Annotated in this window: 47 protein-coding genes and 3 pseudogenes (1 of these 50 running past the window's edge); 19 read left to right on the top strand and 31 right to left on the bottom strand. The window is 61.1% G+C overall.

What is annotated here, in order from left to right; translation table 11 throughout:
• The 3 genes from CKW30_RS24545 to CKW30_RS24535 all read right to left on the bottom strand — a co-directional run.
• Nucleotides 1-392: the 5' portion of a response regulator transcription factor gene (locus CKW30_RS24545; RefSeq protein ID WP_056788523.1), read on the bottom strand. Its footprint begins 268 nt before the window's first position; 392 of the gene's 660 nt are visible here — the first part of the coding sequence; it begins with the start codon at nt 390-392; its stop codon lies off the left edge, out of view.
• Nucleotides 389-1282, bottom strand: coding sequence for a sensor histidine kinase (locus CKW30_RS24540; protein WP_024013690.1), 894 nt, complete (start codon nt 1280-1282; stop codon nt 389-391). Before CKW30_RS24540 ends, CKW30_RS24545 begins: the two co-directional genes overlap by 4 nt.
• 463 nt (nt 1283-1745) lie before the next feature.
• Nucleotides 1746-2216 carry a hypothetical protein gene (locus tag CKW30_RS24535; protein ID WP_095182263.1) on the bottom strand — a complete coding sequence of 157 codons (471 nt, stop codon included), beginning with the start codon at nt 2214-2216 and terminating at the stop codon, nt 1746-1748.
• Between the two features lie 454 nt (nt 2217-2670).
• Between CKW30_RS24535 and CKW30_RS24530 the strand changes: the two genes are divergently transcribed.
• Nucleotides 2671-3606, top strand: coding sequence for a chemotaxis protein CheV (locus tag CKW30_RS24530; protein WP_016770829.1), 936 nt, complete (start codon nt 2671-2673; stop codon nt 3604-3606).
• Between the two features lie 191 nt (nt 3607-3797).
• Entirely contained in the window at nt 3798-4604 is an 807-nt protein-coding gene (locus tag CKW30_RS24525) for an MOSC domain-containing protein (RefSeq protein WP_095182186.1), read from the top strand.
• 72 nt (nt 4605-4676) lie between these two features.
• Here the strand turns inward: CKW30_RS24525 and CKW30_RS24520 are convergent, their stop codons facing one another.
• From CKW30_RS24520 to CKW30_RS24485, 9 genes and pseudogenes are all read right to left on the bottom strand, one after another.
• Nucleotides 4677-4961, bottom strand: coding sequence for a pyrimidine/purine nucleoside phosphorylase (locus CKW30_RS24520; protein ID WP_039759849.1), 285 nt, complete (start codon nt 4959-4961; stop codon nt 4677-4679).
• Between the two features lie 71 nt (nt 4962-5032).
• Nucleotides 5033-5575: an exonuclease domain-containing protein gene (locus tag CKW30_RS24515; RefSeq protein ID WP_095182185.1), complete on the bottom strand. Its 543-nt coding sequence runs from the start codon at nt 5573-5575 to the stop codon at nt 5033-5035.
• Nucleotides 5576-5645: 70 nt separating this feature from the next.
• Nucleotides 5646-5999 (bottom strand): annotated as a pseudogene (locus CKW30_RS28005) (acetyl-CoA carboxylase biotin carboxyl carrier protein subunit); the annotation flags it as partial.
• Between the two features lie 92 nt (nt 6000-6091).
• Nucleotides 6092-7607 (bottom strand): annotated as a pseudogene (locus CKW30_RS24510) (acetyl/propionyl/methylcrotonyl-CoA carboxylase subunit alpha); the annotation flags it as partial.
• A 292-nt stretch (nt 7608-7899) separates the two neighbouring features.
• On the bottom strand, nt 7900-8697 hold the full coding sequence (locus CKW30_RS24505) for an enoyl-CoA hydratase/isomerase family protein (RefSeq protein ID WP_095182183.1): 798 nt from the start codon (nt 8695-8697) through the stop codon (nt 7900-7902).
• A complete protein-coding gene (gene atuD, locus CKW30_RS24500; protein WP_056788533.1) occupies nt 8694-9851 on the bottom strand; it encodes a citronellyl-CoA dehydrogenase in 1158 nt (385 codons plus the stop codon). Before atuD ends, CKW30_RS24505 begins: the two co-directional genes overlap by 4 nt.
• A gap of 30 nt (nt 9852-9881) precedes the next feature.
• Nucleotides 9882-11498 carry a geranyl-CoA carboxylase subunit beta gene (atuC, locus tag CKW30_RS24495; RefSeq protein ID WP_095182182.1) on the bottom strand — a complete coding sequence of 539 codons (1617 nt, stop codon included), beginning with the start codon at nt 11496-11498 and terminating at the stop codon, nt 9882-9884.
• Nucleotides 11499-11501: 3 nt separating this feature from the next.
• Nucleotides 11502-12371, bottom strand: a complete 870-nt coding sequence (locus tag CKW30_RS24490) for an SDR family oxidoreductase (protein ID WP_095182181.1) — start codon at nt 12369-12371, stop codon at nt 11502-11504.
• A gap of 12 nt (nt 12372-12383) precedes the next feature.
• Nucleotides 12384-14168, bottom strand: coding sequence for an acyclic terpene utilization AtuA family protein (locus CKW30_RS24485; protein ID WP_095182180.1), 1785 nt, complete (start codon nt 14166-14168; stop codon nt 12384-12386).
• Nucleotides 14169-14352: 184 nt separating this feature from the next.
• On the opposite strand from CKW30_RS24485, the gene CKW30_RS24480 reads away from it, so the two are divergent.
• The 3 genes from CKW30_RS24480 (at nt 14353) to CKW30_RS24470 (ending at nt 16966) form a co-directional block, all read left to right on the top strand.
• Nucleotides 14353-14976, top strand: a complete 624-nt coding sequence (locus CKW30_RS24480; RefSeq protein ID WP_095182179.1) for a TetR/AcrR family transcriptional regulator — start codon at nt 14353-14355, stop codon at nt 14974-14976.
• 93 nt (nt 14977-15069) lie between these two features.
• The gene (locus tag CKW30_RS24475; RefSeq protein ID WP_095182178.1) at nt 15070-15867 is read left to right on the top strand and encodes an ABC transporter substrate-binding protein; all 798 of its coding nucleotides are present in this window, start codon (nt 15070-15072) and stop codon (nt 15865-15867) included.
• Nucleotides 15868-15952: 85 nt separating this feature from the next.
• Nucleotides 15953-16966: a GNAT family N-acetyltransferase gene (locus tag CKW30_RS24470; protein ID WP_095182177.1), complete on the top strand. Its 1014-nt coding sequence runs from the start codon at nt 15953-15955 to the stop codon at nt 16964-16966.
• Between the two features lie 136 nt (nt 16967-17102).
• Here the strand turns inward: CKW30_RS24470 and CKW30_RS24465 are convergent, their stop codons facing one another.
• On the bottom strand, nt 17103-17657 hold the full coding sequence (locus CKW30_RS24465) for an RNA polymerase factor sigma-70 (RefSeq protein ID WP_008088195.1): 555 nt from the start codon (nt 17655-17657) through the stop codon (nt 17103-17105).
• A gap of 370 nt (nt 17658-18027) precedes the next feature.
• Here CKW30_RS24465 and CKW30_RS24460 point away from each other — a divergent pair, with 370 nt between their 5' ends.
• The 3 genes from CKW30_RS24460 to CKW30_RS24450 all read left to right on the top strand — a co-directional run bounded on the left by CKW30_RS24460 (nt 18028) and on the right by CKW30_RS24450 (nt 33232).
• The gene (locus tag CKW30_RS24460) at nt 18028-31026 is read left to right on the top strand and encodes a non-ribosomal peptide synthetase (RefSeq protein WP_095182176.1); all 12999 of its coding nucleotides are present in this window, start codon (nt 18028-18030) and stop codon (nt 31024-31026) included.
• Between the two features lie 192 nt (nt 31027-31218).
• Nucleotides 31219-32031 (top strand): alpha/beta fold hydrolase, encoded by an 813-nt coding sequence (locus CKW30_RS24455; protein WP_095182175.1) that lies wholly within the window; start codon nt 31219-31221, stop codon nt 32029-32031.
• A gap of 172 nt (nt 32032-32203) precedes the next feature.
• Nucleotides 32204-33232, top strand: a complete 1029-nt coding sequence (locus tag CKW30_RS24450; protein ID WP_095182174.1) for a ParB/Srx family N-terminal domain-containing protein — start codon at nt 32204-32206, stop codon at nt 33230-33232.
• Nucleotides 33233-33262: 30 nt separating this feature from the next.
• On the opposite strand, the gene dsbG is transcribed toward CKW30_RS24450, so the two are convergent.
• Genes dsbG through dsbD form a run of 3 tightly spaced genes read right to left on the bottom strand, consistent with a single transcriptional unit; the run spans nt 33263 to nt 36623 of the window.
• Nucleotides 33263-34033: a thiol:disulfide interchange protein DsbG gene (gene dsbG, locus CKW30_RS24445; protein ID WP_095182173.1), complete on the bottom strand. Its 771-nt coding sequence runs from the start codon at nt 34031-34033 to the stop codon at nt 33263-33265.
• Entirely contained in the window at nt 34009-34890 is an 882-nt protein-coding gene (locus CKW30_RS24440) for a TlpA disulfide reductase family protein (RefSeq protein WP_095182172.1), read from the bottom strand. The genes dsbG and CKW30_RS24440 overlap by 25 nt, the downstream gene beginning before the upstream one ends.
• Complete coding sequence (gene dsbD / locus CKW30_RS24435; protein ID WP_095182171.1) at nt 34890-36623, bottom strand: protein-disulfide reductase DsbD; 1734 nt, start codon at nt 36621-36623, stop codon at nt 34890-34892. The genes CKW30_RS24440 and dsbD overlap by 1 nt, the downstream gene beginning before the upstream one ends.
• Before the next feature lie 155 nt (nt 36624-36778).
• On the opposite strand from dsbD, the gene CKW30_RS24430 reads away from it, so the two are divergent.
• Together CKW30_RS24430 and CKW30_RS24425 are read left to right on the top strand one after the other, a co-directional pair.
• A complete protein-coding gene (locus CKW30_RS24430) occupies nt 36779-37459 on the top strand; it encodes a response regulator (protein ID WP_039759813.1) in 681 nt (226 codons plus the stop codon).
• Nucleotides 37456-38781 (top strand): ATP-binding protein, encoded by a 1326-nt coding sequence (locus CKW30_RS24425; RefSeq protein WP_095182170.1) that lies wholly within the window; start codon nt 37456-37458, stop codon nt 38779-38781. Before CKW30_RS24430 ends, CKW30_RS24425 begins: the two co-directional genes overlap by 4 nt.
• Nucleotides 38782-38797: 16 nt before the next feature.
• On the opposite strand, the pseudogene CKW30_RS27735 reads toward CKW30_RS24425, so the two are convergent.
• A pseudogene (locus CKW30_RS27735) lies at nt 38798-38887 on the bottom strand (metal ABC transporter ATP-binding protein); the annotation flags it as partial.
• Between the two features lie 110 nt (nt 38888-38997).
• Between CKW30_RS27735 and CKW30_RS24420 the strand changes: the two are divergent.
• From CKW30_RS24420 to CKW30_RS24410, 3 genes are all read left to right on the top strand, one after another.
• Nucleotides 38998-39483 (top strand): GNAT family N-acetyltransferase, encoded by a 486-nt coding sequence (locus tag CKW30_RS24420; protein WP_095182169.1) that lies wholly within the window; start codon nt 38998-39000, stop codon nt 39481-39483.
• A 142-nt stretch (nt 39484-39625) separates the two neighbouring features.
• On the top strand, nt 39626-41038 hold the full coding sequence (locus CKW30_RS24415) for an aspartate aminotransferase family protein (protein WP_095182168.1): 1413 nt from the start codon (nt 39626-39628) through the stop codon (nt 41036-41038).
• 82 nt (nt 41039-41120) lie between these two features.
• Nucleotides 41121-41345 carry an MbtH family protein gene (locus CKW30_RS24410; RefSeq protein ID WP_016770808.1) on the top strand — a complete coding sequence of 75 codons (225 nt, stop codon included), beginning with the start codon at nt 41121-41123 and terminating at the stop codon, nt 41343-41345.
• Between the two features lie 176 nt (nt 41346-41521).
• On the opposite strand, the gene CKW30_RS24405 is transcribed toward CKW30_RS24410, so the two are convergent.
• The 10 genes from CKW30_RS24405 to soxR form a co-directional block, all read right to left on the bottom strand.
• Nucleotides 41522-42427, bottom strand: coding sequence for a metal ABC transporter solute-binding protein, Zn/Mn family (locus CKW30_RS24405; RefSeq protein WP_095182167.1), 906 nt, complete (start codon nt 42425-42427; stop codon nt 41522-41524).
• A complete protein-coding gene (locus CKW30_RS24400; RefSeq protein WP_007917717.1) occupies nt 42428-43327 on the bottom strand; it encodes a metal ABC transporter permease in 900 nt (299 codons plus the stop codon).
• Nucleotides 43327-44040 (bottom strand): metal ABC transporter ATP-binding protein, encoded by a 714-nt coding sequence (locus CKW30_RS24395; protein ID WP_177434235.1) that lies wholly within the window; start codon nt 44038-44040, stop codon nt 43327-43329. The genes CKW30_RS24400 and CKW30_RS24395 overlap by 1 nt, the downstream gene beginning before the upstream one ends.
• Nucleotides 44041-44174: 134 nt before the next feature.
• Nucleotides 44175-45104, bottom strand: coding sequence for a metal ABC transporter substrate-binding protein (locus tag CKW30_RS24390; RefSeq protein ID WP_056788579.1), 930 nt, complete (start codon nt 45102-45104; stop codon nt 44175-44177).
• Nucleotides 45105-45139: 35 nt separating this feature from the next.
• The gene (locus tag CKW30_RS24385; protein ID WP_095182165.1) at nt 45140-45715 is read right to left on the bottom strand and encodes a DUF6162 family protein; all 576 of its coding nucleotides are present in this window, start codon (nt 45713-45715) and stop codon (nt 45140-45142) included.
• Entirely contained in the window at nt 45712-46050 is a 339-nt protein-coding gene (locus CKW30_RS24380; protein ID WP_016770802.1) for a hypothetical protein, read from the bottom strand. The genes CKW30_RS24385 and CKW30_RS24380 overlap by 4 nt, the downstream gene beginning before the upstream one ends.
• Nucleotides 46047-46589, bottom strand: coding sequence for a hypothetical protein (locus CKW30_RS24375; protein ID WP_016770801.1), 543 nt, complete (start codon nt 46587-46589; stop codon nt 46047-46049). The genes CKW30_RS24380 and CKW30_RS24375 overlap by 4 nt, the downstream gene beginning before the upstream one ends.
• Entirely contained in the window at nt 46586-47785 is a 1200-nt protein-coding gene (locus tag CKW30_RS24370; RefSeq protein WP_095182164.1) for a PepSY domain-containing protein, read from the bottom strand. The genes CKW30_RS24375 and CKW30_RS24370 overlap by 4 nt, the downstream gene beginning before the upstream one ends.
• 214 nt (nt 47786-47999) lie before the next feature.
• Nucleotides 48000-48458: a VOC family protein gene (locus CKW30_RS24365; RefSeq protein ID WP_095182163.1), complete on the bottom strand. Its 459-nt coding sequence runs from the start codon at nt 48456-48458 to the stop codon at nt 48000-48002.
• 111 nt (nt 48459-48569) lie between these two features.
• Entirely contained in the window at nt 48570-49022 is a 453-nt protein-coding gene (soxR, locus tag CKW30_RS24360) for a redox-sensitive transcriptional activator SoxR (RefSeq protein WP_016770798.1), read from the bottom strand.
• A 93-nt stretch (nt 49023-49115) separates the two neighbouring features.
• Between soxR and CKW30_RS24355 the strand changes: the two genes are divergently transcribed.
• The 5 genes from CKW30_RS24355 to CKW30_RS24335 all read left to right on the top strand — a co-directional run bounded on the left by CKW30_RS24355 (nt 49116) and on the right by CKW30_RS24335 (nt 53814).
• A complete protein-coding gene (locus CKW30_RS24355) occupies nt 49116-49478 on the top strand; it encodes an antibiotic biosynthesis monooxygenase (RefSeq protein WP_095182162.1) in 363 nt (120 codons plus the stop codon).
• Between the two features lie 101 nt (nt 49479-49579).
• Nucleotides 49580-49849 (top strand): hypothetical protein, encoded by a 270-nt coding sequence (locus CKW30_RS24350; RefSeq protein WP_016770723.1) that lies wholly within the window; start codon nt 49580-49582, stop codon nt 49847-49849.
• Nucleotides 49850-49950: 101 nt separating this feature from the next.
• The gene (locus tag CKW30_RS24345; protein ID WP_076563682.1) at nt 49951-50565 is read left to right on the top strand and encodes a LysE family translocator; all 615 of its coding nucleotides are present in this window, start codon (nt 49951-49953) and stop codon (nt 50563-50565) included.
• A gap of 205 nt (nt 50566-50770) precedes the next feature.
• The gene (locus tag CKW30_RS24340; RefSeq protein ID WP_095182161.1) at nt 50771-51937 is read left to right on the top strand and encodes an aminotransferase class V-fold PLP-dependent enzyme; all 1167 of its coding nucleotides are present in this window, start codon (nt 50771-50773) and stop codon (nt 51935-51937) included.
• A gap of 68 nt (nt 51938-52005) precedes the next feature.
• Nucleotides 52006-53814, top strand: coding sequence for an aminopeptidase P family protein (locus CKW30_RS24335; protein WP_095182160.1), 1809 nt, complete (start codon nt 52006-52008; stop codon nt 53812-53814).
• A gap of 44 nt (nt 53815-53858) precedes the next feature.
• Here the strand turns inward: CKW30_RS24335 and CKW30_RS24330 are convergent, their stop codons facing one another.
• Both CKW30_RS24330 and CKW30_RS24325 read right to left on the bottom strand, forming a co-directional pair.
• Nucleotides 53859-54455, bottom strand: a complete 597-nt coding sequence (locus CKW30_RS24330; protein WP_095182262.1) for a 2-hydroxychromene-2-carboxylate isomerase — start codon at nt 54453-54455, stop codon at nt 53859-53861.
• Nucleotides 54456-54496: 41 nt separating this feature from the next.
• Nucleotides 54497-55225, bottom strand: a complete 729-nt coding sequence (locus CKW30_RS24325) for an SDR family oxidoreductase (protein ID WP_095182159.1) — start codon at nt 55223-55225, stop codon at nt 54497-54499.
• A gap of 91 nt (nt 55226-55316) precedes the next feature.
• Between CKW30_RS24325 and CKW30_RS24320 the strand changes: the two genes are divergently transcribed.
• Nucleotides 55317-55886 (top strand): TetR/AcrR family transcriptional regulator, encoded by a 570-nt coding sequence (locus tag CKW30_RS24320; RefSeq protein ID WP_095182158.1) that lies wholly within the window; start codon nt 55317-55319, stop codon nt 55884-55886.
• Here CKW30_RS24320 and CKW30_RS24315 read toward each other — a convergent pair whose 3' ends face one another.
• Both CKW30_RS24315 and rhtA read right to left on the bottom strand, forming a co-directional pair.
• A complete protein-coding gene (locus CKW30_RS24315; protein ID WP_095182157.1) occupies nt 55887-56168 on the bottom strand; it encodes a hypothetical protein in 282 nt (93 codons plus the stop codon).
• A 167-nt stretch (nt 56169-56335) separates the two neighbouring features.
• On the bottom strand, nt 56336-57223 hold the full coding sequence (gene rhtA / locus CKW30_RS24310) for a threonine/homoserine exporter RhtA (RefSeq protein WP_095182156.1): 888 nt from the start codon (nt 57221-57223) through the stop codon (nt 56336-56338).
• Nucleotides 57224-57671: the final 448 nt, after the last annotated feature.

The raw sequence follows: 57671 nt of genomic DNA, 5'->3' as shown, positions 1-57671 counted from the left end.
GCGATGGCCGGGCTGAGATAGCGTTCGTTGTTGCGGAGGGCTTCCAGCGCGTGCTCGAGCTCGGTGGCCGTGGTGTCCTTGAGCAGGTAGCCATGGGCACCGGACTCCAGCGCCTGCATGATCAGCGCCGGGTCGGTGTGCATCGACAGAATCAGCACTTTGCTCTGCGGCCGCACACGCTTGAGGCGTTGCAGCGCTTCCAGGCCACCGGTTTCCCGCATCGAGATGTCCAGCAATACGATGTCGGGGCTCAGTTGCTCGACCATTTCGAGCAATTGCGAACCATCACTGGCTTCGCCGACTACCGCGTAACCGGGAATATCCAGAACCAGAGCACGCACGCCGGCTCTGATCAGCGAGTGGTCATCCACCAGAAGTAAGTTACAAGTCAACGCATAACCTTATTCGTACTGGCCCGTTCGAGTGCCCGAGGCGCCCACGGGAATAGTGCTTCGATTCGAGTGCCTTTGCCCGGCTCGCTGATAACGCTCAATGTGCCGCCCAACTGTTCGATACGCTCGGCCATTCCGGCCATGCCGCGTTGACCTTCTCTGGCCGGGTCGGCCGCCGGGGCAAAACCCAGGCCGTCATCACTGATCAACAGCGTCAGACCTTGCGGCAATCGCTGTACCCGAATCAACAGGTTTTTTGCCTGTGCGTGGCGCAGGATGTTGGTCACGGCTTCCTGGGCGATGCGAAACGCGGCGACGGCCATTTCCTCGGGGATGCCGTTGAGCCGTTGCTGGCAATCGAGACTCCAGTTGACCGGCGTGTTGGCCAGTGTCTTGAGCAAGTGCGCACGCAGGCTGGCTTCTAGGCCCAGACTGGTCAATTGACGTGGATTGAGAATCGCCGAGACGTCACGCACCTTGGTCAGGGTTTCATCCAGTGTGTCGCAGAGCACCTTGCATTGTTCCTGCAGATCCTCCGGCAGGCGGCGTTTGAGCCAGTCACTTTGCAGCTTGGCGGCAGTGAGCAACTGGCCGATATCGTCGTGCAATTCACGGCTGAGGCGATGACGCTCGTTTTCCTGGACTTGCAACAGTCGATCAGCCAGCTCTTGTGGTTGAAACTTGATCGATTTGCGTGACAAGCGATATTGCACCCAGACGCACGCGGTGGCGGCGATGTCGAGCGCCAGCAATCCCAAAGGAAGGCGTGCGGAAACAACATACGCCAGCAGACTGCCCAAGGTCGCCAGAACACACAGGACAAGTGTGAAGCGCCGGGCGTTTTCCCGAGAAGGTGGCCATGTGATAAGTGACTTGAGACTGGCGTACATAACGGATGGAGCCAATGGATGTTCGCTGCGGGCAGACCGACCGGTGACTGGCGGATCTCTGTGTGGAAATACTGTCATTTATGTTATTGATTCAATCCGCATTCATTAAGCGATCATTGACTGGCAATAACATCGAAAAGGTAACACTGAAGTCAGTATGCCATTAACCGACAGGCAACTAACCGGCGGCATAATACCACTTAACATACCGTTGGTCGCGGTTGCTATATATGTCTATTCAGTCAGGAAATATCGGATCCTGGACGCAAGTTCCATATTGGAAAAAGTTGGAGTTGTTGTATTTGGATCACTTCGATTTGCCTGGAAGTGTCGCTCGGTGGGCACAGGGAAAACCCTGAGGGCGGCACCTGAAAATTAGCCGTTGGTCGGGCTGATTATTTGCCCCGGATTGTCGCTTTCAGGCACGAAGTATTCATTTACGACAATATCGCGACTTACCGGCTCAAGCCTGGCGCGCGGTAAAGGATGAAGAGAGCAAACGTTTGCTCACCCTCTTGGGCTCGAACGAGGTTTGGCCCATTTGTGCCGCGAAGGCTTCGAGCAGATCAGTCTGTTCGCTTTTATCCAGGGTCAGCTGCCCGGTCTTGGGATCGACCAGCTCAAGCTGCCACGCCATCAAGGTCAGGCAGTCGCGTAACGCATCGAGGGCCTGCTCGTGCAGATCGACGTGGTCCTGCTGCAAATTGAGCAGGCTGTAGATGTGCAGGGAAAACTCGGAGATCGCTTCCAGCGCCAGTGCTTCGGCCCGGCCGGCCAGCTTCAGCAGAGTGCCGAGCATGCAGTCGATGGCATCCTTGTCATTGCTGATCAGTTGCAGATGGCTCAGGCATTCTTCGGACTTGGCGAGAAGCGTTTCGGCCTCGACCAGAAATTCGGGGAAGCGTTGCGCCCAGTCTTTACGGTCGATTGGCATGTTCATCTCCACCACGTCGTGTTGGTTGACGGATGGCCGTGTGTGGCGACGATCGTGAATCGTCGGCAGATCGCGCCCGGCGGTGCAGGTGCACGGACCGAGGGGTTCCAGAGGGTGGGTTGCCACTGAATTGCGATCGCACACAATAGCCTGACTCCGTTCATGCAATGAGAATGGCGTCACAGTAATGGCTATTGGAAATGGCGAATATCAGGTTGGGCCTGATTGATCCTAGGGGAATCCCTTAGGCGCGGGAACCTAACGTGCAAACCGAGGTCGCGCCGCAATGAATCTAGCAGATGAAATCACGAATGCCAGTAAAGCATGATGTCAGTGTGACATCAATGGCCGTTTGTGGCATTTTTAGCGACGTGCTTTACAGCAATCAAGATTAGCTGAATGCAGCCGATAAACCCCCATAGTGAATTCATCAGAACAAGCCCAGGAGTCATTGATGGCCGGCATTCTCGACACGGTAGACCAACGCACGCAACTGGTGGGTGAGAATCGCCTGGAAATCCTCATGTTTCGCCTGGCCGGACGCCAGCTGTTCGCGATCAACGTGTTCAAGGTTCAGGAAGTGCTGCAACTGCCCAAGCTGACCCTGATGCCGCAGCGTCATCCCTTCGTCTGCGGCGTGGTCAATCTGCGCGGGCAGACATTGCCGGTGATCGACCTGTCCCAGGCAATCGGCATGCGCCCACTGGTGCCGGGCCCGAACAGCACGATCATCGTCACCGAATACAACCGTTCGGTGCAGGCCTTCCTCGTCGGCGGTGTCGACCGCATCGTCAACATGAACTGGGAAGCCATTTTGCCGCCGCCGACCAGTGCGGGCCGCCAGCATTATCTGACCGCGATCAGCAAGGTCGACGATCAACTGGTGGAGATCATCGACGTCGAGAAAGTCCTCGCTGAAATCGTCCCGTACAACGCCAAGGTCTCGCGCGAGAAACTCGACGATCCGGTACTCGAGCGCGCCCGTGGCCGCGAAGTGTTGCTGGTGGATGATTCCAACGTGGCGCTTTCGCAATTGCGCGATACCCTCGGCCAGCTCGGGGTGAAAATGCACATTGCCAGCGACGGTCTGAAAGCCTTGAACATGCTCAAGGCCTGGGCCGATACCGGCGTGCATATGACCGATAAACTGCTGATGATCTTCACCGATGCGGAAATGCCGGAAATGGACGGCTATCGCCTGACCACGGAGATCCGCAACGACCCTCGCCTGCGTGGCCTGTACGTCGTGCTGCACACCTCGCTGTCCGGCAGTTTCAACGACTCGATGGTGAAGAAGGTCGGTTGCGACAACTTCCTTTCCAAATTCCAGCCGGACAAACTGGTCGACGTGGTGCGCCAGCGTCTGATGCTCGACGCCGTGCCGGCCTGAAACACGCACATTTTGCTTCCTGTGGGAGCGAGCCTGCTCGCGGAAGCGCAGGGTCGGACACATTGATGGTGAATGTGCCGGCCTCTTCGCGAGCAGGCTCGCTCCCACAGAAGTGTATTTACATTAATGACGGCTTTGATTCGCTATTGAAGCTCGTATAGGGTGGCGTTTTTCCTCCAAGGAAGCTGGCCATGCTGCGTCTGAGCGCGCTTTATCGTTACCCGTTGAAATCCGGCAAGGGCGAAATCCTGCAAAGCATTGAGCTGGACAAGCTCGGGCTGGCGGGCGACCGACGCTGGATGCTGGTGGACGAGGCCAGCGGGCGCTTTCTGACCCAGCGTGCCGAAGCGAAGATGAGTCAGCTGTCGGCGTTATGGAATGCCGGCGGCGGTCTGACCCTCAGCGCTCCCGAGCAGGGTGCTATCGAAGTCGCGCTGCCCGCTGCCGACGCCGAGCTGCGCGGTGTGACGATCTGGCGTGACACCCTGCGGGTGCCGGACGCTGGTGATCAAGCCGCGCGTTTTGTCAGTGACTTCCTCGGCAAGCCGACACGTCTGGTGCAAATGCCACTTGAGCGGGCGCGCACCACGCAGTCGGGTTTCGGCAAGGACGACGATCAAGTGGCGTTCGCCGACGGTTATCCATTGCTGCTGATCGGCGAAGCCTCGCGGCTGGCACTCTCGGAAACGGTAGGGCGAGAGCTGGAGATGCTGCGCTTCCGTCCGAATCTGGTCATCGAAGGCAGCGCGCCTTACGCCGAGGACAACTGGAAGCGTATTCGCATTGGCGACATCGAATTCCGCGTGGTCAAGCCGTGCGCGCGTTGCATCATGACCACTGTCGACCCGCAAACCGGTGAGCGTAGCGCCGATCGCGAGCCGTTCGCGACGTTGCAGAAGCACCGCAGCACCGCTGATGGCGCGATGTTCGGGCAGAATCTGGTCAACGACGGCAACGGCCGCCTGGAAGTCGGCATGCCGGTGGAAATCCTCGAATAGGTTGTCGCTGAAACGAAAAATGCCCGGGTCTTTTGGACGCGGGCATTTTTTTGCGCAGTGAAACCGGCGGGATCAGCCGCGGTATTCGCACAGGTAAGCGGTATCAACGGCGACTTTCAGTTGGAACTTGCTGTTGGCCGGGACGTTGAACTGGCTGCCGGCGGCGAAGGTTTCCCAGTCGCTGCTGTCTGGCAGTTTTACGCTCAGCGCGCCGGAAACCACATGCATGATCTCGCGCTGGCTGGTGCCGAATTCGTATTCGCCCGGGGCCATGACGCCAATGGTCGCCGGACCTTCAGCGGTGCCAAAGGCGATCGACTTGACGGTGCCGTCGAAGTACTCGTTGACTTTAAACATGGGCGGATTCCTCGAAAAGGGCTTAAAAGGGGGCGGCCAGTATGCACAAGGCTTTTCGCGCCGTCACGCGTCTAAAGCGGCAGGACCAGCGGCAATAACCGCGCGGTATTGCGGGCATCTTCCAGCGCGCGATGTTGTTGGCCGTTGAACTGCATGCCCGCTAGCTGCAACGCGGCGTTGAGCCCCAGCGGTCGTTCCAGGCGGCGGGCCTTGGCGAAGCGTTGTTTGAGGTTCATGTGCGGGACTTTGCTCAGGCCGCTGTCGATGTGCAGGCGCTGCCACTCCTGGAGCAACTGCTGGCGATCGTAACCGCCCCAGCTGGCCCAGCCTTCAACGCGAGCCTGATGCTGTGCCAGCCAACGCTCAAAGGCTGGCCAGACCTCGCTCAGCGGTTGTGCCGAATCGATGTTGGCCTGAGTGATGTGTGTCAGCTCCCGACAGAATGACGTCAGCAATGGCCGGCGGGTCGGTTTGACGAAGCGCTGGAAGTGATCCTGCTCGCGCCCGGCGCGGTCGACCAGGGTCGCACCGATCTCGATTATTTCCATCTCCGTGACCGGCCAGCCACCCTCGTCTGTGGTGGCTTCCAGATCTATGACCAGCCAATGGGGCATCGCAGGGTTCCTGATTTCCGCGTTCTGATTTATCAGAGCGTAGTCAAACCCCGCGCTTGTGCCCGGGCGACTACTCGACCTGCAACAGAACCTGACGATTTTTTACCTGATCGCCGACCTTCACTTGCACCCGTTTGAGCACGCCATCGATGCCGGCCTTCAACGGATGCTCCATTTTCATTGCCTCCAGTACCACCAGCAATTGACCCTTGCTGACCGTACTGCCCTCGCTGACCAGCACGTCGACAATGGCACCGTCCATCGGCGCTTTGAGGGTGCCGGAAGCGACGCTGGTCTGACTGTCGATCGGCGCATGAGTTCGATCCTCCAGGCGCAGGCTGCCCGGATGGGTGAACAGCCACAGCTGCCGATCGTGCAGACGATAGGCGTGACATTGGCGCAGACCGTCGACTTCGAGGGTGATCGATTGCGCGGCGTGCTCAATGATTTTCACCGCCACAGTGCTTTCGCCAGCCTGCACGACCAACTCGCCGGATTTGCGCGCCAGCACCGACAGCGTCCAGTCCTGCTCGTCACTGCCCAGTCGATAGTGCAACGGCACGCTGGCGTTGTTGCGCCAGCCATTCAATGGGGCGCGATGGGGCAGGGCGCTGGCCTGATAGAACAACGCCACGGCAATCGCCAGTTGCGCCGTCGTCGGTACATAAGTGTTGAGGCTGGCATGGTTGGAAAAATGGTGCTGGATGAAAGCGGTGCTGAAATCGCCGCTGATGAACTGCGGATGTTGCAACAGGCCCTCGAGCAAGCGTTGATTGCTTTGAACGCCAAGCAGCACGGTGTCCTGCAGCGCACGCAACAGCTTGCGCCGCGCCTCTTCGCGGGTTGCACCGTGGGCGATCAGTTTGCCGAGCATCGGATCGTAGAACGGGCTGACCGACTGACCTTCAAGCAGACCGTGATCGATCCGTGCACCGTGGCCCGACGCCGGTTGCCATGCGGCAATTCGGCCGGTTTGCGGGAGAAAATCCGCAGCGGGATCTTCAGCGTAGAGGCGCACTTCCATGGCGTGACCGTCGAGACGGATCTGCTCCTGCGTCAGCGGCAGCGGCTGACCCTCGGCAACCAGCAACTGCCACGCGACCAGATCGAGGCCGGTGATCGATTCCGTCACCGGATGCTCGACCTGCAGACGGGTGTTCATCTCCAGAAAGTAGAACTGGCCGCGCGCGTCGAGGAGGAACTCCACGGTGCCAGCGCCGACGTAATCCACCGCGCGCCCGGCCTTGAGCGCCGCTTCGCCCATGGCCTGGCGCAGCTCGGCGGTCATCACCGGGCACGGCGCTTCTTCGATGACTTTCTGATGGCGGCGCTGGATCGAGCAATCGCGTTCGCCGAGATAGACCAGATGCCCGTGCTGGTCGCCGAACAGTTGCACTTCGACGTGGCGCGGGTCGATCAAGGCCTGCTCGAGAATCAACTCGTCACTGCCGAAACCGTTCATTGCTTCGGACCGCGCGGTACGCAGTTGCGCCGCCAGTTCGCTGGCCTCGTGCACCAGACGCATGCCGCGTCCGCCGCCACCGGCGCTGGCCTTGATCATCAGCGGATAACCGATCCGCGCGGCTTCGGCCAGCAGCGTCGCGTCGTCCTGCGCTGCTCCCTGGTAGCCGGCAATGCATGGCACGCCCGCGTCGAGCATGGCAATTTTCGACAGGCGTTTGCTGCCCATCAGTTCGATAGCTTTGACGCTGGGACCGATGAAGATCAGCCCGGCTTCGGCGCAGGCGCGGGCGAAATCGGCGTTTTCCGAGAGAAAACCGTAGCCCGGGTGAATTGCATCGGCGCCGCTGCGTCGGGCGGCGTCGATGATCGCCGCAATGTTGAGGTAGGACTGCTGCACCGGCGCCGGGCCGATATGTACGGCTTGGTCGGCCATTTGCACGTGTAGCGCATCGGCGTCGGCGTCGCTGAACACGGCGACGGTGCGATAACCCAGCGCCTGGGCCGTGCGCTGGATGCGGCAGGCGATTTCACCGCGGTTGGCGATCAGGATTTTGTGGAGGGTAGGCATGGTGGGGTTCCTGAAATGATAGCGGTGAATGGGATGGCCTCTTCGCGAGCAGGCTCGCTCCCACATTTGGAACGCATTTCAACCGCGAATTCGGGCGCTCCTGAGTTTTGGGCGGCGAAGGTGCGGGCCTCTTCGCGAGCAGGCTCGCTCCCACATTTGGAGCGCATTTCAACTGCGAACTCGGGGGCTCCTGAGTTTTGGGCGGTGAAGGTGCGGGCCTCTTCGCGAGCAGGCTCGCTCCCACATTTGGAATGCATTTCGACCTGTGGGAGCGAGCCTGCTCGCGAAGCTTTTAGCTGACCCACCGAGGTTTGCGTTTCTGCATAAAAGCCATGGTCCCCTCGACTCCCTCGTCTCCGGTCACCGCCGCGCTGAACCACTGCGCCGCCTCATCGAGCAATTCACTCGAAGGCTGCCCGGCGCTGGCCAATAACAATTTTTTCGTCATCGCATTCGCTTCCGGCGCGCAGCGCAGCACCTGTTGCAAGACCTCATCCAGTCGCTCGGCCAACGCTTGCGCATCCTGTTCAACGAAATGCACCAGCCCCAATCGCTGCGCCTCGGCGCCATCGAAACGCGCCGCCGTCAGCGCCAGTCGCCGGGTTTCGGTCAAGCCGATCCGTTGCACCACAAACGGTGCGATTTGCGCTGGGATCAGGCCGAGGCTGGTTTCCGGCAAGCCGAACTGCGCCTTGTGATCGCTAATCGCAACATCGCTGACGCAAGCCAGGCCGAAGCCGCCGCCGAGCACGGCGCCTTGCAGCAAAGTGATCAACACTTGCGGCGCATGTTGGGCTTGTTCCAGCAGCGCGCCAAACGCCCGGTTCAACTCGCGGTAAGCGTCCGCGCCCTGAGCCCGGGCATTGGCCATGTCCTTGATGTCGCCACCGGCGCAGAAATGCCCGCCGGCACCGCTGAGCACCAAGGCCCGCACTGTGCGGTCATCACGCACCGCCGCCAGCACCGCGCGCAGTTCGGCGACCATTTGCAGGCTCATCGCGTTGCGGCTGTCCGGGCGGTTGAGGGTGATGTGCAGCACGCCGCCATGCAGTTCCAGCAACAGCGTCTGGCAATCGGGCAGGCTGCTCATTTCTTTTTCCCCGGCAGGATGCCCATCAGTTTGCAGATGATCCCCAGCATGATTTCGTCGGCGCCGCCGCCAATCGAGACCAGGCGCACATCGCGATAGGCGCGGGCCACCGGGTTGTCCCACATGAAGCCCATGCCGCCCCAATATTGCAGGCAGCTGTCGCTGACTTCACGGCCGAGGCGTCCGGCCTTGAGCTTGGCCATCGATGCCAGGCGCGTGACGTCCTGGCCTTTGATGTATTGCTCGGTGGCCTGATAGACCAGGGCGCGCAGGCATTCGATTTCGGTCTGCAATTCGGCGAGGCGGAAGTGGATCACCTGGTTATCGATCAGCGCGTTGCCGAAGGTCTTGCGCTCCTTGCAGTACTCGATGGTGCTGTCGATGCAATATTCCAGGCCCTTGATCATGTTCGCCGCGCCGAACAGACGTTCTTCCTGGAACTGCAGCATCTGCATCATGAACCCCGCGCCTTCATGGCCGATGCGGTTGCGCTGGGGCACGCGCACGTTGTCGAAGAACACCTGCGCGGTTTCCGAGCTGCGCATGCCGAGCTTGTCCAGGTGCGAACTGAGGCTGATTCCCGGGGTGTTCATCGGCACCATGATCAGCGACTTGTTGATGTGCGGCTTGTCGTCCGAGGTGTTGGCCAGCAGGCAGATGAAATCGGCGCTCGGCGAGTTGGTGATCCACATCTTGCTGCCGTTGATCACGTAGTCATCGCCGTCCTTGCGTGCCGTGGTTTTCAGCCCGGCGACATCGGAGCCGGCGCCGACTTCGGAAACGCCGATGCAACCAACCTGTTCGCCGGTGATGGCCGGGCGGAGGAACTCTTCGCGCAGTTCATCGGAGCCGAAGCGGGCGAGGGCGGGTGTGCACATATCGGTCTGCACGCCGATCGACATCGGAATCCCGCCGCAATGAATGGTGCCGAACTCTTCAGCGGCGACGATCGAATAGCTGTAATCAAGGCCCATGCCGCCGAATTTTTCCGGCTTGGAAATGCCCAGCAGGCCCAGCTCACCGGCCTTGCGGAAAATTTCGTGGATGGGAAAGCGTCCGGCCTTTTCCCACTCTTCGACGTGCGGGTTGATCTCGTGGGTGACGAACTGGCGAACGGTGCGGCGCAGGGCTTCGTGTTCCGGGGTGAAGATCATTGTTGTTGTTCTCCGTAGGATCCGTGGCGGTCAGAAGCGGCTGACGCCGAAGCTGTTGGGTTGCAGCGTGCGCGTGTCGGCTTCGTGGCAGATATCCAGCAAGTAACCGAGCAGAGTGCGGGTGTCGCGCGGATCGATCAGGCCGTCGTCCCACAGGTTGGCGCTGCCATACAGGGCGGTGGATTGGCTGTCGAGTTTCTGCGTGGTCATCTGTTCGAGCATGTCGAGCATTTTCGGATCGGGCTCGATGCCGTCCTTGAGCTGTTTGGCTTCGGTAACGATGCGCAAGACCTTGCCGGCCTGTGCGCCGCCCATTACTGCCGTGCGGCTGTTGGGCCAGGCGAAGATGAAGCGCGGATCGAGCCCGCGTCCGCACATGGCGTAGTTGCCGGCGCCGTAGGAACCGCCGACGACAATGGTCAGTTTAGGCACCCGTGCGTTGGCCACCGCTTGGATCAGTTTCGAGCCGTGCTTGATCACGCCTTGCTGTTCCGATTCGGTGCCGACCATGAACCCCGTGGTGTTGTGGAAAAACAGCAGCGGCGTCTGGCTCTGGTCGCACAACTGGATGAACTGCGCCGCCTTGCTCGCACCTTGCGGGGTGATCGGGCCGTTGTTGCCGATTAAGCCGCAGGCGCGGCCCTGGATTTTCAACTGGCCGCAAAGGGTTTGCTGATCGAACTCGCCTTTGAATTCGAGGAAGTCCGACTCGTCAGCAATCCGCGCGATGATTTCGCGCACGTCGTAGGGCTTTTTTGCATCGTCCGGGATCAGCCCGAGCAGTTCGTCGATGGGGTAGAGCGGTTCTTTGAATTGCGGCTCCGGCAGCCACGGCAACTGCTCGTTCCATGGCAGCATGCGCATGATGTCGCGGACCTGGCGTATGCCGTCAGCGTCGTTTTCAGCGAGATATTCGGCAGTGCCGGCGACTTGCGCGTGCATTTCGGCGCCACCGAGTTCTTCATCGGTGGCCACTTCGCCGGTCGCCGCTTTGAGCAATGGCGGGCCGGCGAGAAACAGCTTGGCCTTGCCGCGCACAACCACCACGTAATCCGACAACCCCGGTTGATAGGCGCCGCCTGCGGTGGCCGAGCCGTGCACCACGGTGATCTGCGGCAAACCCATCGCTGACATGCGCGCCTGATTGGCGAAACTGCGCGCGCCTTCGACAAAAATCTCCGCTGCGTAGTTGAGATTGGCACCGCCGCTTTCGGCGAGGGTGATCATCGGCAGTTTGTTTTCCCGAGCGATCTGTTGCAGGCGCAGGGATTTTTTCAGGCCGCTCGGCGAGATCGTGCCACCCTTGATCGCGCTGTTGTTGGCGACCACCATCGCGCGGATGCCGCAGACATAACCGATGCCGGCAATCAGCCCGCCACCGGCCGAACTGCCGTCCTTGTCGTCGTGCAACTTGTAGCCGGCGAGGCTGGCCAGTTCGAGGAACGGCGCGCCGGGGTCGAGCAAAAGGTTCAAGCGCTCGCGGGGCAACAGTTGCCCGCGTTTGCTGAATTTTTCTTTGGCTTCGGCGGCCTTGTTCAGCAGGTTCTGTTCGAGCTGCTGCACCTGCTCGATGGCGGCGAGCATGGCCGCGCGGTTGCGCGCGAACGCTTCGCTGTGCGGATCGAGTTGCGACTGAATCTGCGCCATGGCTTATTCCTTGTCCTTGAGCACGTCAGGTAGATAGGCGCGGTGAAAACCATTGAACGATTCGCTGTGGCTGGCCTTGTGCAGCGGCCAGGCGCGACTGCCGAGGCTGGCGGCGCCGTCGATTTTCACCGTGGTGCCGCTGATGAACGCCGCCGCCGGGCTGAGCAGAAACACGATCGCCGCACTGACTTCCGATTCGGTGCCGATACGCTTGAGCGGCACATGCTCGCGCAGGGTCGGAATCACCGCTTTGAATGCGCCTTCGTAAGTGTCCATGCCGCTGGACGCAATCCAGCCCGGCGCCACGGCGTTGACCCGGACCCCGGCGTAACCCCACTCGAACGCGGCGGTCTTGGTGAAATTGTCCATGCCCGAACGCGCTGCCCCCGAGTGGCCCATGCCGGGCATGCCGCCCCACATGTCAGCGAGCATGTTGACGATGCTGCCGCCATGTTTGCTCATCGACTGGTTGAACACTTCGCGGGCCATCAGAAAGCCGCCGACCAGATTGGTCCGCAGCACCGTTTCAAAGCCCTTCTGATTGATCGAGGCCAAGGGCGACGGGTATTGGCCGCCGGCGTTGTTGACCAGGCCGTGGATCGGCCCGTGTTCGGCGATCAGCTCTTTGACCAGTTGCTTGACCGCTTCTTCATCGCGGATATCGCAGGCCTTCCAGTGCGCGCGGCCGCCGTCGTCGGTGATTTCGGCGGCGACTTTTTCGAGCTTTTCCGGCTTGCGCCCGACCAGCAGCACATTGGCGCCGAGGGCCGCCAGTTCATGGGCGGTGCAGCGACCGATGCCGCTGCCGCCACCGGTGACAATCAGGTTCTGGCCGCTGAACAGATCGGCGCGGAAAATCGACGCGTAAGCCATGCACACCATCCTCTAGTCGAGCTGTTCGGCGATGCTCTGCGGCACCGGAATCTGGATTTCCAATAATTGCTGAGCGAAGGCTTTGCCTTGCGGGTCGATGCGCAGACTGGCGACACCGCCACCGCCGAGGGCGTTTTCCAAAAGAAAGTTGAGGCTGTGGGTGCCGGGCAGATACCAGCGTTCGACACGCCCGAGAAGCGGATCGAGGACGTGGCGCATCCAGTCGACCACCACCGAAGGGGTCAGCGCTTCGGCGATCCACGGCAGGTAATCGGGATGGCGCGGCATCACGCCGATGTTGCTGTGGTTGCCCTTGTCGCCGGAGCGCGCCACCGCCAGTTTCACCAACGGCACACTGGCATCGGCGCGGCCCTGGGGTTTGGGTGGCTGATGGGCGATCGGCAAATCTGCGCTGTCGAGGGCCACTGGGTCGGGGAGGGCGCACGGATGGCGCTCACCGGCCATATCGATTTGCAGGGTGCAGGCGCTTTTATCGATGAGGAAAGAGAACAGACGGATGAGGGGGTATACGGTCGGACGACCGCCGACGATGCCGGTCAAACCCGGCGCCATGCCGGTCGCGGCCTGGGCGATCTCTCTGGAAAACAGTACCAGTGCGTGTTTGTCGGGATGGCGCACGGCGATTTTGATCACCACTTCACGGCTGTCGCGGCGCTGGCCGTGGGGGCCGTAGGTGGCTTCGCTGCCGAGCAGTTCGACATGGGTTTCGCTGTACGGCGCCCAGCCGCGCAGGCTGAACATCTCGGCGGTCTTGTCGATGATTGCCTGACTGACCCGCCGCGCCTTGTCTACTGCGTCGATGCCGGCCATCAGGCAACTGGCGGTGCAGCGAAAACCGTCCGGGTACGTGGCGCTGACCTTGTATTTATCGTTGGGCGGCAGGCCTTTGGCACCGTGCACGTGCACGACGTTTTTGCCCTGTTGCTGGAGTTTGACCTGGCTGAAATCGCAGATCACGTCTGGTAACAGATAGGCCTGCGGATCGCCGATTTCGTAGAGCATCTGCTCGCCGACCGTCAATGGCGTGACCAGTCCGCCGGAGCCTTCGGGTTTGCTGACGAGGAACTGGCCATCGGCGCTGACCTCGACGATCGGAAAACCGATGTGCTCGTAATCCGGCACCTCGCGCCAGTCGGTGAAATTACCGCCGGTGCACTGCGCGCCGCATTCGATGATGTGCCCGGCCAGTGCGGCCTGGGCGAGTTTGTCGTAGTCATGCCACGACCAGCCGAATTCGTGAACCAACGCCGCACTGACCACGGCGCTGTCGACCACCCGGCCGGTGATGACAATGTCGGCACCCAGGCGCAGCGCTTCGACTATCCCCGGCGCGCCGAGGTAGGCGTTGGTCGACACGCACATCCGCGGAAGCGGCGCGCCGCTGAACATTTCGCGGACGTCGGCGGGGCTTTTGAGCTGTCCTTGCAGGTCATCGCCGAGCAACACGGCAATCTTCAGCTGGACCCCAGCCTGGTCGCAGGCCGCTTGCAGGGCCGCCGCGCAAGCCTGCGGATTGACCCCGCCGGCATTGCTGATCACGCGGATTTTCTGTTCGGCCAGTTGCGTCAGCAGCGGCGCCAGCACTTCAACGAAGTCACCCGCGAACCCGGCCTGTGGGTCTTTAAGACGCGCACCAGCCATGAGCGACATGGTGATCTCGGCCAGATAATCGAACACCAGATAATCCAGGTTTCCGCTGGAGACAAGCTGGGCGGCAGCGGTGGAGGTGTCGCCCCAAAAAGCACTGGCGCAGCCGATTCGCACGGTGGTTGGCATTTTTATCTCCGACTCAGGGATCTGCGACAGAAGTGTCTGGAGGCTACCAAGCAAGCGCTTGGTTTGTAAACAGGCGAAACATTCTTCTGCCCAAGCGCTTGCTTGGTGCCCGCGCGCGGCTTAAATTGCGCGCAACCCTGCGGTTACAGGGGGCAACACACTGATCGACTGTAGGAGAGAACGGGTGGACGAGCAAAAAGCCCTGCGGGTCATGCGCGAACTGGTCGACCAAGGCCAGTTGACCGACCCGGACAGCGCCCGTGGCAAATTGCTGCAAGTGGCGGCTCACCTGTTTCGCAACAAAGGCTATGAGCGCACCACAGTGCGTGATCTGGCCAGTGCTGTGGGCATTCAGTCGGGAAGCATTTTTCATCACTTCAAAAGCAAGGATGAAATTCTCCGCGCGGTGATGGAGGAAACCATCCGCTACAACACCGCGCTGATGCGCGCAGCGCTGGCCGAGGCGAGCGATGTGCGCGAAAGGGTGCTGGCACTGATTCGTTGCGAGTTGCAGTCGATCATGGGCGGCAGTGGCGAGGCGATGGCCGTGCTGGTGTACGAATGGCGCTCATTGTCCGAGGACGGTCAGGCTAATGTCCTCGCTTTGCGTGATGTTTATGAAGACATCTGGTTGCAGGTTCTGGGCGAGGCCAAGGACGCCGGCTTTATTCGCGGCGACGTTTTTATTACCCGACGTTTCCTTACCGGCGCACTGTCCTGGACCACCACCTGGTTCCGTGCCGGCGGCAGTTTGAGCCTCGATCAACTCGCCGATGAAGCGTTGATTCTGGTCCTCGAAGCGCGTTGAACGGTTGTCGGACCGGCCGGGAAACTGGCTAAGTCGGCGAAACCGCCTAGCTTGAATGCATTGATCGCTATTTTTTTCGGGGAGTGGGGTGTTTTGAAGTCTTCGCCAATTCGGACAGCCGCCGGGCTGCTGCTCGCTGCGCTGGCTGCGTTATGGGTATTGCCCGCTCAGTCAGCGCAATTGGTCCGGGTCGGCGCCGCGCATTTCCCGCCTTATACGATTCGCCCGGAAAACGGCGCCGACACCGGCCTGTTGCCGCAATTGGTCGAGGCGCTGAACCGCTCGCAGAGCGATTATCAATTTGTCCTGGTGCCGACGTCGATCCCGCGCCGCTTCGGTGATTTCAAGCAAGGCCGCATCGATATGGCGATCTTTGAGAACCCCGAGTGGGGCTGGAAAGACATTCCCCACGACGACGTCGACATGGGCCTGGAAGACGCCGAGATTTTTGTCGCGCAACGCGAAGACGGCCGCCAGCAAAACTATTTCTCGAGCCTGTCGGGCAAACGTCTGGCGCTGTTCAGCGGTTATCACTACGAATTCGCCGGCTTCAACGCCGACCCGAAATATCTCGCGAAAAACTACAACGCGACGCTGACCTATTCCCACGACAGCAACCTGCTGATGGTCCTGCGCGGGCGCGCCGACATTGCCCTGGTCACCCGTTCCTATCTGTTCGATTACCTGCTGCGCAACGAGAAGGTCCGCGATGAGCTGTTGGCGTCGCAGCGTACCGATCAGATCTATCACCATTACGCGATTCTGCGGCCAAGCGCTCCTATCACCGGCGAAGCCTTCGGCAACCTGTTGCAGCGTTTGCGCGACAACGGCGAATTGCTGAGGATTTTCGAGCCCTACAGGATTGCCGTGATGCCGGCGCCTCATCACTGAAGCGCTAATTGCCTCTCGCACTTAAATTTCCCCTCCCGGCTCACGTCACTTCGTTGAACTGTCGACGATTACGTGAGCCCGACCCATGTCCAATCTGAATGACCTGACTGCCCTGGCGTTGCCCTCGGGCAGTCGATTGATCGCTGATGCTACCGAGAGCCGGCTGAGCCTGAGCCTGGACGGGCAACCGCTGATTCGGCTGCGCCTGGACCGCGAGGCCAATGGCCCGATCCAGCTTGATGAGCGTTTTGCTCTGCCGCCCGGCCACGCCTTGTGGGCGGCCTGTTATTGGCTGTTCGCCCGTGACCCGGCGTGTCAGCAGTTGATCTGGCAACTCGATCAGCCACCTACCGAAGCCTTGCGCAGTGGTTTGCTGATCAATACCGAAGTCGCCGGCGAGTATCGCTGCGAGCGCACGCTGTTCTGGCAACTGCCGCAGCCGTGGCTGGGCACGTCACTGACCGGCAGCTATCCGCAGCAAATGGTCATCAGCCAGGGCAAGCGCCATCCGCTGCGACCGGTGAAGCCGCGCGGTGAAGTCTATCGGCGTTTCGATGCGCGGCTCGGCGCATGGATTTCCTTGCGAACGCTGGAAATCGAAGAAGATCTGTCGCGCTTCAATCGCTGGCAGAACAGCCCGCGCGTGGCGAGTTTTTGGCAGGAGGAGGGCAGCCTTGAGCAGCATCGCGAATACCTCGGCAAGCTCGAGGCCGATCCGCACACGCTGACGCTGATTGGTTGTTTCGATGACCAGCCTTTCGCTTACTTCGAAGCCTACTGGGCCAAGGAAGATCGCATCGCGCCGTTCTACGATGCCGGCGATTACGACCGTGGCATTCACATGCTGGTCGGCGAGGAAAGTCATCGCGGCCCGCATAAAGTGGCGAGCTGGTTATCGGCGCTGGTGCATTACCTGTTTCTCGATGATCCACGCACCCAGCGCGTGGTCGCCGAGCCACGTGCCGACAACGCGAAGATGATCGGACATATGCACAACCAATGTTTTCACTGCGAGAAGGAATTCGATTTTCCGCACAAGCGCGCGGCGCTGATGATTCTGGGGCGGGAGCGGTTTTTTGATCGGTGCCGGTTGGCCTGATGTGTTCGGCCTCGGAATTTCGTTGGGTCTGAGGCCGCTTTCGCGAGCAGGCTCGCTCCCACACTGGGTTTGTGTCGTTGATCAAACCCTGTGGGAGCGAGCCTGCTCGCGAATGGCTTGACGCAGAATCCGGATCCTAACGACGACCGGCAATCACCGCATCCCGCCGACTGCCCGAGACCTTGCGGCAGTGCACCAAAGCATCACGAATCATGAAGTTGACCAGGGTGGGTGATACGCCCAGTTCCTTGGCGATGTCTTTCTGCGGCACGCCGTGCAGACGGTACATCTCGAAGGCATAGCGGGTGCGGCTGGGCAGTTCGGTCAGCGCATCGGCGATGTGTTCCAGAGTCGAGAAGTTGATGTGCGAAGTTTCCGGCGAAGCGCCCTGAATCACCACGTTCAAGCCTTCCTCTTCCGGGCCTGAGTATTTCTGTTCGAGCGCCTGCTTGCGGTAGTGATCGATGGCGAGGTTGCGCACGATCTGGAACAGGTAGCTCAGCTGAGCCTTGATCGACGACGTGATCGGCGGCGCCGATTGCAGTCGGAAAAACGCATCCTGAACCACGTCTTCGGCACGAGACCTGCAACCGGTAATGCGGGCTGCAATCTTGACCAGAATCAGTCGATTGTCGACGAATGCCTGAAGTAGCGGTGAATCGCACCTGCTTGTGGATACTTGTTCCGTCATGGAAATCACCTTGCTGCCAATAGGTTAGTGGGAGGGCCTCGGGGGACGGCGCCGTCCTACACATCGAGCGACAAATTATGTTGAATGATAATGATTGTCAAATGAGAAAGAGAAGTAGTGCTGTAAGTCGATGTGTTTTGCCAACTGCGACACGCCGCCGCACCCCAGCCCCGCTGGACGTCGCGCCTGCCGACTAATTATTTCCCCACTCCATCCGTTCTCATTGGTGAATGGCCCGGGTGCAGATCCCCGGCCTCAGCGCATTCCGATGCCTTGCGCGGTCGGCACAGACCGCGCCCCGCACGCCTCTCGACAGGTGTGACGCAGCCACCCGATTCCACTTGCAAGCCGAATTCAGGCAGGAAACCTCATGACCGACGCGTTCGAACTCCCCAGCACCCTGGTCCATGCCCTCAAGCGTCGCGCGGCCCTGACGCCGGACCGACTGGCCTTGCGTTTTCTCGCCGAAAACCCGGAGCAGACCGTGGTGCTCAGCTATCGCGAACTGGATCAACGCGCGCGCACCATCGCCGCTGCGTTGCAGGCTCAGGCTGGATTCGGTGAGCGTGCGGTACTGCTGTTTCCCAGCGGCGCAGATTACGTCGCGGCGTTTTTCGGTTGTTTGTATGCCGGTGTGATTGCGGTGCCGGCCTATCCGCCGGAATCCGCCCGTCGTCATCATCAGGAGCGATTGCTGTCGATCATCGCCGACGCCGAGCCCAGGCTGTTGCTGACCAGCGCCGACCTGCGCGATGCCTTGCAACAAATCGACGGCGCGCCGCCGCTGTTGTGCGTAGACACTCTGGACAGCGCACTGGCCGAACAGTGGGTTGAGCCGCCCCTGCCGCCCGAGCACATCGCCTTCCTGCAATACACCTCCGGCTCCACCGCGCTGCCCAAGGGCGTGCAAGTCAGCCATGGCAATCTGGTCGCCAATGAACTGCTGATCCGTCACGGTTTCGGGATCGACGTCAACCCGGACGACGTCATCGTCAGCTGGTTGCCGCTGTATCACGACATGGGTCTGATCGGCGGTCTGCTGCAACCGATTTTCAGCGGCGTACCGTGCATTCTGATGTCGCCGGCGTATTTCCTCGGCCGGCCGTTGCGCTGGCTGGAAGCGATTGCCGAATACGGCGGCACCATCAGCGGCGGCCCGGATTTCGCCTACCGTTTGTGCAGTGAGCGGGTCAGCGAGTCGGCCCTTGAGCGCCTCGATCTCAGTCGATGGCGCGTGGCCTATTCTGGCTCCGAGCCGATTCGCCTCGACACCCTTGAACGCTTCGCGGAAAAGTTCGCTGCTTGCGGTTTCAGCGAAAACAGTTTCATGGCCTCGTACGGTCTGGCCGAGGCCACCCTGTTTGTCGCTGGCACACCGCGCGGCACCGGCATCCCGGCGTTGCGCGTGGACGATCAGGCGCTGGCGCAAAACCGCGCCGAGCCGGGCGACGGCAGCGCGGTCATGAGTTGCGGCATCAGCCAGCCTGAGCACGCGGTGCTGATCGTCGAACCGAATACCCTCGAACAACTCGCCGATAACGCCGTCGGCGAAGTCTGGGCCGCCGGCCCGAGCATCGCCCACGGTTACTGGCGCAACCCCGAAGCCAGCGCCAAGACTTTTGTCCAGCACGCCGGCCGCACCTGGTTGCGCACTGGCGATCTGGGTTTTATCCGTGACGGCGAACTGTTCGTCACCGGGCGCCTGAAAGACATGCTCATCGTCCGTGGCCATAACCTCTACCCGCAGGACATCGAGCAGACCGTCGAGCGCGAAGTCGAAGTGGTGCGCAAGGGCCGTGTGGCGGCGTTCGCGGTCACTCACAACGGCGAAGAGGGCATCGGCATCGCTGCGGAAATCAGCCGCAGCGTGCAGAAAATCCTTGCGCCAGATGCGCTGATCAAAGCCATTCGCCAAGCCGTGGCCGAGGCGTATCAGGAGGCGCCAAGCGTGGTGGTGCTGCTCAATCCGGGCGCGTTGCCGAAAACCTCCAGTGGCAAACTGCAGCGCTCGGCGTGCCGCAATCGTCTGGCTGATGGCAGCCTCGACAGTTACGCGCAGTTCCCTTCGATTACAGCGGCAACGGAAACGGCGACCAGCAGCACTTCGGATCTTGAAGCGTTGATCGGGCAAATCTGGGCCGAGCAACTCAACGTCAAGCAGGTCAGTGGCGACGACCATTTCTTCCTGCTCGGCGGCAACTCGATCGCCGCCACGCAAGTGGTTGCGCGGGTTCGCGAAGCACTCGATGTGGAGCTGAGCCTGCGCCTGCTGTTCGAAGCGCCAACCCTGTCCACCTTCGCTGCCGCTGTGGCGCAGCTAAAACAGGACGGCGGCAGCGCTCAAGGTCCGATCAGCACCTTGTCGCGCAGCGAACCGATGCCGCAATCGCTGGCACAAAACCGTCTGTGGATCACTTGGCAACTCGATCCACAGAGCAGCGCCTACAACATTCCCGGTGGTCTGCGCCTGCGTGGCGAACTCGACGAAGACGCCGTGCGCAAAAGTTTCCAGCAACTGATCGAGCGCCATGAATCACTGCGCACACGTTTCTTCGAGCGTGACGGCGTGGCATTGCAGCAAGTGCTCGCTGATGCCGAATTCAACCTGCAACTGATCGACATCAGCGACCTGCCAATGGCCGAGCGTGAAGCCCGCGCCGAGCAGATTCGCGAATACGAGGCGCGCACTCGGTTCGATCTGGAAAAAGGCCCGTTGCTGGCGGTGACACTGGTGCGTCTCGATGCCGAAGAACATCAACTGCTGGTGACCCTGCACCACATCATCGCTGACGGCTGGTCGCTGAATATCCTGCTCGACGAATTCTCGCGTCTCTACGCGGCGGCAACCCAAGGGACGCCGGCGACACTGGCAGCGCTGCCCACGCAATACGCCGATTACGGCAACTGGCAGCGGCAATGGCTGGCGCAAGGCGAGGGCGAGCGGCAACTGGCGTACTGGCAAGCGCAACTGGGCGAAGAACATCCGCCACTGGAACTGGCCACCGATCACCCGCGCTCGGCCAGACACAACCACAGCGCCGCGCGCCACAGCGTGCGCTTGAGTAGCAAACTCAGCGAGGCGATCCGCCAGACTGCGCAGGCCCACCAGGCCACGCCGTTCATGCTTCTGCTCGCTGCCTTGCAAAGTTTGCTGCACCGCTACAGCGGTCAGCGCGACATTCGCATCGGCGTGCCCAACGCCAACCGTCCGCCCCTGGAAACCCAAGGCCTGATCGGCTTCTTCATCAATACCCAGGTGTTGCGTGCGCAGATCGATTCACGCCTGACATTTGCCGAGTTGCTGAACCAGACCCGCCAAGCCGCACTCGGCGCCCAGGCCCATCAGGATCTGCCCTTCGAACAACTGCTCGAAGCTTTCCCGCAGGCCCGCGAACAGGGACTGTTCCAGGTCATGTTCAACCATCAGCAGCGCGACCTCAGTGCACTCAAGCGCCTGCCGGGTCTGCTCGCCGAAGAACTGCCGTGGCACAGTCGCGAAGCCAAGTTCGATCTGCAGTTGCACAGTGAAGAGGATCGTAACGGGCGCCTGAGCTTGGCGTTCGACTACGCCAGCGAACTGTTCGACGCCGCGACCATCGAGCGCCTGGCCGAGCATTTCCACAATCTGCTCAGCGAAGTCTGCGAACAGCCACAGCAGGCCATCGGCGATCTGCGCTTGCTGACCGCCAGCGAGCAGAATCAGCAGAAAGACTGGAGCGTGGCCCCGTGCAGCCCGGCGCAACAATGGCTGCCGGACCTGCTCGAGCAACAACTGCGCAAAACCCCGCAACGCACCGCGCTGGTGTGGGACAGCGGTAGTCTGGATTTTGCCGAGCTGCACGCGCAGTCCAACCGGCTCGCCCATTACCTGCGCGACAAGGGCGTCGGCCCTGACGTGTGCGTGGCCATTGCCGCCGAGCGATCGCCGCAACTGCTGATCGGCCTGCTGGCGATCATCAAGGCCGGCGGCGCCTATGTGCCGCTTGATCCGGATTATCCGGCCGAACGTCTCGCCTACATGCTCCGCGACAGCGGCGTCGAACTGCTCCTGACCCAGACGCAATTGCTCGAGCGTCTGCCGGCCAGCGATGGCGTCAGCGTGATCGCCATGGATGCGCTGCACCTGGATAAATGGCCGAGCCAGGCACCGGGCCTGCGACTGCACGGCGACAACCTCGCCTACGTGATTTACACCTCGGGTTCCACCGGGCAACCGAAAGGCGTCGGCAACACCCACGCCGCGCTGGCCGAGCGCCTGCAATGGATGCAGGACACTTACCGTCTCGACCAAGCCGATGTGCTGATGCAAAAAGCGCCGATCAGTTTCGACGTCTCGGTGTGGGAATGCTTCTGGCCGCTGATCACCGGCGCGCGGCTGTTGCTTGCCGCGCCCGGCGAGCACCGCGACCCGCATCGCATCGCGCAACTGGTCCAGCAATACGGCGTGACCACGCTGCACTTCGTGCCGCCGCTGCTGGCGCTGTTCATCGATGAGCCGCCGAGTGCCGAATGCACTAGCCTGCGCCGGGTGTTTTCCGGCGGTGAAGCCTTGCCCGCCGAGCTGCGCAACCGGGTACTGGCGCAATTGCCGGCGGTGCAATTGCACAACCGTTACGGGCCGACTGAAACCGCGATCAACGTCACCCATTGGCACTGCACAACTGCCGATGGCGAGCGCTCGCCGATTGGCCGGCCGCTGGGCAATGTGATCTGCCGCATTCTCGATGCCGATCTCAATCCAGTGCCGGCAGGCGTGCCGGGCGAGCTGTGCATCAGCGGTATTGGTCTGGCTCGCGGTTACCTGGATCGTCCGGCGTTGACCGCCGAGCGTTTTGTCGTCGATCCACTGGGCGAGCAGGGCGCCCGTTTGTACCGCACCGGCGACCGTGCGCGCTGGTCCTCGGATGGCGTGATCGAATACCTCGGTCGTCTCGATCAGCAGGTCAAGCTGCGCGGCTTTCGCGTCGAACCTGAAGAAATCCAGGCGCGACTGCTGGCGCAAAATGGCGTCGCCCAGGCCGTGGTCCTGGTGCGGGAAACCGCTGCCGGTGCGCAACTGATCGGCTACTTCACGGCGACCGATGCGCAGGAAAATGCCGATGAGCAAATTATTCGGCTGAAAGCTGCCCTCGCTGACGAGCTGCCGGAATACATGGTGCCCGCACAATTGCTGCGCCTTGATGCGATGCCGCTGAGTCCCAGCGGCAAACTCGACCGCCGCGCCTTGCCCGAGCCGCAATGGCAGGTGCGTGAACACGTCGAACCGGTCAGCGAACTGGAGCAACAAATCGCCGGGATCTGGCGCGAAGTGCTGGGTCTGAAGCAGGTTGGCCTGCGCGACGATTTCTTCGCCCTCGGCGGTCACTCGCTACTGGCCACGCAAATCATTTCGCGCACACGTCAGGCCTGTGACGTCGAACTGCCGCTGCGCACCTTGTTCGAGCACAGCGAACTGGGCGATTACGCCGAACAGATTCGCCTGATCCAGGTCAGCGGCCGCACCAACCCACAGCTGCCGATCAGCAAAGTCGACCGCAGCCAAGCGGTGCCGTTGTCCTATTCGCAGCAGCGCATGTGGTTCCTCTGGCAGATGGAACCGTACAGCCCGGCATACAACGTCGGAGGCATGGCGCGCTTGCGCGGCGTGCTGCACGTCGAGCATTTCGAGGCGGCGTTGCAGGCGCTGATCCTGCGCCACGAAACCCTGCGCACAACGTTCCCAAGTGTCGACGGTGTCGCCCGCCAGCAAGTGCATGCCGAGACCGGCGTGCGCATGGGCTGGAAAGATTTCTCCAGCCTGCCGGCAGAAGTCCGGGAGCTACAAGTCCAGCAACTGGCCGATGCAGAAGCGCACCAGCCGTTCGATCTGGAAACCGGTCCGCTGCTGCGCGCCTGTCTGGTCAAGACCGCCGAGCACGAGCATTACTTCGTCCTGACCTTGCACCACATCGTCACCGAAGGCTGGGCGATGGACATCTTTGCCCGTGAACTCAGCGCGCTGTATGAAGCGTTCGTCGATGAGCGCGCCTCGCCGCTTGAGCCGCTGCCGGTGCAATACCTCGACTACAGCGTCTGGCAGCGCAACTGGCTGGAGTCCGGCGAGCGCCAGCGCCAGCTCGATTACTGGACCGCGCAGCTCGGTCGCGAACATCCGCTCCTCGAACTGCCCGGCGACCGTCCGCGTCCACCGGTACAGAGCCATCAGGGCGAGCTGTTCCGTTTCGATCTGAGTGACGATCTCGCCGCGCGGGTGCGGGCGTTCAACGCGCAAAACGGTCTGACCCTGTTCATGACCATGACCGCCGCGCTCGCCACATTGCTCTACCGCTACAGCGGCCAGACCGACCTGCGCATCGGCGCGCCGGTGGCCAACCGCATTCGCCCGGAAAGCGAAGGGCTGATCGGGGCGTTTCTCAACACCCAGGTGCTGCGTTGCCGGCTCGACGGGCAGATGTCGGTCGGCGAACTGTTCGAGCAGGTGCGCCACACCGTGATCGAAGGCCAGTCCCATCAGGATCTGCCGTTCGATCATCTGGTCGAAGCCTTGCAGCCGCCACGCAGCGCGGCTTACAACCCGCTGTTCCAGGTGATGTGCAACGTGCAGCGCTGGGAATTCCAGCAGAGCCGCACGCTCGCTGGGATGACTGTCGAGTATCTGGCCAACGATGCGCGGGCGACCAAGTTCGACCTCAATCTGGAAGTCACCGACCTCGACCATCGCCTCGGCTGCTGCCTGACTTACAGCACCGATCTGTTCGACGAACCGACCATCGCGCGCATGGCCAGGCATTGGCGCAACCTGCTTGAAGCGTTGATCGCTGATCCGCAGCAACGGCTCAGTGAACTGCCGCTGCTCGACAACACCGAGCAACAGCAGCTGCTCGACAGCCTCGGCATCGAGCCGGGCGAGCATCGTCTCGATCAGTGCATCCATCATCTGTTCGCCGAACTGGCACTGGCGCGCAAAGACGCACCAGCACTGACTTTCGCTGGGCAGACCCTGAGCTACGCCGAACTCGATGCCCGGGCCAATCGTCTGGCTTGGGCGCTGCGTGAGCGTGGGGTCGGCCCGCAGGTGCGGGTGGGTCTGGCGCTGGAGCGTTCGCTGGAAATGGTCATCGGCCTGCTGGCGATTCTCAAGGCGGGCGGCGCCTATGTGCCGCTGGATCCGGAATACCCGCTCGACCGCCTGCATTACATGATCGAAGACAGTCGCATCGGCCTGCTGCTCAGCGATCGGGCGATGTTCGAAGCCCTCGGTGAGTTGCCGCCAAGCGTGGCGCGCTGGTGTCTGGAAGATGACAGCGCCGGGTTGGCCGACTACCCGGCCAGCGAGTTGCCGTTTATCAGCCTGCCGCAACATCAGGCTTATCTGATTTACACCTCCGGCTCGACCGGCAAACCGAAAGGCGTGGTGGTCTCCCACGGTGAAATCGCCATGCACTGCCAGGCCGTGATCGAACGCTTCGGCATGCGCCCGGACGACTGTGAACTGCATTTCTATTCGATCAACTTCGACGCTGCCACCGAACGTCTACTGGTGCCGCTGCTCAGCGGTGCGCAGGTGGTACTGCGGGCGCAAGGGCAGTGGGACGCGGAAGAAATCTGCGGCTTGATTCGCACGCATCGAATCAACGTCCTCGGTTTCACGCCGAGCTACGGCAGCCAGTTGGCGCAGTTCCTTGCCACGCAGAATGATGTCCTGCCGGTGCGCATGATCATCACCGGCGGTGAAGCGCTGACCGGCGAGCATCTGCAGCGCATTCGCGCGGCATTCCAACCGGCGCAGTTTTTTAATGCTTACGGCCCGACCGAAACCGTGGTCATGCCGCTGGCCAGTCTGGCGCCGCAGGTGCTGGAAGAGGGCGCCGGCAGTGTGCCGATCGGCAGCGTGATCGGCGCACGGGTCGCCTACATTCTCGACGCCGATCTGGCCTTGGTGCCGCAAGGTGCGACCGGTGAATTGTTTGTCGGTGGCGCCGGTCTGGCCCAGGCCTATCACGACCGTCCGGGCATCAGCGCCGAGCGTTTTGTCGCTGACCCGTTTGCCGCTGATGGCGGACGCATGTATCGCACCGGCGATTTGGTGCGCCAGCGTGCCGATGGTCTGGTCGAGTATCTGGGGCGGATCGACCATCAAGTGAAAATCCGTGGCTTCCGCATCGAGCTGGGCGAAATCGAAACGCGCCTGCTCGATCACCCTTCGGTCCGCGAAGCAGTGGTGCTGGCGCTGGATGCGCCGAGTGGCAAGCAGTTGGTGGGTTACCTCGTTACGGAGGTCGCCGGGCAAGGCGAAGCGCAACAGGCTGAACTTCGCGAAGCGCTCAAGTCGCACCTCAAGGCGCAACTGCCGGACTACATGGTGCCGCCCCACCTGATGCTGCTGGCAAGCATGCCGCTGACCGCCAACGGCAAACTCGACCGCCGCGCCTTGCCGGCGCCGGATCTGGAGCTCAATCGTCAGGACTATGTCGCACCGAGCAACGCCTTGGAACAGACCCTGGCGCAGATCTGGTGCGACGTGCTCAACGTCAGGCAGGTCGGCCTCAACGATAACTTCTTCGAACTCGGCGGCGACTCGATTCTGTCGATTCAGGTGGTCAGCCGCGCGCGTCAGCAGGGCATTCATTTCAGCCCGCGCGACCTGTTCCAGCACCAGACTGTGCAGACCCTCGCCGCCGTTGCCAGTCGCACCCAGCAAGTGACGGCCGAGCAAGGCCTGGTGGATGGCGAATCGCGCCTGACACCGATTCAGCACTGGTTCTTCGATACGGACATTCCCCAGCGTCAGCACTGGAATCAGGCGCTGTTGCTGGAACCGACTGTGCGCCTTGAGCCGCAACGATTGCAGCAAGCCTTGCTGGCAGTGATCGAACAGCACGATGCGCTGCGTCTGCGTTTCACTGAAACCGATGATGCATGGCAAGCGACGCATCAAGCGCTGACGAATGAGGATGTGCTCTGGCAAGTCAGCGTCGATTCGCTGGATCAGTGCGAAGCCCTGTTCGCCGACGCGCAACGCAGTCTGCATCTGCACAACGGCCCGTTACTGCGCGCGGTGCTGGTCGATGTTGCGGATGTTCAGCAACGCCTGTTCATCGCCATCCACCACTTGGTCGTCGACGGCGTTTCCTGGCGCGTGTTGCTGGATGATCTGCAAACCGCGTATCGCCAGCTCGACGCTGCGCAGCCGCTAAAACTGCCGGCGAAAACCAGCGCCTTCAAGGACTGGGCCGCGCGTTTGCAGGCTTACGCGGGCAGCGAATCCCTGCGTGAAGAACTCGGTTGGTGGCAAGCGCAACTGGCCGGGCCAAGCGCTGATCTGCCTTGCGAAAACCCGCAGGGCGGCAGGCAGAATCGCCATGCGCAAACCGTCAGCGTACGCCTCGATGCCGAGCGCACCCGGCAGTTGCTGCAACAGGCACCGAGCGCTTATCGCACTCAGGTCAACGACCTGCTGCTGACCGCGCTGGCCCGTGTGCTGTGCCGCTGGAGCGGCCAGCCCTCGGCACTGATTCAACTGGAAGGACACGGTCGCGAAACCTTGTTCGACGAGATCGATCTGACCCGCACCGTCGGTTGGTTCACCAGCGCTTATCCGCTGCGCCTGACCCCGCACAACATCGAAGAGGCCGCCGGGCAGGGCGCTTCGATCAAGGCGATCAAGGAACAACTGCGCGCCGTTCCGCACAAAGGTCTCGGTTATGGCGTGTTGCGTTATCTGGCCGATGACGGCTGCCGCCAGAGCATGGCCGCGCTGCCACAGGCGCCGATCACCTTTAACTACCTCGGCCAGTTCGACCAGAGCTTCGGCGCCGATGCGCTGTTCCGTCCGCTGGATGAAGCGGTCGGTGCCGCCCACGATCCGCAGGCGCCGTTGCCCAACGAGCTGAGTGTCGACAGTCAGGTTTACGGTGGTGAACTGCTGCTGCGCTGGACTTTCAGTGATGAGCGTTACGAGGCGCAAACCATTAACGATCTGGCCGCCGCCTACCTCGGTGAGTTGCAAAGCCTGATCGCCCACTGTCTGCAAGACGAGGCCGGCGGCCTGACACCGTCGGACTTCCCGCTGGCGAAACTGACTCAGGCACAACTCGATGCCTTGCCGGTGCCGGCCGCGCACATCGAAGATGTCTACCCGCTGACGCCGATGCAGGAAGGCATGTTGCTGCACACCCTGCTCGAGCCGGGTACCGGCCTGTACTACATGCAGGATCGTTACCGCATCAACAGCGAGCTCGATCCCGAGCGTTTCGCCCAGGCCTGGCAAGCGGTGATCGCCCGTCATGAAGCACTGCGCGCGTCGTTCTGCTGGAACGTCGGCGAAGACATGCTGCAAGTGATTCACACCCCGGGTCGCACGCCGATCGAGTATCTGGACTGGAGCGCCATCGCCGAATCCGAGCAGGAACCGAAGCTGCAAGCGCTGCTGAAAAGCGAGCGCGAAGCCGGGTTCGATCTGCTCAATCAGGCGCCGTTTCACCTGCGCCTGATCAAGGTCGGCGCGGCGCGTTACTGGTTCATGATGAGCAACCACCACATTCTCATCGACGCCTGGTGCCGTTCGCTGCTGATGAACGATTTCTTCGAAATCTACAGCGCCCTCGGTGAAGGACGCGAAGCGCAGTTGAGCGTGCCGCCGCGTTATCGCGATTACATCGGCTGGCTGCAACGCCAGAGCCTGGCCGAGGCGCGGCAGTGGTGGCAGCAGAACCTGCAAGGGTTCGAGCGCACCACGCCGATTCCGAGCGACCGTCCGTTCCTGCGCGAACACGCCGGTGAAAGCGGCGGCATGATCGTCGGCGACCGTTACACCCGCCTCAATGTCGAGGACGGTGCACGGCTGCGGGAACTGGCGCAGGCACATCAACTGACCGTCAACACCTTCGCCCAGGCTGCATGGGCTCTGGTTTTGCGGCGTCTGAGCGGCGATCGCGACGTGCTCTTCGGCGTCACCGTGGCCGGGCGTCCGGTGGAGATGCCGGAAATGCAGCGCACTGTCGGCCTGTTCATCAACAGCATCGCCCTGCGGGTGAAGATGCCGGCGGACGATCAGCGCAGCAGCGTGCGCCAGTGGCTCAGCGCTTTGCTCGACAGCAACATGCAACTGCGCGAGTACGAATACCTGCCGCTGGTGAACATCCAGGAACAGAGCGAATTGCCTAAAGGCCAGCCGCTGTTCGACAGCCTCTTCGTCTTCGAAAACGCCCCGGTGGAAGTCTCGGTGCTTGATCGTGCACAGAGCCTGAATGCGACCTCGGATTCAGGCCGCACCCACACCAACTTCCCGTTGACGGCGGTGTGTTACCCGGGCGATGACCTTGGCTTGCACCTGTCCTATGACCAGCGTTACTTCGACGAGGCGACGGTCGAGCGCATGCTCAGTGAGTTCAAGCGCTTGCTGCTGGCACTGGTCGACGGCTTCCATGGCGACATGGCCGATTTGCCGCTGCTGGGCGACGAAGAACGCGATTTCCTGCTGCACGGTTGCAACCAGAGCGGCCACGACTATCCGCTGGAGCAAAGCTATGTGGCGCTGTTCGAAGCGCAGGTCGCGGCGCATCCGCAGCGCGTTGCCGCCAGTTGCCTTGACGAGCAACTTAGCTACGCCGAGCTGAACCACAACGCCAACCGCCTCGGCCATGCCCTGGTCGCTGCCGGTGTGCGCATGGACCAACCGGTGGCGCTGCTGGCCGAGCGTAATCTCGACCTGCTGGGCATGATCATCGGCAGCTTCAAGGCCGGCGCTGGTTATCTGCCGCTGGATCCGGGCCTGCCGAGCCAGCGTCTGAGTCGCATCATCGAGCTGAGCCGCACGCCGTTGCTGGTGTGCAGCGCAGCCTGCCTTGAGCAGGCGCAGACCCTGCTCGAGGAGTTTGGCTGTTCGAATCGTCCACGCCTGCTGGTGTGGGAAGAGGTGCAGGCGTCGGCGGCAGCGACGCACAATCCGGGCATCCACAGTGGCCCGGATAATCTCGCCTATGTGATTTACACCTCGGGTTCGACCGGGCTGCCTAAAGGCGTGATGGTCGAGCAGCGCGGCATGCTCAACAACCAGTTGAGCAAACGTCCATACCTCGACTTGAGCGAGGCCGATGTGATCGCGCAGACCGCCTCGCAAAGCTTCGACATTTCCGTCTGGCAGTTCCTCGCCGCGCCATTGTTCGGCGCGCGGGTCGACATCGTGCCGAACGCGATTGCCCACGATCCGCACGGTCTGCTGGCGCATGTGCAGGCGCAGGGCATCACTGTGCTGGAGAGTGTGCCGTCGCTGATTCAGGGCATGCTCGGCTCCGAGCGTCTGAGCCTCGACGGCTTGCGCTGGATGCTGCCGACCGGTGAAGCGATGCCGCCGGAACTGGCGCATCAATGGCTGCTGCGTTACCCGGATATTGGTCTGGTCAATGCTTACGGCCCAGCGGAATGCTCGGATGACGTGGCGTTCTTCCGTGTCGACATGGCCTCGACGCGCGGCAGTTACTTGCCGATCGGCACGCCGACCGACAATAACTTGCTGTACCTGGTCGATGGCGCGCTGGATCTGGTGCCTTTGGGCGCGGTGGGTGAGTTATGTGTCGCCGGGACCGGGGTCGGTCGCGGTTATGTCAGCGATCCGTTGCGCACCGCGCCGGTGTATGTGCCGAATCCGTTCGGCGCGCCGGGCGAACGCCTGTACCGCACCGGTGACCTGGCACGGCGCCGCACTGACGGCGTGCTGGAATACGTCGGCCGGGTCGATCATCAAGTGAAGATTCGCGGTTACCGTATCGAGCTCGGTGAAATCGAAGCGCGCCTGCATGAACAACCGGAAGTGCGCGACGCGGCGGTGGGTGTGCAGGAAGGCGTCAACGGCAAGCATCTGGTGGGCTACCTGGTCGCGGCCGATGCAGCGCTCAATCCGGGCGAACGCCTGGAGCGGATCAAGCAGCGCCTGCGTGCCGAACTCCCCGAATACATGGTGCCGCTGCACTGGCTATGGCTGGAGCAGATGCCGCTCAATGCCAACGGCAAACTCGACCGCAAAGCCTTGCCGGCCTTGGAGATCGGTCAGTTGCAGAGCGAGGATTATCTGGCCCCGCGCAACGAGCTGGAGCAGACCCTGGCTGATATCTGGGCTGAGGTGCTGAAAGTGGAAAAGGTCGGAGTGCGCGATAACTTCTTCGAACTCGGCGGGCATTCGTTGCTGGCTACGCAGATCGCTTCGCGGGTACAGAAAGCCCTGCAACGCAATGTGCCGCTGCGCGCGATGTTCGAGTGCAGCACGGTGGAGGAACTCGCCGAATACATCGATGGACTGGCGGCCAGTGACATTACAGAGGAGAAGGTCGATCGGTTGAATGATCTGATGGCGGAGCTGGAGGGGTTGTAGTTCTCTAGTGTCTGTACTGGCCCCATCGCGAGCAGGCTCGCTCCCACACAGGATCTGTGGTGTTTACAAAACCCCTGTGGGAGCGAGCCTGCTCGCGAATGGCGTCTGTACATTGCCGTACATTTCCATCCTTGACGATCACCAACCGGCAGCTCAGTCTGCCGGTTCTGTTTTTTCTCGCGGAGGTGGTCGATGCCCTTTTTCACGGTTGACGGACAAGCACTGCACTACATTGATCAAGGCACCGGCCCCGCCGTGTTGCTGGCCGGCAGTTACCTTTGGGACCAAGCGATGTGGGCGCCGCAGATCGCCGCGCTGACCCCGCATTATCGCGTCATCGCCCTGGATCTGTGGGGCCATGGCGATTCCGGCAAGTTACCTGAAGGCACCACATCGCTGGACGACATCGCCCGACAGGCGCAGGCCTTGCTCGATCACCTGGACATCGACCGCGTCACCCTCGTCGGGCTTTCGGTCGGCGGCATGTGGGGCGTGCGCCTGGCACTGTCCGCACCGCAACGCCTCAACGGTCTGGTGCTGATGGACACCTACGTCGGTGTCGAGCCGGAACCGACGCGCCAGTATTACTTCTCGTTGTTCAAGCAGATCGAAGACAGCGGCACCATCTCCGACCAATTGCTCGACATCGTTGTGCCAATCTTCTTCCGCCCGGGCATCGACCCGCAGTCGGCGCTGTATCAGGACTTTCGCGCGAAATTGAAGGGCTATTCGCCCGAGCGTCTGCGCGAAAGCATCGTGCCGATGGGGCGCATCACGTTTGGCCGCAACGACCTGTTGCCACGCTTGGGCGAGCTGAACCCGGCGACGACGCTGGTGCTGTGCGGTGATCAGGACAAACCACGGCCACCCTCGGAAGCCCGGGAAATGGCTGAGTTGATTGGTTGCCCGTGTGTGCTGGTGCCGGAGGCGGGGCATATCTCCAATCTGGAGAATCCCGGGTTTGTCACTGAGGCGCTGCTGGCGTTTCTCCGCGAGCGCAACTGACACACCGAGTGAGCTTCATTCGCGAGCAGGCTCGCTCCCACAGTTAATCGCATTCTTGCTGAGGGAATGCAGTCAACTGTGGGAGCGAGCCTGCTCGCGAAGGGGCCTCTCAGGTCACCATGCAATCACGAGTGTGAAACTCATCTATAAAAGCATTTGATAAGGGAATGACGTGCAACAGTTCTGGTGGCGTGACCTCAGGGATCTTGAGGACAAGTGGGTCGGGTTGAGTATTGAGGTCAACCGACCGAAATCAAGCAAACCGCCGCTTCATCTGCAAAGTGGCAACAACGGGCGGATGAAGTTGATGCTCAATGAAAGCCCACTCTTCTGGGCGACCATTGCCACCTCATATTACGGTGCTTGGCTGGTTCGCAATCCGCGGCCCGTTCAACTGGAATCGCCATCCGTGCCACCCATCGGTTCGGCTGACGTTCAGGAGCACTTTGAATTACCCGTCCAAGAGCGCTTCCCGCGCTGGTGTCGCTATTTCATCAACCAGTTGATGAACAATCAGGCTGACTTTATCTATCCCGGCCACTGGGTGGCGCGCCCTTTATTGCCAGCAGTTAGCCGATACAAACCCGTTGCCGGTCCGGATGGCTGGTATTTTTCCACCCCGGCCGAGGCGTCCAGCCATCTGCCCAACTGGTACGCGCGCGGCGAGGGCATTCTCGACAACGTGCAACCGCACACCGTGCATTGGCTTGATTGGGATCTGGGGCACTTGATCGGGCTGCACACGGTGGACCCTTTGGCAGGTCGCCTCAAATGGTGGCGCAAAAAAGCCAGGGAGGGCAGCTTGCCGCCGATCCTGCTCTGGTATGTGGGCGGACTGTGTTCTTACGTGGTCATCGATGGACATTACCGATTGCAGGCCGCGCTCGATGAAGGTGTCAAACCTGATTTCATTGTCCTGAGCTCGACCAAAGCCCAGCAAATCAAACCATGCGAAGTAACGCAACAACGCGTGTTCAGTTCGTTGATGTTGCAGAACGCGAGAAACCCCAAGTTCAACGTTCACACATTCAATCAGGCGCTGATCAATACGTTTGACGACCGTCCCTGGCATTGGGCGGGGACGCACGCTTGGGCCGGTATTCCTTCAGACCAAGCGTGGTGCGCTGAGGTGACAAGCTTTCTCACGGAACAGGGAAAGACCGAGCACTTGCAGGACATTATCGAGCGGTGTGAGTACTGACAGACCCGCACCGGCCAGTGCTTGTAAAGGCTATTTCGGCCCGAGAATCTTCACCAGCTTGTCCGGCGAAGGCGCGCCTTGCTGTTGTTGCAACTCGCCTTTGTCGTCCATGTAGAAAATCGCCGGGGTGGCCTGCAGTTCGAGGTCTTCCATCAACTGCATGTTCGCCGCGAGTCTGGTTTGCACGGCGACCGGGATGTCTTTCAACGCCTTGAGGGCGCTGCCCTTACCGGCGCTCTCATGATCTTGCAGGGCTTTGGCCGGGTCTTTCGCCGCCAGCAGTGCGGCTGACTTGCCCGGGCTGTCTTCGCGAATGATGCCGACCATGATGTGGCGCAGTTGCACTTTGCCGGCCTTGACCCATGGTCGCGCCTGTTCCCAGAACATGTTGCAGTACGGGCAGTTCGGATCGCTGAACAGGTACACCGTGCGCGGTGCATCCTTGTTGCCGTCCTGAATCCAATTGCTCGCCTCGAACTTGGCCCAGACTTCTTTGGACATCGGTGCGTAGACCAGTTTCTGCAGCGGCTCGCTGCTCAGGTCCTTGCCGTCGGCGTCGTACAGATTACCCACCACGACGTGCTTGCCGTCCGGGGTCAGGTACAGCGCCATGCCGCGATTCTGGTATTGCGCGGCGTACCCGCGCAGGCCATCGGGGGCGTCGAACTGGCCGACGATTTTTGCGCCCTTGGCTTCGATCTTTTTGATTGCGGCGGGTAGTTCTTCAGCGGCCTGCACCGACGGCAAGTGCAGTAGGGCAGTGCCCAGGGTTAGCGTCAGCAGGTGGCGGAGGCGGGGCATGGCAGTTTTCTTGCAGAGTTGGCCGGGGCAACGGCCTGATTCGGGCTTGAAGGCGAAGTGTCGAATGTTTCCAGAGCGCGGGCCAGGCTGGCGTTCGACAGTTCACCGAGGTGACTGGTCAGCAAGCGACCGTCCGAGCTATAGAACAGCGTAGTCGGTAACGCCATGGAACCCACGGCCTGACCGAGACGGCCGCCGCGGTCGAACAGCACGTTGTTCAGGCTCAGGCCCTGGGTTTCCAGGAACGTCGCCACGCTTTGCATGCTTTCGGCCTGATTGACGAACAAGAACGTCAGATCAGGGCGCTGTTGCTGGGCATTCTCCAGTACTGGCATTTCTCGCCGGCACGGCGGGCACCAGGTCGCCCACAGGTTGATCACCAGCGGGCCGCCCTGATAGTCGCTGAGCTTGATCTTTTCCCCGGCGGCGTTGCGCAGGGCAATATCCGGCAGCCGGGAGCCCTGTTCGTAGATATTCAGCGACAGGGTGGCAAGCAGCCAGAACGCCACGCCACTGACCACGCCGAAGCCCAGCGGACGGCGCAAAGCAGGCCGGCGCCAGCCGCGATACAACGCCGCCAGCAACAGCACGATGACCCCGGGCCAGGCGAGGAAACCGCCGTCACGCAGATCGATGATCTGCCACGGGTCATTGCGATAGTGCGACCAATACAGCGCGACAAACGCAATGCGCGCCGCAAGCATGCCCAGCAAGAACAGGCTGAACAGCGCCGACTCGGGGTTCTCGCCGCCGCGCTTGGCCACTCGCCAGCCGACAAACGTCGCCAGTGCCAGAGCACTGATCAGCAGCAGGTGATTGAGCGCGATGGCGAAAGTGCCGAGGGTGAACGTCAGCATCAGTTGGCGTCTCGGGTGGTGGACCAGCGTTGCAGGAAGGTCTCGGCATCGACCTCGCCGGTGATGCGCTGGCTGCGGCGTTCTTCACCGTCGGCGCCGATCCAGATGAACGTCGGCGGCCCCGGCACTTTATAACGGCTGAGCAGCTCGCGGCTGGCGGCGTTATCGGCGGTCACATCCAGGCGCAGCAGGCGCACATCGCTCAGGGCCTGCATGACCTTGGCTTCACCGAACACCTTCTTCTCCATGACCTTGCACGACACGCACCAGTCGGCGTAGTAATCGAGCAGCACCCACTGACCCTGGGCCTTGGCCGCGTCGAGTTCGCGTTGCAGGACGGCCGGTTCCTTGATTGTGCTGAAGGCATCGTGGCCCGTCGGCGCTGCGCTGGCGACAGGGCCGGCGCTGTAGACCTGCAATGGCTGATACGGATCATCGCTGCCACCCGCCGCACCGATCACCAACAAGCTGCCCCACAAACCGAGCAACAGGGACAGCGCGCCAAACATCTGTGCGACGCGGCCAAAACCTTCGGATTGTTTCCAAGCGCTGTAAGCGGCGATCAACAGCAGAGCGCCGCACAGCCCCAGCCACAACGACGGGTCCAGTACCGGGCGCAGCATCAACAATGCAGTGGCAAGAAAGAGGAAGCCGAATATGCCCTTGAGCAGATTCATCCACGCGCCGGGTTTCGGCAGGAAACGGTTGCCCACAGTGACCAGCAGCAACAGCGGCACACCGATGCCGATGCCCAGTGCAAACAGAATCAGACCGCCGTGCAACGCGTTACCGCTCTGCGCGATGTACAGCAGCGCGCCGGCCAGTGGCGCGGTCATGCACGGCCCGACCAACAGACCGGACAATGCGCCCAGCACGCCGGCGCCGATCAGGCTGCCGCCGCTGCGGCTGCGCGACGCATGTTCAAGGCGATCACGCAGGGCCACCGGCAGTTGCAGTTCGAAGAAGCCGAACATCGGCAATGCCAGCACCACGAAAATGGCGGCAAATGCGCCGAGCAACCAAGGATTCTGCAACCACGCCTGCAGGTTTGCACCGAGCAGCGCAGCAATCACGCCCATCGCCGCATAGACCAGTGCCATGCAGATCACGTAGCTGCTGGCCAAGGCAAACCCGCGCCGTGGTGTGGCGCCACTGCCGACGATCATCCCCGCCAGAATCGGCAGCATCGGCAGCGAACACGGGGTAAACGCCAACAGCAGGCCGAGTCCGAAGAACACCAGCAGACTCCAGCCCAGCGCCCGTTGTTGCAGACTGCTGGCCAAAGCCTGATCCGGGGCTTCAGCGCCCGTTACTGCTGCGGCTTTGCCACCCAGATCGATCACCCTGGTTTGCGGTGGATAACACAGACCGGCATCGGCGCAGCCCTGATAACTGACTTTGATCTGACCGCTGGCCGCCGCCGGGATTTTCACTTCAAGCCCTTGGCGATAGACCGGCTGCTCGCCGAAGAACTCATCGCTGTGGGATTCGCCTTCAGGCAACACCGGCTGCTGATCGGCGGCCAGTCCGTCGAATTTCAGGCGTTTCTGATACAGGTAGTAGCCGTCAGTGATCTGCCAGAACAGCTGGGTTTCGCCTGAATCCAGACGCTCGGAAGTCAACACGAACGCCTGGTCGACCGGCAAGAAGTCCGGTTTCGTATCGAAAGGATTGTTTCCGGCCTGAGCCAGGCCCGAGATCAGTAACGCAAACAAAACAAAAAAATGACGCATGGAGAAGCCTTGTCCCTGTGCAAGTGAGGTGCACAATGGGCAGCGGCGATTAACCGATGATTAACCGCCATGCCCTTGTCGCAGTGACGTTGGGCGCCATAATGTCAGCTTAATCGGCCAACTGCCTAATCCGCCTTTTTCCTGTGGGATTCACCATGCACGTACTGGTTTGCGAAGACGACGAGCTGATTGCCAGCGGCATCGTTGCCGGCCTCACCGCCCAGGGCCTGACCGTCGAGCACGTCAACACCGCGTCCAAGGCGCGGGCGATGCTCAAGGTCGCCGAATTCGATGTGATGGTGCTCGATCTCGGCCTGCCGGACGAAGATGGCCTCAAGTTGCTGCAACAGTTGCGGCAGAGCGGCCTGGAAATTCCGGTTCTCATCCTAACTGCCCGTGACTCGGTGACCGATCGTGTCGATGGTCTGCAGGCCGGCGCCGACGACTATCTGCTCAAGCCTTTCGACCTGCGCGAACTGTTCGCTCGCCTGCAAACCCTGTTGCGCCGGGTGGCAGGGCGTAGCGTCAATCTGATCGAGCACGGCGCGCTGACCTACGACCCGAGCAGCCGCGAAACCCGTCTGGCCGGGCAACCGGTGGACCTGTCGCGCCGTGAGCAGTCGCTGTTGCAGGCGCTGCTGCACAATCGCGGCCGGGTGCTGTCCACCGAGCAACTGAAGGACAGCGTCTACGGCTTCAACGACGAACTGGAAAGCAACGCGCTGAACGTGCATATCCATCATCTGCGCAGCAAGCTTGGCAAAGGCATCGTCGAAACCGTGCGTGGTCTGGGCTATCGCCTCGGCCCCGCCGATGGCGCAGAGCAAGGCAAATGATGAGTCTGCGCCTGCGCCTGAGCCTGACGCTCGGCGCCGCCTTCGCGTTGATCTGGGCGCTGGCGGCGGCGTGGATGCTCAGCGATCTGCGCAATCAGATGATGTTTTCCCTCGACCAGCGTCTGGTGGCCTCGGCGCGCATGGTCGCCGGTTTGCTCGAGCAATTGCCGACGCTGCCGAGCAAGGGCGAGGGCACCCATTTCAGCGCAGAACAGCTGAATATTCCCGGTGGCATGGCTTGTCAGGTCAGCTCATTGCGCGGCGAGATTCTCGCGCGAAGCCACAACAACCCCGAGCAAGCGCTGGAAGCCGAGAAAATGGGCTTCCACGATCAGATGATCGACGGCGCCCCGTGGCGCAGTTTCACCCTGGCCCGCGGCGATGTGCGCATCACTACGGCGGATCGGCAGATCGAGCGCGAAGCCTTGAACATGTCGATTCTGCTCGCTGCTTCGGTGCCGGTCGGTGTGGCCTTGCTGGGTTGCCTGTGCCTGCTGTGGCTGGGCATCGGTCAGGGCCTGGCGCCGCTCAATCGTCTGCGCGAGGCGCTGATGCGGCGCAATGCCGACTCTCTTGAACCATTGCAGTTGCAGGCGTTTCCCAGCGAATTGAAGCCGTTGCTGGAAACTCAGAATCAGTTGTTTCAACGCATCGGCAAGACCATCGAACGTGAACGTCGTCTGACCGGCGACGCCGCGCATGAACTGCGCAGTCCGCTGACGGCGATCAAGACCCACCTGCAAGTGGCGCGCATGACCGACGGCAGCGCCCGCGATCAGTCGCTCGCGCGCGCCGAGGAGGGCGCCGATCGCTTGCATCGCACCCTTGAGCAATTGCTGTTGCTGGCGCGGGTCGAAGGCAGTCTGTCGTTTGATGACGGCTCGCAATGCAGCGCCGAACAAGTGGCCAGACTGGCGATCCAGGACGCCACTGGCGGTGAACGGCTGCGGATCAAACTGCACGTGCCTGACGATCTGTCCGCCGCGCCGCTGCAAATGCCTGCGGTGCTGGCGATTGCTGCATTGCGCAACCTGCTCGACAACGCCCTGCGCCACACGTCAGAAGATTGTGCGGTCGAGGTTAGCCTGGAGAGCATCGGCAATCGTGTGCGTTTTGTCGTGCGCGACCATGGTCCGGGCATTGCGCCGGATGACTTGCAGCATCTGACTCAGCGCTTCTGGCGTAACGGGCAGAGCACCGGTTGCGGGCTGGGGCTGGCGATTGTCCAGGCGATTGTTCAGCGCTGTGATTGTGCGCTGCATTTCGACAGCCGCCCGGACGGCTTGCGGGTCGAACTGACCATGCCGTTGCAAGCCCTCTGATCTCACCTCAGATCCCCTGTGAGAGCGAGCCTGCTCGCGAATGCGGTAAGTCATTCAACATCGACGTTGACTGGCCTGACGCTTTCGCGAGCAGGCTCGCTCCCACAAATGATCACGTTCTTCCACATCAAATGTAACTTCTCGGCGTTCGCAATCCGTCAGGGTTGGGGCTAAGGTCAACCCAGCTTTGACTCAAAGGATTGAGGGAACTGCGCCATGGAAGCACCCGTCTGCGTTCGTTCGGCCACTCTGGCCGACACCGGCATCATCAACCGTATTGTCGAGCGCTCGATCCGTATCGGATGTGCACTCGATCACCGCAACCATCCACTTCTGGTCAGCGACTGGCTCAACCGCTCCTCCGCCGATTTCATCAGTAGCCGGCTCGCCGACCCACACTTTTATCTCTGTATCGCTTCGTTCGAAGACAAACCCGTCGGTGTCGGCATGGCCCGGGTCAGTGGCGAAATCCCGCTGTGTTACGTCCAGCCTGAATCCTTTCGCCGGGGCGTCGGCAGGGCGCTGATGCACAATCTCGAGGGCTGGTTGCGCATTCGTGGTGTGCAGCATGTGCACCTCAACAGCACCCGCACCGCCGAGGCGTTCTATCGGCACCTGGGTTACCAACAGGCAGCGCCACCCGGCCTCTCCACCGGCTTGCAAACCGTGCCGCTGCACAAACCTTTGTCCTCACCGGCCTGACAACTCGATCAAGGGTGTAAATCCGCACCGCGCTGAAGCGTTTCCAGAACAGGAAAACCTGCAAGTGCGCCCCGCGACCGGAACGCGCACCTGTCGGTGTGCTGTTTTGGTCACTATCCATAGCGAATTGAGGGGTCGAGAGATGTCAGTCGCCACCAGTCTTATCGAAGCGTCGTCGGCCCGGGTCGCCTCGGCGCCAGCGGAGACGTTGTACGAATTCCACGAATCACCGTTACTGGCGCGCCAGAGTCGCCAGGAATCCAATGCGCGCAGCTATCCACGCCGCATTCCGCTGGCGCTCAAGCGTGCCAAGGGCCTGTATGTCGAGGATGTCGAAGGGCGTACCTTCATCGACTGCCTGGCTGGGGCCGGCACGTTGGCGCTGGGGCACAACCACCCGGTAGTGATTGAGGCGATCCAGCAGGTGCTGGCCGATGAGTTGCCGCTGCACACCCTCGACCTGACTACGCCGGTCAAGGATCAATTCGTCCAGGACCTGTTCGGACTGCTGCCCACGGAGTTGGCGGCACAGGCGAAAATCCAGTTCTGCGGCCCGACCGGCACCGACGCCGTGGAAGCAGCATTGAAACTGGTGCGCACGGCCACTGGCCGCAGCACCGTGCTGTCATTTTCCGGCGGTTATCACGGCATGAGTCAGGGTGCGTTGAGCCTGATGGGCAGCCTGGGGCCGAAAAAACCACTGGGTGCCTTGCTCAGCAATGGCGTGCAGTTCATGCCGTTCCCCTACGACTACCGTTGCCCGTTCGGCCTCGGCGGCGCGGCGGGCGTCAACGCCAATCTGAGCTACCTGGAAAACCTGCTCAACGATCCCGAGGCTGGCGTGCAATTGCCGGCGGCGGTGATCGTCGAAGCGGTGCAGGGCGAGGGCGGGGTGATTCCGGCCGATATCGAGTGGTTGCGTGGCTTGCGCCGAATTACCGAAAGAGCCGGGGTGGCGCTGATCGTTGATGAGATCCAGAGCGGGTTCGCCCGCACTGGCAAGATGTTTGCCTTTGAACACGCGGGCATCGTTCCGGATGTGGTTGTACTGTCCAAAGCCATCGGCGGCAGCCTGCCCTTGGCGGTGGTGGTTTACCGCGACTGGCTCGACACCTGGCAACCGGGCGCCCACGCCGGCACGTTCCGTGGCAATCAGATGGCCATGGCCGCCGGTTCAGCGGTGATGCGCTATCTGGTGGAGCACAAGGTTTGCGAGCACGCAGCCGCCATGGGTGATCGACTCAGCGAGCATCTGCACATCCTGCAACGCGACTTCCCGCAGATGGGCGATATTCGTGGTCGCGGCCTGATGCTCGGCGTCGAACTGGTGGACCCGAACGGCGCGCCCGACGCGCTCGGTCATCCGCCAGCGTTTGCGCGTCTGGCGCCGCTGGTTCAGCGTGAATGCCTCAAGCGTGGCCTGATTCTGGAGCTGGGCGGTCGCCATGGCGCAGTGGTGCGCTTCCTGCCGCCGCTGGTGATCACTGCCGCGGAAGTCGACCGGGTGGCCGAGATCTTCGGTCGCGCATTGGCCGCTGCCACCACCGCGCTGTAAATTTTTCCGCGCGGCGAACGTTCTTTCTACATACCCGGCTGCATTCTTTGTGCAGCCGACCTTACAACGATGGAGAACCAGCATGACGTCAGTATTCGACCGCGAGGACATCCTCTTTCAGGTCGTGGTCAACCACGAAGAGCAATACTCGATCTGGCCCGATTACAAAGCTGTGCCGCAAGGCTGGCGCACAGTGGGCAAGAGCGGCCTGAAAAAGGAATGCCTGGCCTACATCGAAGAAGTCTGGACCGACATGCGCCCGTTGAGCCTGCGCCAGAAGATGGATGCGCAAGTCGCGGCGCAATAAGCGACCGGGCATAAAAAACCCGCTGGGCCAGTGAGGGTCAGCGGGTTTTTTCATGTCTGGAGAGTGACGTTGTGGGTGCGGGCCTCTTCGCGAGCAGGCTCGCTCCCACAGGGAATCGCATTTCAACTGTGGGAGCGAGCCTGCTCGCGAAGAACGATTACGCGGACTTACTGAAACTACGCTCCGCTCAACCCCTTGAGCAACAAATCCACATTCCCCTCCAGCTCCGCCAGCGGATCTGCCGCATCGGTACTCAACACCACCAGCCGGCTGCCGGATTCGGCAATCGCTGCTTTCACCGGCTCCGCTGGCTGGCGATGGTGTAGCACCACTGCCACGTCATTGTCCTTTAGCGTCGCCGTCAGCTTCTTCAACTCCTCTGGCGTCCACTCGGCATCAGGCCGCGCGTCCTGTCCGGCCAGTTCAAGGTTGAGGCTGCCAATCAGATAGCCGAAGTGATCGCTCAAACTCATCACACTCAGGTTGTCCGCCTCGGCCAGGCGCGCTTCGGTGTCCGCGCTGAGTTTCAGCAAGCGCTGTTTCAACGCCGCCAGGTTGGCTTCGATCGAAGGTTTGGCGCTCGGTGCCAGGCGCACCAGGTCTGCCGCCATCACATCGGCCATGCGCCCCATATTGTTGCTCGCCAGCCATGGCTGACTGTTCAGGCCATCAACCTGCAGGCCCGGCTGCACGGCGATGCCGGGCAGGGCGCCGTCGACCGGGCGCGCAGCGTCGACTTCGACGATACGGATGTTGCTGCGCCGCGCGACTGGGTACAGCGGATCATCGGCCCACAGCGAACGCAGACCGATTACCGCGTCCGCGTCGGTGGCCAGTTTGCTCAAAGCCGGAGCGCCACGGCCGGTGAAATAGGCGGTCTGGCGGCTGCCGGGCAGGTTGGCCGGTGCTGCGCGTTCGAGGTTGACGTCGGTACCCTTGAGTAATGCTTCGCCCAATCCATAGGTGATCGGTAACGAGGCCAGAACGCGCAACGGTTTCGCAGTTTCAGCCGCCATCAACGGAGTGCAGACCACGCCACACAGGGCCATGGCCAGAGTCAGGTTACGCAATGAAAAAGCCATTTATCCAAGGTTCCCTTTCAGGCTGGGGACGACGCCGCGCGCAATGGCGGCGAGGGCGAAAGCGATGCCGGCGACCAGAATGATCGCGGCGCCGGACGGGATCGGCAGATCGAAGACGATCGGCGCGAGAATCCCGCACAGGGTGCTGACGGTAGCGATCAGCACCGAACACCAGAAAAAACCTTTGAGCGACTGGCTAAGCAAGCGCGCCGCTGCCGCCGGAATCACCAGCAAGGCACCGACCAGAATCGCGCCAATCACCTTCACGGCGGCGACGGTGATCAGGGTCACCAGAATCACGAACAGGTAATCCAGGGTCTTGACCGCTACGCCACGCACCGCCGCCAGTTGCGGATTGAAACTGGCGAGCATGATGCGGTTGTACAGCGGCAGGGCGAGGGCCATGACCAGCGAACCGACGATCGCCAGCACCGCCAGATCATTGCCGTTGACGGTCAATACCGAACCGAACAGCACGTTTTCCAGAATGTGCACGTTGATCTTGCCGGCGAGAATCAGCAGCAGGCTCGCGCCCAGTGCCAGCGACACCGAGAGAAACACGCCGATCAGCGTATCCGGTGCCAGCCCGGTACGGTTGCGCAGGTAATTGAGTAGGATGCCGAACAGCAGGCAGTAGCCGAACAGGCTGCCGTACGGGCCGGTGTAGGGTTCGCCGAGCAGAATACCGATGGCGACACCGGTCAACGCGGCATGGCCGACTGCTTCGGAAAAGAACGCGAAGCGCTTGACCACCACCAGCGTGCCGAGCCCGCCCAGCACCGGGCCGATCAGCAGGCCCGCGAGCAAGGCGTTGACCACGAAACCGTAGGCCAGCGCTTCCGGCAGATAACCGGAAGACGCCCAACCCTGAACCATCAAACGAAAGGCTTCGTAACTCATCAGACCGCGCTCCGTGGATGGGTGGAAAACAGCGTCAGCAGACGTTCAGGGGTCAGCGCCAGTTGCGGTGTGGCGTCGAACAGCACGCGGCGGTTGAGACCGGTGACCCGATCGGCCAGCCGACCCACCGCTTCCAGATCATGCTCGATCCACAGCACGGTGATGCCCGCCGCGCGCCAGTCAGTCAGCAGACGTTCGAACACCTGGATCCCGGCCTCATCGAGGGCCGACATCGGCTCGTCGAGCACCAGCAGTTGCGGCGCCGGAATCAAACCCTGCGCGAGCAGCACCCGCTGGCGCTCACCGCCGGACAGCGCGCCCATGCGCCGCTTGCGCTTGTCCTGCATGCCGACCCGCTCCAGCGCTTCGCCGATGGCGCCGGCATAGTGTTTGCTCAAACCGAGAAAGGCCGGGCGGCGTTGACACATGGCGGCCATGAAATCGTCGACGGTCATCGGCAAACCGCGATCGAACTCCAGCGCCTGCGGAACGTAACCAATGGTGCCGGGCTCGCCGGGCCAGTGCAGGCTGAGCTGGCCCTGATGCGGCATCTGCCCCAGCAGCGTTTTGATCAGCGAACTCTTGCCACCACCATTGGGGCCGACCAGCGCATGCACGCTGCCGGGCTGCACCTGGAAGCTGACCTTGTCGAGAATCGTCGTGCGCCCCAGCGTCAGGCTCACTTCCGTAAACTCCAGCGATGGCCCGGTCATCCCCTGTGGGAGCGAGCCTGCTCGCGAATGCGGAGTGTCATTCAGCGAAGATGTTGCCTGATCCGGCGTCTTCGCGAGCAGGCTCGCTCCCACCGGGTTATTGGTGCTGTCAGGGATCAGGGTTTCTTTCGACGTCATGCTCCCGACTCCTGAATCGCCCGAACCACGGTGTTGAGGTTGCCGGTCATTTCCTTTTCGTACTTGTCGGCGGTGTATTCGCCGTAGGAAATGTGCGACAGCGGGTACAGCTTCACCCCGGATTCACGCTGGATGGTGTCGACGTAGCTGGACGGGAAATCCATCTCCGAGAAGATCACTTTCACGTCGAGTTCACGCAACTGGTCGATGGTCTTTTTCAGCTGACTCGGGCTTGGCTCGATGCCGTGGGCCGGCTCGACCACGGCCGTCACTTCCAGACCGAATTCGCGCAACAGATAGTCGTAAGCCGCGTGCACCGTGGCCACGCGCAGTTCGGCGTTCGGAGCCTGGGTCAGTTTAGCCAAGGCGTCGGCGCGCATCTGCCGCAGGCGTTTGCCGTAGGCGCGGGCGTTTTGCGTGTAGGTCTTGGCGTTGTCCGGATCGATCTTGCCCAGCTCGCGGGCGATATTGTTGACCTGGGCGATGGAGGCGCTGATCGACAGGAACGTGTGCGGATTGACCACTTTGCCAGCGCCGCGCGCAGCGACACCGGTGGCCGCCAGCAATGGCACGTTTTCGTTGGCTTCGATGGTTTTGACGTTGGGTGTTTCGCTGGCGGCGATCATCCGGTCGGCGAAGTCGTCATGGCCGACGCCGTTGAGCACGATCACGTCCAGTCCGCTGATGCGCTTGATGTCTTCGGCGCGCGGTTCGTAGGCGTGCGGATTGAAGCCCGCAGGAATCAGCGGCACCACTTCGGCCTTGTCGCCGACGATGTTGGCGACGTAGCTGTAATACGGATGCAGAGTGATGCCGATACGCAGGCGTTTGCCTTGCTCGGCGCTGGCCAACGGGCTCAGCAGGCAGGCGCACAGGCCAAGCAGAAACAGGCGTAACAATGGACGGCGAGGAGATGAAATGGACATGGGCAAGCAGTCTTCTCTCGGATAAAGGCGAGGAATCAATGGCGATGTTCGCGGGTAACCCCGGCATCGAATTGCGCGACGATCTGTTTCCAGCCAGCGGCGGACAGCGCGGCGTCTGACAGGTCCTCAGCAGGTGCGGAATCGGCGCTGCGGTTCAGCCAGATGTCCGGCGACGCGTTGGCGTCAGTGCCGACACGCAGCAGAAATGAGCCGGCGACATCAGGCGTCGCACTACGGCCGAAATAGGCCCGGTCGGCGAGCATCTGCCATGCGTGACCGCCACGGCTGACCGAACTGGCATCCTGCGCGAACGGCGCGAAACCTTCGTCGGCCAGCATTTGTGGCGTCGGCAGGGCTTGTTGCTCTTCGCGCAGCAAACGGATTTCGTCGAGGGTTACCCGCAGGTCGGCATAAATGCCTTGCTCGGCGGCACTGAGATCGCGGCGAGCGTCGTACTGGTTGCTGGCGACGGGCTCCGGTTCATGGGAAACCCCGCGCCACGCCACCACCGAGCCGGCGACCGCGAGGATCAGCAGGCACAACAGCAGCACGTTGAGGGTTTCATGGCCGGCGCCGGCCGGGCGTACCACTTGCGTCGTCGGGCTACTCATGGGGCTTCGATATCCGCCTGGTCGATTTCCACAACGTGGCCTGGGCCGGCATCGAACAGCACATAGAACTCACTGCCGGGCTTCTTGAACGTCAGCGTCGAGTCATCACCGAGTTTGCCCGGCACCAGAATGGTTTCGTCGTAGCCGATCACGTCGAGGGTCACCCCCGGCGCGCCGCTGCCGTCGGAGAAACCGCCGGTGCATTTGATCTGTTCGGCATCGATGGCTTTGCATTCGCACATCGGGTTGTGCGCCAGGGCGCTGGCGCTGAAACCGGCGCTCAGCAGCAGCGCGGCGCTGGCGAGCAAACGGGTCTGAAGGGGTGAGCGAGTCATGGTTTGGCTCCTTGTTTGTTCAGCCACGCAACCGTGGCGGGGGAGGCTTGGCTCAGGGGAATCGCGGCTTGGTGCATGCTGCCGTCCCAGCCTTCCATGGTGATCCACAGCTCGGCGTCAGGTTTGGTCTTTGCCGGGATCGGCATTTGCGTGCCCATGCGGTACGGGGTGCCGAAGAAGATCGTGCCAGCGGCGCGCAGACTGCGCGGTTTGCCAATGCGCAGGTAAGTGGCCTTGACCTGTTCGACGCAGGTATCACAAACGGCGGCAGTGAAATCCTTCATATAGCCGGCCGGACCGCTAAGGTGCGGCGCCTCGTCGCGCAGTTCGGCCAGGCGCAGGCTCCACGGGCCGACCTGAACGGTGCCTATTTCCCGTTGGCCCAGGCCACTGTCGCCGCGAAACAGCGAGGCATCGGCAAAGTATTTCGGCATGAAGCCCAGCGGGATCAGCAACAGCAGGACATTGATGTGGAAACGCCACTTGTGCCAGAAACGCGACAGGCGCGAGGGCGGTGTGACCGAGATGGCTTTGTTCACAGGCTGGCCTCCGAAGGTTCACGGCGCAGCGCCGGTTGGGCGGTGACGCGGTTTTTCTTGTCCTCGCGTTTAAGCGCATTGGCGGTGGCCAACGCGGTGCGCTTGGTCCAGATCAGCAGGCCGCTGAGGATCATCATGCTCAGCAACAGACCGAAGAAGAACCAGATCAGTTTGATCCAGATGCCGCCGAAGTCGCCGGTGTGCAGCGGGCGCATGGATTCGGTGACGAATTCCAGCGAGGAGCGATCGGACAGCAACCGTGAGGAGGCCATTTCGCCGTTGTACGGGTTGAGTGTTGCGGTCTGGTACATCAGCGGATACCAGCCACGGCCGCTGACGCTCATGTGCGAGTAGGCATTGCCCGGCAGGTTGACGTAGCTGGCTTCCAGCCCCGGAATCTTCTGCTGGGCGATTTCGATGGCGCGGTCCAGGCTGATACGCGGCGGCGGGGTGCCGGTGGCCGAGATCGGCACACTTTCGCGGGACATCGCCGGAATGATCGGTTCGCTGGAAATGGAAATCTGGTTATCGAACAGGATCGCCTTGATCAGGAACCAGATGCCGGTGATGGAAATCACCGCGATGAACCAGATCGACCAGATGCCGCACAGGCGATGAAAGTCGCCCCAGAAAATCCGCGCGCCGTGGCGCACGCGCAGGGTCGGGCGCAGGAAACCTTTCCAGAAGCGCTTGTACACCACCAGCCCGGTAATCAGCGACACCAGCATCGGCACGCCGAGCAGCGACACCAGATACCAGCCCCAGCTGTAGCCATTGGTGAACGGCACCAGCCACCAGCCATGCAGGGCGCGGGTGAACGCTTTGAAATCAAAGGCCGGCGCGGTGCCCTGGATGACCCCGGTGTACGGATTGACATAGACCGTCAACGAGCGCCCGTCGGGGTAGCTGACTTCGACGTCGAGGGCAAAGTGCGACTCGTCCGGACGATTGATGCTCTGCACCAGGGTTTGCGGCTCGGCCTGTTTGATCGCGGCGAGAATCTGGTCGTAGCTCAGTCGCGGCGCGTCGTCCGACGGCTGACTGGCGCGCATTTGCGGGTTGGCCAGCCAGACAATCTCCTGGCTGACCACCGCCAGCGTGCCGGTGACACAGACGATCAACACAAAGAACCAGATCGGCAACGCCAGCCAGCTATGCACCAGGAACCACAGTTTGGAACGGGATTTCTTCGACATGATTGCGCGTCTTGATTGCGGTGGAAGGGGCCGGGCTACGGGCTTCGCAGCACGGAACTCCCCGGGAGGCCGTTCGTGGCTTTTGCCTACGCGAACGGCCTGCATTCCTATAAGACGGATGAGCGAAGAAAATCCCGAAAGCGGATATGAAAGTAAATGTTTCGCAATTACATCGGCAGTGCATTTTTGCCGGTCGATCCGAGGCAAAAAGCCCTCAGCCTTGGCTGAACATCTCCATCGCCCGCTGGCGAATCTGCTCTTCGCTCAGATCCTCCTTGTGCGTGGCGAGAAACCACAGATGGCCGAACGGATCTCTCAAGGTACCGCTGCGGTCACCGTAAAACTGGTCTTTGACCTCGGAGACGCTTTGCGCGCCGGCATCCAGCGCTTGTTGAAAGGACTGGTCGACATCGGTGACATACAGGTGCAAGCCGATCGACACCGCCTGCTGTGGATTGCTCAACGGCCCTTGGTCGCAGGGCGTGCCGAGCATGATCGCGCTGTCGCCGATACGCAGTTCGGCGTGGCCGATATTGCCGTCGGGCATGGTCAGGCGCATGACTTCGCTGGCATTGAAGGCTTTCTTGTAGAACTCGATGGCCTCGGCGGCCTGTTGGATGCCGAGATACGGGGTAATGCTGTGATACCCCTCGGGAATGGGTTTGACGCTCATGACGTTCTCCCTGTTTTTGTTTTCAACAGATGTGGTTACACCGGATTTACCCGGAGCAATCACTATAGAACCGTCCTTGCTGCGCAAATTGTTCGCCGACGAGCAGCGTCATCACTCATCGCGAAAGTGCGGGCCTGGCCCTCGGTCACCGAGCATGTCGCCTTTATTGCGTAACGGACACGCCTCCATGGACAGACAGCCGCAGCCGATGCACCCGGTGAGCTGATCGCGCATCAGCGTAAGTTGCCTGATCCGTTCATCGAGCTCGCGCTGCCATTGTTCAGACAGCATTTTCCAGTCCGCCGCCGACGGCGCGCGATCCTGCGGCAGGATCTTCAGCGCTTCGCCGATTTCCGCCAGCGGTATCCCCAGCCGTTGCGCAACTTTGATCAACGCCACCCGGCGCAGGACGGCGCGCGGATAGCGGCGCTGGTTGCCGGCATTGCGTTCACTCTTGATCAAACCTTTGGCTTCATAAAAGTGCAGCGCCGTGACTGCGACGCCACTGCGCGCCGCAACCTCGCCCACGGTGAGAGGCTTGTGCACCTGCTCCTTGCTGATCATGCTGAAAATGCTCTTGACCTTGACTTAACTAGAGGTTTTACCCTGCAGCTCTTCGGGTCGCAAGGCTCGCTTCAAGATGAGTGGGGGCTTTCCATGACCAATCGCAGCTTTACCCAATTGATCGAATTCGAAATCGAACCCCGCCAGCAAGCAGCGCTGGTCTCGGCATTGGCGACGCAGACCGAGGGGCTGGCCCAGCGATACGACGGGTTTCTCAGCGCCAGCGTGCAGGCCAGCGACGACGGCCGCCGCGTGCTGAGCTTTTTGCAATGGCAGAGCCGCGAAGCGGGGGAGGCGGCGTTTCGCAGTTTCGAAAGCGGCGAGGAGGATTTCTGGCAATTGATCCGCACCCATCGGGCGAAAACCGTGACCTTCAATTCGTTCCAGGTGCACAGCAGTATCGCCCGCAGCCACGACGACGCGCTGCACTGCCGTTTGCCGGTCAGCCAGTATTAGCGCAAAGCTGATAGCCACTATTGAGAGCGTTGATTTCTGCGCGAGCGTGCCCGGGCGTAGCCTTTCTCCATCGACCCCACATTGCTCGCCAGGACGCTCCCATGAACCGTTTACTGACTGTTTCGCTGATGCTCGCTGTTTCCGTACTCGCCGGTTGTGCCGGCCATGTTTCGCCCGAGCTGCGCCCTTACACCGCTGAAGAATCCCGCGAACTGGCGCTGGAAGCGCTGAACCGCAGCGGCTTGTCGTTCGACGAATACCACGCGAAAAAAGCCCAATTGCTCGGTCAGCCGCAGAAGACTTTTGGCTTCGACCAACAGGGTGAGATGAGCGCCGAGCGTGCCATACAGCTGCACGGTCGTCCAAGCTGAAAGCAAACTGTACTGCTTGAAGTTTTCCCTAACTGTCCGTGGGTTTGCCGGGCCGTGTGGGATAGGGTCAACAGCTGAATGACCCTGGATGGACTGCCTCGATGAACCTCTCGCTTGATCTGCTGTTGGCCTTTGCCCTGTTTGCCCTTGTCACCTCGATCACACCGGGGCCGAACAACACCATGTTGCTCGCGTCCGGAGTGAATTTCGGTTTCAACCGCACCATTCCACACATGCTCGGCATCAGCTGCGGCTTCTTTCTATTGGTGGTAGCGGTGGGCTTCGGCCTTGGCGCGGTGTTTCAGGCCTATCCGATTCTGTATACGGTGCTGCGTTATGTCGGCGCGGCGTATTTGTTGTATCTGGCGTGGAAAATCGCCCACTCCGGCCCGGTCGGCGACAGTGCCCACGGCGAGGCGAAACCGATCAGCTATCTGGGCGCTGCAGCGTTCCAGTGGGTCAATCCCAAAGCGTGGATCATGGCAATCGGTGCTATCAGCACGTACACGCCGATGCAGGGTTATTTCTATAACGTCGTGATCATCGCGGCGGTGTTCGCCATCATCAATCTGCCCAGTGTCGGCCTGTGGGCGGCGTGCGGCACGCTGTTGCGCAATGTGCTGAAAGATCCGCGCTGGTTGCGCGTGTTCAATTGGGGCATGGCGGCGCTGTTGGTGATCTCGCTGTATCCGTTACTTCTGGAAAGCTTTCACTGACGCATTGCTTCAATCGCCGGCCCGATGCCTGTTAAGCTCGGTTTCAGGAGCGTTCCTACGCACTTTTAAATGAAGCCCTACTTCTTTAACGGCATCCGATCAGGTATTGATGACGCTCTCGAACCCATGCACAGCTCACGAGGCTGTGCATTGTCGTTTGCAGACACGAGCCTCCTGATCCCGGAACACGCTCTGCGAGTCCTTTATGAACACACGTCCGTTGTATTTCGATTACGCCGCCACCACCCCGGTGGATGAGCGGGTCATCCAGGTGATGATCGAGTGTCTGGGTTTTCACGGTAACTTCGGTAACCCGGCGTCCAGCTCCCACGCTTTCGGCCAGCAGGCCCGGCAGACGGTCGAGCAGGCACGTCGGCAAGTTGCCGATCTGGTCGGCGCGCAGCCTGAGCAGATTGTCTGGACCTCCGGGGCCACCGAATCCAACAACCTCGCCCTCAAAGGCGTCGCTCAGGCCCGTGGCATTCCCGGCGGCCATATCATTACCAGTCAGATCGAACACAAGGCCATTCTCGACACCGCGCGGCAATTGCAGGACTCGGGCATTGCCGTGACCTATCTGGTGCCGGACGCCCAAGGCTTGATCACGCCGCAAGCGGTCAGCGAAGCGATGCGTGACGACACCTTTCTGGTCTCGCTGATGCTGGTCAACAATGAGTTGGGTACGGTCAACGATGTCGAGGCGATTGGCGAAGTGGTGCGCAGTCGGCAGGCGTTGTTTCATGTGGATGCGGCGCAAGGCGCGGGCAAAGTCGCGATCGATCTGAGCCGCTGGCCGGTGGATCTGATGTCGTTTTCCGCACACAAACTCTACGGCCCCAAGGGCATCGGCGCCTTGTATGTCGGCCCGCAGGCGCAGCAACGCTTGCAGGCACAGATCCACGGTGGCGGTCATGAAGGTGGCCTGCGCTCCGGAACCCTGGCGACTCATCAGATTGCCGGTATGGGCGCCGCATTCGCGCTGGCCGCCGACGCGTTCGTTGAAGAGAAGAACACGATTATTGCTTTGCGCGAACGCTTGCTCGCACGCTTGATGACTCTACCCGGCGTGCGCCTCAATGGCAGTGCCTCCCAACGTATTCCGCATACCCTGAGCCTGACCTTCAGCGAGGGCGAGTTCAACAGCGCCGCATTGAGCAATTCGATCGCGTTTTCCGCGACGTCGGCGTGTAATTCCGCAAGTAATGCGCCGTCCCACGTGCTGCTCGCGCTCGGGCATGATGCGCGGCTGGCGGGGCGCACCATTCGCTTGAGCCTCGGGCGGTTTACCAGCGTTGAGGATGTCGACAAGGCCGTTGACCTGATCACCACCGCCTGTGCCAGTGCCCCGGCATTCTGGGCGGCAGGGCTCTAAACAGCAGACGCTTTCCATGGCCGCGAAGGCTACGAACAATAACGATGACGCGATTAGCAGGAGACATGATGAGTTCCCACACCTTGACCGAAGGATCGGTGCCTCAGCGCCTGGCGCATACCCGTGAACTGATGCGCCGCGAAGGCATCCATGCGCTGCTGGTGCCGTCCGCCGACCCGCATCTTTCGGAATACCTGCCGGGTTACTGGCAGGGCCGGCAATGGCTGTCGGGTTTCCACGGTTCGGTCGGTACGCTGATCGTCACTGCGGATTTCGCCGGCGTGTGGGCCGACAGTCGTTACTGGGAACAGGCGACCAAAGAGCTCAACGGCAGCGGCATCGAACTGGTCAAGCTGCAACCGGGGCAACCGAGCCCGCTGGACTGGCTGGCCGAGCAAACCCCCGAGGGCGGCGTGGTTGCCGTGGATGGTGCGGTAATGGCGGTGGCTTCGGCGCGCACGCTGAGCAGCAAACTTGAAGTACGCGGCGCTCGCCTGCGCACCGATACCGACCTGTTGGAGGAAGTCTGGCGTGATCGCCCGAGCCTGCCGAACGCGCCGATCTATCAGCATCTGCCGCCGCAAGCGACCGTCAGCCGTGGCGAGAAACTCGCGAAATTGCGCGAAACCTTGCAAGAGCGTGGCGCCGATTGGCATTTCATCGCCACCCTGGATGACATTGCCTGGCTGTTCAACCTGCGTGGTGGGGATGTCTCGTTCAATCCGGTGTTTGTTTCGTTCGCCTTGATCAATCAGCAACAGGCCACGCTGTTCGTGGCGCTGAGCAAGGTCGATGCCGATCTGCGCGCCGTACTGGAGCAGGATGGCGTGACGCTGCGTGACTACAGCGAAGTGGCCGATGCGTTGCGTGCTGTGCCGAGTGACGCGAGCCTGCTGGTCGATCCGGCGCGAGTGACCACGGGGTTGCTGGATAACCTGGACAGTGGCGTGAAACTGGTCGAAGGCCTCAACCCGACCACGCTGGCCAAGTCGCAGAAAAGCGAAGCCGACGCGCAGCACATCCGTAAAGCCATGGAGCAGGATGGCGCAGCGTTGTGCGAATTCTTTGCCTGGCTGGAATCGGCGTGGGGGCGCGAGCGCATCACCGAACTGACCATCGACGAGAAACTTACCGCTGCCCGTGAACGTCGTCCCGATTACGTTTCGCTGAGCTTCAACACGATTGCCGCGTTCAACGCCAATGGCGCGATGCCGCACTATCACGCTACCGAAGAGGAGCATGCGTTGATCGAGGGCGATGGTCTGTTGCTCATCGATTCCGGTGGTCAATACCACGGCGGTACCACAGACATCACGCGGATGGTCCCGGTGGGTACGCCGACTCAGGAGCAGAAACAGGATTGCACGCGCGTGCTGAAAGGCGTGATTGCCTTGTCGCGGGCACGTTTCCCTAAAGGCATTCTGTCGCCGCTGCTCGACGCCATCGCTCGTGCGCCGATCTGGGCTGACAACGTCGACTACGGCCACGGCACCGGTCACGGCGTGGGCTATTTCCTCAACGTTCACGAAGGTCCGCAGGTAATTGCTTATCAGGCGGCACCGGCACCGCAAACGGCAATGCAGCCGGGGATGATCACCTCGATCGAACCCGGCACCTATCGTCCGGGCCGCTGGGGTGTGCGCATCGAGAACCTGGCGATGAACCGTGAGGCCGGCAGCAGCGAATTCGGCGACTTCCTCAAGTTCGAAACCCTGACGCTGTGCCCGATCGATACCCGCTGCCTGATTGCTGACCTGCTGACCCACGAAGAAAAGCAGTGGCTGAACGACTACCACCGCGAAGTGCGTGAGCGACTGAGTCCATTGCTGGATGGCGCGGCGTTGAGCTGGTTGAACGAGCGCACTGTGGCCATTTGATCGATTTACCCAAGGCACCGCTCGCGATGCCTTGGGGCTTGGCTTCAGTCCTGGCGCAATGCCTCTTCCACGAAGTCGAGTCGATCCTGACCGAAGAACAACTGATCGCCGATAAACATGCTGGGGGCACCGAAAACGCCGCGCCTGATGGCGGCTTCGGTGTTTTCCTTGAGTGCTGCTTTGACTGATTCATCGTTGGTCAGCGCGATTATCTCTTGGGGGTCGAAGCCGTTTTCAGTCAGCACGGCAGCAATGGTTTGCGGATCGTTGAGGTTACGACCTTCTACCCAAAGCGCCCTGAACAGGCAATCGACGAATTCGGCGAAACGCTGCGGCTGGCGCATCTGCATGCCAGTGACGGCACGCATCAATATCAGTGTGTTGATTGGAAAGTGCGGATTGAATCTGAGCTGGACGCCGTAGCGTTTGGCGAAGCGATCGAGGTCCTGAAACATGTAGCGGCCCTTGGCCGGAATCATTGCCGGCGAAGCGTTGCCGGTGGCTTTGAACACGCCACCCAACAGCATCGGGATGTAGATCAGTTCGCTATGGGTATCGGCGCAGATTTTCGCTAGCTGGGTGTGCGCCAGATAGGTGGTGGGGCTGCCGAGGTCGAAATAGAATTCCACGGTTTTCGTCATGATCAAATCGCTCTCTTATTGTTGTAATGAGGGGGGAGGGCTTACCAGCGTTCGTTCCATGGGCGCAGGTCCAGCTCAAAGGTCCACGCATCCCGTGGCTGACTGTGCAAATACCAATAGTTTTCGGCGATGTGCTCTGGATCGAGAATGCCGTCCTGATCCTTGGTCGCGTATTTCTCGGGAAAGCTGTTGCGGATGAAGTCGGTATCAATCGCACCATCAACCACGACGTGGGCGACATGAATGTTCATCGGCCCCAACTCTCTCGCCATGCTTTGCGCCAGTGCGCGGATGCCATGTTTGGCTCCAGCGAAAGCGGCAAATCCAGAAGCGCCGCGCAGCCCGGCCGTGGCACCAGTGAACAGAATCGTACCGCGCTGCCGAGTGACCATGCGCTTGGCCACTTCACGGGCATTGAGAAAACCGGAGAAGCAGGCCATCTCCCAGATCTTGAAATATTTGCGCGCGGTTTCTTCGAGAATGCTGCAGGGCACGTTGGCGCCGATGTTGAAGACAAAGGCTTCGATCGGGCCGACGCGGGTTTCGATGTCTTCGATCAAGGCGATGACGTCTTCTTCCTTGCGCGCATCGCAGGCAAAACCATGGGCCTCACCGCCCTCAGCGATGATTGCGTCAACCAGAGGCTGCAATTTGTCGGCGCTGCGCCGGGTCACGCAGGCTATAAACCCCTCACTGGCAAAGCGCTTGGCAATCGACCCGCCGGTGGCATCACCGGCACCGACAACCAACACGACCTTCTTGTTATTCATGGGTGAATCCCTTTGGGTTAACGATCGTTTAGTTAACGAACGTTATGCTAGGATTTGGGCAGCGTCAAGGCGATCTACTTCAGGAGATGACATGCGTTATTCGGCCGGACACAAATCGGAAACCCGCGAACGATTGCTGCAAAGCAGCGCGCTGTCGGCAAAGAAATCGGGGTTTTCCACGGTGGGCGTGGATGGCCTGATGAAAGCCATCGGTTTGAGTGGCGCCGCGTTCTACAGCCACTTTGCATCCAAGGATGCGTTGTTCGCTGCCATCGTCGAGCGAGAGTTGAGTGAAAGTCTTGAGCGCCTTGGTGGCCAGGGCGGTGCAGATCGGCAGCGGCTGGAGCGTTGTCTGAAGCAGTACCTGAGCATGGCCCACGTCGAGCAACCAGAGTCCGGTTGCGCGCTGCCGACATTGGGCGCGGAGATTGCCCGTGCCGATGTACAGGTGCGTGAGCAGGCTGAAGAATGGATCTGCCGCCTTCAGCAGGGCTGGGCCGAGATACTGGAAAGCGAGAGTCTGGCCTGGTCGGTGCTGTCGCAATGCGTGGGCGCATTGGTGGTTGCGCGGATGCTGGCAGCACCGGACGTGCAGCGTACGGTGTTGCGCTCGAGTCACGAGGAAATTACACGTCAGCTCGCTTTGCCGCGAGCCGAGTAGTTATTTGCAGATGACGATCATGCTGCGGCTGGTATAACCGGCGGGGTTCAGGCCGAACGGATAATCGCCAGGTTCCTCGACGACATCCCCGGATTTGGCGATCACCTTGTAACCCTTGGGGGCGCAGGAGTTGGCTGCGCTGGTGTAGCACTTGTCCCATGAGGATGAAAGACCGGAACAGTTGATGTGCAGTCCCTTCTTGCCGCGTTTGACCTGGGTTTCCGAAGTCGCCGCGCAACTCGCGATCGCCAGCAGGGCGATCATTAGCAAAATTCGTTTCATTACCATCCTTAATAGCGGCCGCGAGTCTGGTGCTCGGGTCTGCCTGTATTCGCTCGCGTTTGCAGCGTGGTGCCGTCCTTTGCGAAAAAATCCATGCCTGGCGATGGGTTACGCAGCTAAACATGGCCTAAATGAGCGCCAATTACCAGAGCCACTTTCGCTACGCTTCAGTCAGCCGCGACAGCAGGCTTTGCTCCGCTACCCATGGTCTTGGTTGCGCCCACTGAAGCCAGAATAATGCACAGGATGGCCAGCCATTGTGACAATGAAAGGTATTCCTGGAGAAAAAGCAGGCCTGACAGCGCGCCGAAGGCCGGCTCGATACTCATGAGCGTGCCGAAGGTGCGCGCGGGCATACGCGTCAGCGCGACCATCTCCAGGGTATAGGGCAGGGCGGTCGACAGAATGGCAACGCCGATAGCGACTGGAATCAACGATGGTGTAAGCAGCGCAGCACCGGCATGAACGATTCCGATCGGCGCCACGAACAGCGCGGCGATCATTACGCCGAGGGCTGCCGTCGTCACCCCGTTGTCGGCGCCGGCCTTTTGCCCGAACAAAATGTACAGCGCCCAGCAAACCCCGGCGCCGAGCGCATAGCCCGCTCCGACCAGATCAATGCCGGCAGTGGTAGCGCCGGTGGGTATCAATAGAAGCAAACCGGCTGCAGCGAGCGCGATCCAGACAAAATCGATGGCGCGGCGGGAGGCATATATAGCTACAGCCAATGGGCCGGTGAATTCCAACGCAACGGCGATGCCCAGCGGCACTGTGCGCAGCGACATATAGAAGAGGAAGTTCATTCCACCCAATGCCATTCCGTAGACGATCACGGTACGAAGAGACTTGGCGGTCAGCTTTGCACGCCATGGGCGCAGTATCAGCAGCATGATCACGCTGGCAAAGATCAGGCGAAGAGTGGTTGTTCCTTGTGCGCCGATAATGGGGAACATGCTTTTGGCCAGAGAAGCGCCCGACTGGATGGACGCCATGGCTATCATGAGCAGGCAAACCGGAAACAATGTGGAAGCAAGGGAGCGAGGTTGATCATTCATTGCGCGGCAGCATCCAAGGCAAAAACACAGTATTGTTGTGGTAGTGGGCAATATACTGCGCATTGGATGGGGGCGCGTCTATATATAGAAAGCGTTTTTGCTGATTTGAAAGAAAAGCGAAATTAACGGTTGACGGCAGATTCCAGAGGTCTATAATTCGCCCCACTTCCGGCGCAGTCGAAACGGAAAACTCCTTGAGATTCAAAGAGTTATGCGGTTTTCGACAGCGGGTTGCTTCAGATCATCGAAGCCTGGAAGGAGTTGAAAGAGCAGTGATGTGTAGCTCTTTTAACGGTTCGATCTTCTCGGTCGAAAGCGGAGAAAAAGAGGTGTTGACAGCAGCGATTAACGCTGTAGAATTCGCCTCCCGCTAACGAGAGATCGGAAGCGCAAGTGGTTGAAGTTGTTGAAGAATTCTTCGAAAACTTCTGAAAATAATCACTTGACA

Origin of the sequence: Pseudomonas sp. Irchel 3F6, assembly GCF_900187595.1 — a bacterium.
Lineage (GTDB): Bacteria > Pseudomonadota > Gammaproteobacteria > Pseudomonadales > Pseudomonadaceae > Aquipseudomonas > Aquipseudomonas siliginis.
Note: the sequence above shows the minus strand (reverse complement) of the source record. Positions and strands in the feature narration are given on the sequence as shown.

Excerpts from the sequence above, each read along its gene's own strand:
- CKW30_RS24540 (WP_024013690.1), bottom strand. The coding sequence starts at position 1,282 with ATGTACGCCAGTCTCAAGTCACTTATCACATGGCCACCTTCTCGGGAA.
- CKW30_RS24535 (WP_095182263.1), bottom strand. The coding sequence starts at position 2,216 with ATGCCAATCGACCGTAAAGACTGGGCGCAACGCTTCCCCGAATTTCTG.
- CKW30_RS24530 (WP_016770829.1), top strand. The coding sequence starts at position 2,671 with ATGGCCGGCATTCTCGACACGGTAGACCAACGCACGCAACTGGTGGGT.
- CKW30_RS24525 (WP_095182186.1), top strand. The coding sequence starts at position 3,798 with ATGCTGCGTCTGAGCGCGCTTTATCGTTACCCGTTGAAATCCGGCAAG.
- CKW30_RS24520 (WP_039759849.1), bottom strand. The coding sequence starts at position 4,961 with ATGTTTAAAGTCAACGAGTACTTCGACGGCACCGTCAAGTCGATCGCC.
- CKW30_RS24515 (WP_095182185.1), bottom strand. The coding sequence starts at position 5,575 with ATGCCCCATTGGCTGGTCATAGATCTGGAAGCCACCACAGACGAGGGT.
- CKW30_RS24505 (WP_095182183.1), bottom strand. The coding sequence starts at position 8,697 with ATGAGCAGCCTGCCCGATTGCCAGACGCTGTTGCTGGAACTGCATGGC.
- atuD (WP_056788533.1), bottom strand. The coding sequence starts at position 9,851 with ATGATCTTCACCCCGGAACACGAAGCCCTGCGCCGCACCGTTCGCCAG.
- atuC (WP_095182182.1), bottom strand. The coding sequence starts at position 11,498 with ATGGCGCAGATTCAGTCGCAACTCGATCCGCACAGCGAAGCGTTCGCG.
- CKW30_RS24490 (WP_095182181.1), bottom strand. The coding sequence starts at position 12,371 with ATGGCTTACGCGTCGATTTTCCGCGCCGATCTGTTCAGCGGCCAGAAC.
- CKW30_RS24485 (WP_095182180.1), bottom strand. The coding sequence starts at position 14,168 with ATGCCAACCACCGTGCGAATCGGCTGCGCCAGTGCTTTTTGGGGCGAC.
- CKW30_RS24470 (WP_095182177.1), top strand. The coding sequence starts at position 15,953 with ATGTCCAATCTGAATGACCTGACTGCCCTGGCGTTGCCCTCGGGCAGT.
- CKW30_RS24465 (WP_008088195.1), bottom strand. The coding sequence starts at position 17,657 with ATGACGGAACAAGTATCCACAAGCAGGTGCGATTCACCGCTACTTCAG.
- CKW30_RS24460 (WP_095182176.1), top strand. The coding sequence starts at position 18,028 with ATGACCGACGCGTTCGAACTCCCCAGCACCCTGGTCCATGCCCTCAAG.
- CKW30_RS24455 (WP_095182175.1), top strand. The coding sequence starts at position 31,219 with ATGCCCTTTTTCACGGTTGACGGACAAGCACTGCACTACATTGATCAA.
- dsbG (WP_095182173.1), bottom strand. The coding sequence starts at position 34,033 with ATGCCCCGCCTCCGCCACCTGCTGACGCTAACCCTGGGCACTGCCCTA.
- CKW30_RS24440 (WP_095182172.1), bottom strand. The coding sequence starts at position 34,890 with ATGCTGACGTTCACCCTCGGCACTTTCGCCATCGCGCTCAATCACCTG.
- dsbD (WP_095182171.1), bottom strand. The coding sequence starts at position 36,623 with ATGCGTCATTTTTTTGTTTTGTTTGCGTTACTGATCTCGGGCCTGGCT.
- CKW30_RS24430 (WP_039759813.1), top strand. The coding sequence starts at position 36,779 with ATGCACGTACTGGTTTGCGAAGACGACGAGCTGATTGCCAGCGGCATC.
- CKW30_RS24425 (WP_095182170.1), top strand. The coding sequence starts at position 37,456 with ATGATGAGTCTGCGCCTGCGCCTGAGCCTGACGCTCGGCGCCGCCTTC.
- CKW30_RS24420 (WP_095182169.1), top strand. The coding sequence starts at position 38,998 with ATGGAAGCACCCGTCTGCGTTCGTTCGGCCACTCTGGCCGACACCGGC.
- CKW30_RS24415 (WP_095182168.1), top strand. The coding sequence starts at position 39,626 with ATGTCAGTCGCCACCAGTCTTATCGAAGCGTCGTCGGCCCGGGTCGCC.
- CKW30_RS24410 (WP_016770808.1), top strand. The coding sequence starts at position 41,121 with ATGACGTCAGTATTCGACCGCGAGGACATCCTCTTTCAGGTCGTGGTC.
- CKW30_RS24405 (WP_095182167.1), bottom strand. The coding sequence starts at position 42,427 with ATGGCTTTTTCATTGCGTAACCTGACTCTGGCCATGGCCCTGTGTGGC.
- CKW30_RS24400 (WP_007917717.1), bottom strand. The coding sequence starts at position 43,327 with ATGAGTTACGAAGCCTTTCGTTTGATGGTTCAGGGTTGGGCGTCTTCC.
- CKW30_RS24395 (WP_177434235.1), bottom strand. The coding sequence starts at position 44,040 with ATGACCGGGCCATCGCTGGAGTTTACGGAAGTGAGCCTGACGCTGGGG.
- CKW30_RS24390 (WP_056788579.1), bottom strand. The coding sequence starts at position 45,104 with ATGTCCATTTCATCTCCTCGCCGTCCATTGTTACGCCTGTTTCTGCTT.
- CKW30_RS24385 (WP_095182165.1), bottom strand. The coding sequence starts at position 45,715 with ATGAGTAGCCCGACGACGCAAGTGGTACGCCCGGCCGGCGCCGGCCAT.
- CKW30_RS24380 (WP_016770802.1), bottom strand. The coding sequence starts at position 46,050 with ATGACTCGCTCACCCCTTCAGACCCGTTTGCTCGCCAGCGCCGCGCTG.
- CKW30_RS24370 (WP_095182164.1), bottom strand. The coding sequence starts at position 47,785 with ATGTCGAAGAAATCCCGTTCCAAACTGTGGTTCCTGGTGCATAGCTGG.
- CKW30_RS24365 (WP_095182163.1), bottom strand. The coding sequence starts at position 48,458 with ATGAGCGTCAAACCCATTCCCGAGGGGTATCACAGCATTACCCCGTAT.
- soxR (WP_016770798.1), bottom strand. The coding sequence starts at position 49,022 with ATGATCAGCAAGGAGCAGGTGCACAAGCCTCTCACCGTGGGCGAGGTT.
- CKW30_RS24355 (WP_095182162.1), top strand. The coding sequence starts at position 49,116 with ATGACCAATCGCAGCTTTACCCAATTGATCGAATTCGAAATCGAACCC.
- CKW30_RS24350 (WP_016770723.1), top strand. The coding sequence starts at position 49,580 with ATGAACCGTTTACTGACTGTTTCGCTGATGCTCGCTGTTTCCGTACTC.
- CKW30_RS24345 (WP_076563682.1), top strand. The coding sequence starts at position 49,951 with ATGAACCTCTCGCTTGATCTGCTGTTGGCCTTTGCCCTGTTTGCCCTT.
- CKW30_RS24340 (WP_095182161.1), top strand. The coding sequence starts at position 50,771 with ATGAACACACGTCCGTTGTATTTCGATTACGCCGCCACCACCCCGGTG.
- CKW30_RS24335 (WP_095182160.1), top strand. The coding sequence starts at position 52,006 with ATGAGTTCCCACACCTTGACCGAAGGATCGGTGCCTCAGCGCCTGGCG.
- CKW30_RS24330 (WP_095182262.1), bottom strand. The coding sequence starts at position 54,455 with ATGACGAAAACCGTGGAATTCTATTTCGACCTCGGCAGCCCCACCACC.
- CKW30_RS24325 (WP_095182159.1), bottom strand. The coding sequence starts at position 55,225 with ATGAATAACAAGAAGGTCGTGTTGGTTGTCGGTGCCGGTGATGCCACC.
- CKW30_RS24320 (WP_095182158.1), top strand. The coding sequence starts at position 55,317 with ATGCGTTATTCGGCCGGACACAAATCGGAAACCCGCGAACGATTGCTG.
- CKW30_RS24315 (WP_095182157.1), bottom strand. The coding sequence starts at position 56,168 with ATGAAACGAATTTTGCTAATGATCGCCCTGCTGGCGATCGCGAGTTGC.
- rhtA (WP_095182156.1), bottom strand. The coding sequence starts at position 57,223 with ATGAATGATCAACCTCGCTCCCTTGCTTCCACATTGTTTCCGGTTTGC.